Source organism: Roseovarius sp. MMSF_3298, assembly GCF_030733705.1.
Classification (GTDB): Bacteria; Pseudomonadota; Alphaproteobacteria; order Rhodobacterales; family Rhodobacteraceae; genus Roseovarius; species Roseovarius confluentis.
Genome location: NZ_JASHIN010000002.1, coordinates 54,363 through 109,502 on the forward strand (window position 1 = coordinate 54,363; position 55,140 = coordinate 109,502).

Genomic DNA, 55,140 nt, shown 5'->3' on the forward strand with positions numbered 1-55,140 from the left:
GCTTGAACATCCGCGCCCGAGCCGTGTCGTGGTGGTCAAAGCTCTCGGTCACCAGTTCCACCGGCTCCGACGCCTCGACCAGCCCCGCCATGTCCCGCTCGTGTGGTGGATCGAAGGCCTCGTTCCCGGCACAAAAGGCCCGGTAACAGCGGTACGTCTCGACGGCCTGCTTGTCTTGCAGCACCGTCACGAAGGCACCGTCGGGCGGCATGCCCGGCGGGCTCAGGAACACGACCGACAGCAACGTCCGCTTCAGCTGCGCGCCCGGATTGTCGGTGTAATAGGCCTGCCCCTGCGCCGCCTTCAACGCGGCGGCATCCCGCACCACGCGCAGCCCGTCGCCGGTCACCTGATCGTGCAGCAACAGCGCATAGCCCCCTTCGTCCAGCGGCAGCCCCTCCAGAAAGGCATACCGCTCGATCCCGGAGGTGTCATCGGCAGCCGGCGCCGGGGCAGGACCCTCGCGCAACGCCCACAGCCCCGCCACCAGCAGGGCCATCACGCCAAGGGCAAGTCCCGCCTTAGACATTCATCAGCAGATGCTCGCGCTCCCACGGGGAAATCACCTGCAGGAACTCGGCATATTCCGTGCGCTTGACGATGGAATAGACCCGCGCGAACTCGGGGTGCAGGACCTCCTGCAACTCGGTCGCCTCGTCGAACAAATCCAGCGCCGCGCCCAGCCCGTCGGGGAAATCCGGCTCGCCCTCATAGGCGTCGCCGCGGTATTGCGGCTTGGCCCGCAGCTCGTTCTTGATCCCCAAAAGGCCACAGGCCAGGCTGACCGCGATCCCGAGATACGGGTTGCAATCCATCCCCGCGATCCGGTTCTCGACCCGCCGCGCCTCGGGCTTGGACAGCGGCACGCGGATGCCCGTGGTGCGGTTGTCGCGCCCCCATTCAAGGTTGATGGGCGCGGCGTTGTCCTTGACGTAGCGGCGGTATGAATTGACGTAGGGCGCCATCACCCCAATCGCCGCCGGCATGTATTCCTGCAAGCCGCCGATGAAGTGATAGAACATGTCGGTCTCACCGCCCTGCGGCCCGGAAAACGCGTTCTTGCCGGTCTCCATGTCGATGATCGAGTGGTGGATATGCATGGCGCTGCCCGGCTCGGCGGCGATGGGCTTCGCCATGAAGGTGGCAAAGCAATCGTGCCGCAGCGCCGCCTCGCGGATCAGCCGCTTGAAATAGAACACCTCGTCCGCCAGCTTTACCGGGTTGCCATGCCGCAGGTTGATTTCCAGCTGGCCCGCGCCGCCTTCCTGCGTGATCCCGTCGATCTCGAACCCCTGCGCCTCGGCAAAATCGTAGATGTCGTCGATGACGGGGCCGAACTCGTCCACCGCCGTCATGCTATAGGCCTGCCGCGCGGCCGCCGGACGACCCGACCGGCCCACCATCGGCGCGATCTCCTGCCGGGGGTCCAGATTGCGGGCGATCAGGAAGAACTCCATCTCCGGCGCGACCACGGGCTTCAGCCCCAGCTTCTCGTATTGCTGCACCACCCGCTTCAGCACGTTACGCGGGGCAAAGGGGATGGGTTTGCGGTCGCGGTCATAGGCGTCGTGGATCACCTGCAACGTCCAGTCCCCGGTCCACGGCGCGGCGGTGGCCGTGCTCATGTCCGGCGTCAGGATCATGTCGCGCTCGATGAACCCTTCGGCCCCTGCCGCCTCGCCCCAGTCGCCGGTGATCGTCTGGTAGAAGATCGAGTCGGGCAGGTGGAAATAATCCTGCCGCGCGAACTTGGTCGCCGGCACCGCCTTGCCCCGCGCGATGCCGGGCAGGTCGGCGACGATGCACTCCACCTCGTCCAGCCGCCGGTTCTCCAGGTAGGCCTGCGCCGCCTCGGGCAGGCCGGTTGTCCAATCCTCGGCCATGTCAGGCCCCTTTCCTGAAATGCGCCGCCATGCGCTCGGCAAAGGCGGCGGCGTCCGTGGGCGTCTCGGCACTGGCGGTCGCTTGGGCCAGCTGGCCGTCGGGCACCACGCCCGCGCCGCGCTGGTCGATGATGGTCTGCAACACATGCGCGGTGAATTCCGGGTGGGGCTGGATCGTCAGGATCCTGTCGCCGATCATCAGCGCCGCGTTCTCGCAAAAATCCGAATGCCCGATCACCTCGGCGCCCTCGGGCACCTCGATCACCTGGTCCTGGTGCCAGGCATGCATCGCCACCGGCTTGCCCTCGATCTGGTACTCGGTGCGCCCCACCGACCAGCCGCCGGGAAATTTCACCACCTTGCCGCCCAGAGCCTGCGCGATGATCTGGTGGCCAAAGCACACCCCGATCAGCGGCTTGCCCGCGTCGCGGATATCCCGGATGAACGCCTCCAGCGGGGGGATCCACGGATGGTCCTCGTAAGCGCCGTGCTTGGAGCCGGTAATCAGCCAGCCATCGGCGTCATCGGGACTGTCGGGGTAAACCTCGTCCACCACGTCGTAGCGCTCGAAGGTAAAGCCGTCCCGCCCCAGCAGGTCGGCGAACATCGCGTCATAGTCCCCCGTGCTCTCGATCAGGTCGGGCAGGGCGTGGCCGGTCATCAGGATGCCGATTTTCATGTCACACCAGAAATTTGATCAAATTTACGCTAGCCGAGCCAATCGGCCCGTTCAAGGCCGTTCTAGGCCATTTCCGGCGCCCACGCCACGGGGTCTCGGCGTTCGGCGTGTTAACGATTTCGGTTTTGGAAAAATACCGCCGCGATACCACCCGGATACCGACGCGATACCGACGTGGGTTTGCGGCGTTAACCTTTGAGTCGCTCAGACCGTCTCAAGGTAGACTTTCCAGTGCTCCGCCGGGTCCATCTCGGCGAAAAGCGCCAGTTCCTGCCGCTTGGTCATCACCAGGTTCTGGATCAGCATCGGGTCGAACACCCGTGCCAGAATGGGCGCGGTCTCAAACAGGTCAATCGCGCTCTCCCAGTTCTCGCAAAGCTGCAAGAGGTTGAGATCATAGGCATTTCCCGTGATCGGCTCGGGCGGCTCCAGCCCGTCCTCGATGCCCGTCAGCGCGGCCCCCATCACGCCCGCAAAGGTCAGATAAGGGTTGGTATCGCCCCCGGCGACCCGGTGCTCGATCCGCCGCGCCTTGGGGCTGCCCCCCGGCACCCGAATGGCCGCCGTGCGGTTCTCATAGGCCCAGGCCACCCCCGTCGGCGCATGCGCCCCCGGCACCAACCTGTCATAACTGTTGGCATGGGGTGCAAACAGCAATGTGCTCTCCCGCATCGCCGCGATGCACCCCGCAACCGCCTGTTTCAAAAGGGATGTTCCCTCTTCCCCGCCATTGTCGAAGACGTTCTTGCCGTCCTCGTCCCAGACCGAGAAATGCAGGTGCATCCCGTTGCCCGCATCGTCGGCAAAGGGCTTGGCCATGAAGGTCGCGGCGAACCCGTGGTTGCGCGCCAGGTTCCGAATGAGCCGCTTGAACAGCCACGTGTCGTCGGCCGCCCGCATCGCGTCCTGATGGTTCAGCGTGATCTCGAACTGGCCCACACCGCTTTCGCTGGTCATGGTCTGCGCGGGAATTCCCATGGCCGCGCAGGCGTCGTAAAGCTCTGACAGGAAAGGGTCGAACAGGTCCAGCTGCGCCATCGACAGGATCTCTTCCGACCCGATCTCACGGCCCGTTAGGGGGTTCTTAACCGGGCTGAGCGTATCGTCGCTGTCATCGACCAGGGTGAATTCCAGCTCGGTCGCGGCCACCACGCGCCATCCCCGCTCGGCATAGCGCGTCAGTACGGCGTCCAGGGCATGGCGCGGGTCGCCTTCAAAGGGGCGGCCATCCTCGTGATACATGGCCATCGGCACCAGCGGCTGCTCGGTTTCCAGCCAGGGCAGGGGCAAGGCGCCGCGCCCGGTGGGCAGCAGGATGCCATCGGCATCGCCGGTCTCGAAGACCAGCGGGCTGTCCTCGATATCCGCCCCGAAGATGTCGAGGTTGAGCGCCGAGATGGGCATCCTGACCGCGCCCTTGTCCAGCTTGCCGGCATAGTCACCCGGCACGCGCTTGCCACGCATGCGCCCGTTAAGGTCGCACGCCGCCACGCGAAAGGTCTGGTATGTCGAAAGGTCCATGAGGCGCTTCTTTATCCAAGAAGAAAGCCGGGGGCCAGATACATTCGACCGCCCGGCTTTTTCTTGCTAAAAAATACTCGATTACAGTGGGTTACCCCGAAACTGACGCCCGGTGGATGCTGTCGATTGACGTTGCGATCGTGTCGTTGAACGCCTCGTCCGACTGCTGCGCCGACAGCCCCTCGGTCAGCGCGCGCGAGAAACTGGCGATCATGCCGGTGTTCTTCGACAGCCGGTCATTGGCCTCCTCCCGCGAATATCCGCCCGACAGCGCGACGACCCGCAGCACGCGGGGGTGGTCCACCAGCGACTTGTAGTGATTGGCGGTCTCCGGCAGCGTCAGCTTGAGCATCACCTCGCGGCCCTCGGGCAGGGTGTCGAGGTGTTTGGCGATCTCGTCGCGCAGGATCGTCTCGGCCTCGGCCTTGTCACTGATCGAAATCGTGACTTCCGGCTCTATGATCGGCACGAGGCCGTGGTCAAGAATGATGTTACCTATCTCGAACTGCTGGTCGACGACCGCGGCAATCCCCGAGGGCGAGGCCGCGTTGATCACCGACCGCATCTTGGTGCCGAAGATACCTGCATCATTGGCCCGGCCCAGCAAGCTCTCCAGATCAGGGATCGGTTTCATCAGCTGCACGCCGTCAGCTTCGTCCGCCAACCCCTTGTCAACTTTCAGGAAAGGCACAACACCGCGCTCTTGCCATAGGTACTGCGCAGACGGTTTGCCACCCATCTCGCGGTCCATGGTCATCTCGAACAGGATCGCGCCCAGCACCTTGTCGCCGGTAAAGGCGGGGGCCTGTGCGATACGGGTCCGCATGTCGTGGACCAGATCGAACATCTCTTCGTCCGAGCCATAGGCATTTTCCTCGACCCCATAAAGGCGCAGCGCCTTGGGGGTCGATCCTCCCGACTGGTCCAGCGCCGCGATAAACCCTTGCCCTGCGCGCACCTGCTCCGTTTGTTCAGCCTTCGACATGCCATCCCTCTTGCCGGTAAATCAGAATTTCCCGTTTCATACGTGAGCGCCGCGTGCCGCGCAATGCTCGGTGGCGCCTACGCGGCGGGTCTGCGCGCAGGTAGTGCATCGGTCGCCTTGATACGATGCAGCAAGTGCAGACCGCAGGCGCGTCAGTTCAAGCCGTCAGCAGGATAGCGGGACGATGATGAATCAGAACGCGCCGCAAGCTCAGTCCGCTTTGGAATACCGGTCGGCCAGGTCACGCTCGATCCAGTCTGTCAGCGCGCGGGTCTGGATTTCGGACCGCAAGCCCGCCCATGCCGCGCTCACTTCGGCGCCGCGATTCTCGAAGCGGTTCTCGATACCTTCGCGGAGGGGACGGGCGCCGATATCGCCTGCGGCCTCGGCAATCAGAGCGAAGTAATAGGCTTGCCGGTACGAACGCGGCGCACCAAGCCCGGTGAAATAGGCCAGCGCTTGCGCCCGCACCGCGCGGATCTCGTCGCCCGGGGGCAAGTCGGCGGCAGCGCCCTGCACCTGAAGATGCGCGTCCTGCGCCGCGATGACCTGCATCGTGGTCAGCCGCTCTTCCAGCCGGTCCAGCATGGCAATCGCTCCGGGCTGTCGGCCCGCGGATGCGGTGAGCGTATTCCGGTAGGCGGCCGCCGGGTCGGTTCCGGCCTGCGCCTGTGCCGTCAGCAGCGCGGCCTCGGCGGCCTCGGCTCCGCCGCCCTCTACAAGCGGCGACAGGATCTCGGGCACCAGCGCCTCGGCGCGTGGCACACCGCTGCCGGTCAAAAGCGCGCGCGCCACGGTCAGACGCTCGGTCGCACTGACATCGCCGCTATCCAGCCGGGCCAGGATGTCGGCATCCAGCAGTTCGGATTGCGCCAGCGGCGCAGTGCGGGCGTCCGGCGCCAGCGCCTGCAACAGCTCTTCAGGTCTTTCGTAGACACCAGGTTCCAACACGATGCCGCCTTCGGGCAGTTGCGCCTCGCTCGTGATCTCGCCGGGCGCGCGCACGAAGCCGGCCACATGCTCCATCAGGTCGTCGATGAACCGCCGCTCGGTCGCGGTCAGGGCGCGGGTGCCGTTGTTGCTGAGCATGTTGGTCAGTTCCTCGGTACCAAGGCCCTGGATCACTTCGGGCTGGCGCAGGTTCTCGGGGATAAGCGATGACAGCCGCTCCCAGCCGCCTTGATCCTGCAGGCCCACGACAGCGCGGCGCACGCGGATTGCCGGATCGCCCGGAAGACCGAACTGGTCCAGCCGCGGCAGGATCGCGCCGGCCGCCTCCAGGTCGAGGATCGCCAGATCGTTCACCGCCGCCGAGCCGTTGACCCGGATCTCGCCTGTGCTGTGCACGTACTCGGCCTCATAGGTCAGCCGATCCACCTCGATCGCGTTGTACCCGGCCGAACGCAGGCTGAGCCCCACATCACGCGGCACGCAGGCGATCGCGGCATTGGCCCCGACCATCGTGCTTGAAATCGTCGCCACGCCGAACGCCGCCGCGGGCTGACCCAGATCGACGCTGACCCGCTGCACCGTGATCTCGCACTGGCGGGCGCGATCGTGCGGCAGTTGCGGGCGCAGCGTCACCCCGGTCAGGGCCACGGTGCCGCGCAGAATATCGGTCTGCAAATGCTCATACTCGACCTCCATCTGCGTGCGCAGCGCCGATATGGCGATGCTGGCCAGGCTTTCGGCGATACCGTCGACGGTGACAAGGTCAAGCAGGCTGGGCTTCGGGTCGCCTTCGGCACCGCCCGGCGTGGCTAGGCCAAGGCAAAGGACGGCGGCGATGGCAGGTGTGAAACGGCGCATGATGGGCTCCCCCGGTGAAATCGTGCTGGGTCAGGCTAGGCCCGCATCGAACGATACCACAGTCCGGGATTCCATACCTTTGAAAAACGGTCCCCGACCCCGGGGCCGCAGGGACGGTCTCAGCCGCCCAGGGCGGCCACACCCGGCAGCGTTTTACCTTCCATCCACTCCAAAAACGCGCCACCGGCGGTGGAGATATAGGTGAAATCCTCTGCCGCGCCCGCCTGGTTGAGGGCTGCCACGGTGTCACCGCCCCCTGCGACCGAGGTCAGTAGTCCGTCACGGCTGCGCTTGGCGGCATGAGCGGCGGCGGCGTTGGTGGCCGCATCGAATGGCTCGATCTCGAAGGCACCCAGCGGGCCGTTCCAGATGAGAGTCCGCGCGGTGTCGAGCGCGGCGGTGATCCGCGCGACGGCCTGCGGCCCGGCATCCAGGATCATGGCATCGTCGGGGCAGGCATGGGCCGGAACCGTCTGGTGCGCGGCGCCTGCGCGGAATTCCTCGGCCACCACGACATCGGCTGGCAGCAGAATCTCGCAGCCCGCGCCACCGGCCTTGACCATGATCTCACGCGCCGTGTCCGCCATCTCGTGTTCGCACAGAGATTTGCCCACGCTCAGGCCCTGCGCGGCCAGGAAAGTGTTGGCCATGCCGCCGCCGATCACCAGCTTGTCCACCTTCTCGACAAGGTTGCCCAGCAGGTCCAGCTTGGTCGAGACCTTGGCCCCGCCCACCACAGCCACAACGGGCCGTTCGGGGTTGCCAAGCGCCGTTTCGAGCGCCGACAGTTCGGCCTGCATCAGCCGACCCGCGCAGGCGGGCAGGTGGCGGGCCAGCGCCTCGGTCGAGGCATGGGCGCGGTGCGCGGCCGAGAAGGCATCATTGCAATAGACATCGCCAAGACCGGCAAGGCGCGCGGCGAAATCGGGGTCGTTGGTCTCTTCGCCGGGATGAAAGCGGATATTCTCCAGCAGCAGCACCTCGGCCGCCTTGGCCTCGGCGGTGGGTTCTTCGGCCCCGTCCAGCGTTTCGATGAACTGCACGGTATGCCCCGTCGCCTGTTGCAGGGCGGGCACCACCTGGCGCAGTGACATCGCGTCGACCACCTTGCCCTTGGGACGCCCGAAATGCGCCAGCAAGAGCGGCTTGCCGCCTGCGGCGAGGATGGTGTCGATGGTGGGCTTGATGCGTTCCAGCCGCGTGGCGTCGGTGACGCGCCCGTTCTCGACTGGCACGTTGATATCCACCCGTGTCAGTACGGTCTTGCCATCGAGGTCCATGTCATCGAGCGTCTTCCAGGCCATCTCGTGATCTCCATTGGGTGGCAGTCGCGCGCCTTTTGGCGCGACCTTGCAGGGGCGTCAAGCTCTGGCTTGGCAATCCCGGGCTGAGCGCCTAGGTATTGCCCAACCCAAGTTAACAAGGAGGCCCGCATGGCCGAGATCAAAGACCCCGAGAACACGATCCTGATGGAGCTGAAGGACGGCACCGTGACGATCGAACTCCTGCCCGACGTGGCCCCGGGCCATTGCGAGCGTATGAAGGAACTGGCGCGCTCGGGCCAGTATGACAACGTGGCCTTTCATCGGGTGATCGACGGCTTCATGGCCCAGACGGGCGATGTGGCCAACGGCAACATGGAAAAGGATTTCAACATCCGCAGCGCCGGCACTGGCGGCAGCGACCTGCCCAACCTCAAGGCAGAATTCTCGGGCGTTCCGCATGACCGCGGCACGCTGGGCGCGGCGCGCAGCCAGAACCCCGACAGCGCCAACAGCCAGTTCTTCATCAACTTCTCGGACAACCATTTCCTCAACCGGCAATACACGGTCTATGGCCGCGTCATCGAGGGTATGGAGCATGTCGACGCCATCACCCGCGGTGAGCCGCCCGCGAACCCCGACCGGATGATCAGCGTGAAGGTGGCCGCCGATGCTTAAGCTTTCTGCACTCTTCACCCTGCTGGCCGCACCCGCCCTGGCGACCGGCCTTGAAATCGAGGTCGCGGGCGAGGCCAACGGCACCATCACGGTTGACCTGCTGGAGGACGTGGCCCCCGGCCATGTCGAACAGATCACCGAACTGGCCCGGGAAGGCGCCTACGACAACGTCGTCTTCCACCGCGTGATCGACGGCTTCATGGCGCAGACCGGTGACGTGGAGTTCGGCAAGATGGGCGGCGACATGTCCATGGCCGGGCGCGGCGGTAGCGACCGCCCCGACCTGGCCGCCGAGTTCTCGGACATCACCTTTGACCGCGGTGTTGTCGGCATGGCTCGCAGCCAAAGCCCTGACAGCGCCAACAGCCAGTTCTTCATCATGTTCGCGCCGGGCCCGTTCCTGGACGGGGAATACACTGTCGTGGGCCGCGTGACCGAAGGGCTTGATGTGCTCGATGGCATCAAGCGTGGCGAAGGCCCAAACGGGGCTGTCATCGGCGAGCCGGACCGCATGGTGTCCGTCACGGTGACGGAGTAAGACGCGTGACGACCACGGGGTACGAGCCACTGAATGTGCTCAAACCCGTGGCCGACCGCATTTGGATCATCGACGGTGCGCCGGTGACGGTGATGGGCTTTCCCTTTCCCACCCGCGCCACGGTGATCCAGCTAGAGAACGGCGACCTCTGGGTGCATTCTCCGACCCCGCTCACGAACGATCTGAAGGATGCCCTGGCGGTGCTGGGACCGGTGCGGCACCTCGTTGCGCCGAACCAGTTCCACTTTCTGCACATTTCCGAATGGGTGCATGCCTATCCCGACGCGGCTTTCTGGATGGCACCGGGTACGAAAGAACGTGCGGCAAAGCTCGGGCTCGACATGCCGGACGGGCAGGAATTGCAGCCCCGGGAGGCCGACGCGCCGTGGGCGGGCCAGATCGCCCAGCTTCTGGTGCGCGGCAGCCGGACGCACAAGGAACTCGCGTTCTTTCACAAGGCGTCAACCACGACCATCCTGACCGACCTGATCGAGGCGTTCGAGACCGACAAGCTGCCGGCGCGATGCCGGCCTTTCGTGTGGCTGAACGGGATCGGCGATCACGACGGCAAAACGCCGCCCCTGATCCGCTGGACCTTCCGCGACAAACAGGACTTTGCCGAAGATATCGAGACCATCGTCGGCTGGGGTGCGCGGCGCGTGATCATCGCCCACGGGCGCTGGTACGACCGCGACGGCACAGCAGAGTTGGAGCGGGCCTTTCGCAAGTTGCTGGCGCCGCGACAATGGGACCGCGCGATGCGGGACATGAAAGCCCGCGAAAGGGATGACGATCCGGCCTAGGCTAGGGCGGGCGCTGCGGCTTGGCGCATTCCTGCAAAGCTGGATCAGTCTCAGCGAATGATGTTCGGGCGAAAACGAATGCGGGCGCGGCGTTCCCGGGGCAGGTGACGGTTCAGCCGCCGGTTCGCCAGTCCGAAGATCGAGATCACCACCAGCGTCAACAGGATGAAGTAGCCCGCCAAAATCGGGTAGGGCACGAACGGGTTGAACGTCTTGTCGGCAAAGTAATTCGCGTAATAAAGCGCGTCGCCCCGTTGCTGCCACGCCGGGAAGGCCGAGAAGAAGACCAGAGTGGTCGCGTGGAAAAGAAAGATCGCTTCGTTGGTGTAGGCGGGCCAAGCCAGACGCAGCATGGTGGGCCAGATGATCCGCCGGAACCGGGTGAACCCCGAGAACCCATAGGCATCCGCCGCCTCGACCTCGCCCTTGGGGATCGAGCGCAAGGCGCCGTAGAAGATCTCGCCCGAATAGGCGGCCGTGTTGAGGAAAAGCACGATCAACGCGCCCAGCCAAGCAGCGGTGAACGCATCGAAGACCGGGTAAACAGACTTGAGGTTCAGAAAGGCCGCGTAGGCGAAGAAGAACTGGATGAAGAGCGGCGAACCCCGGAAGATGTAGATGAACCAGGCCGACGGCTTTTGCAGCAAGCGGTTGGGCGAGGCCTTGCCCACGGCCACCACCGTGGCGAGGCCAAAGCCGAGGATGATCGCCAGCACGCCGAAATAGATATTCCAGATCATGCCGGAACCGATCAGCGTGACCTGCTGGCAAAGCGTAAAATCCTCACGCGGCAACAGGCGCTCACCCAGACCGATGGAGCGCAGCGCGTAATCCTGGATGGTCTGCCAGCAACTCATCACGCCGCCGCCTTTCGCAGCGCTTCGCCGCCCGTGGTGGCCTGGCCGTGCGACAGCTTGATCATCAGCCGGTCGAGCACGATCTCGGACACCCGCGTCAGGCCCAGGTAGAAGACCAGCAGTGCCAGGAAATACCACATGCGCCAGTCGCCATGCGGGTAATCGGTGAATTTCGGCAGGGCCGTACCCGCCAGCTCCCGCGCCCAGTAGACGATATCCTCAACGCCCAGCAGGAACAGAAGCGGGGTTGCCTTGGTCAGCACCATCCAGACATTGCTGAGACCGGGCAGGGCATAGACCCACATTTGCGGCACGAGGATCCGCCAGAAACTTTGTCGCGGGGTCATGCCATAGGCTTCGGCGGTTTCGATCTGGCCGCGGGGCACGGTGCGCATCGCGCCGTAAATCACGTTGCCCGCGAATGCACCGAACACCAGCGCAAAGGTCAGCACCGCAAGGAAGAAACCGTAGATCTCGTGCACCCACTGGTCCGCCTCGCCCAAGGGCATCTTGGCGGCCTGGCAGACGATGAAGTCGTTGCCCTGGCGGATGGGTTCGCTCCAGTCCGGGCATTTGACCTTGTGCCGGACCCATTCGACGCCCTGGTCGAGCGCGATGATGAAAAAGAGGAAAAATGCCGTGTCGGGCACGCCGCGCACGAGGTTGATGTACCCATGCGCCAGCCAGGCCAGTGGCGGAAATTTCGAGCGTGCCGCGGTTGCGGCGCCAAAGCCGAAGGCCAGTGCAGTCGGCGCAGTGATCGCCAGCAGGACCAGCACAAGGCCGACGGCGAAATAGAGATTGGCGTGTTTGGCGGTGGTGAGATAGCAGGCAAGCCACTGCACATCGCCAAGGGCCGAGGGGTCGGCGCAGAACTCAAACATCACGATCTCTCGCGGCCCGGCCCAAGGGCAAAGGCCCGAGCGTGACGCCGGGCACGAAGATAAGGGTGGTATCGGCCATAAGTCCCCGTCCGGCCTGAAGCGCGGGCCCCGGAATGCCCGGGGCGCGGCTGTTTCAGCTTATTCGAAAGTCGATGCGACTTCCCATTTCTTGATCAGCTCGTTCAGGCTGCCATCGTCCTTCATCGACTGGATGGCGGCATCGAACGTCTCTTTCAGCTCGGTGTCGGATTCGCGGACACCCATGCCGACGCCTCCGCCGAGCGCAACATCGTCGCCGACGAACATCATGTCGCTGTCCTCGGCCACGACCGGGGCAAGGAAGGACTTGTCGGCCAGAACCGCGTCGGCCTCGCCGTTGCGGACGGCGGCGATGGTTTCCTCGGGCGTGGCGAATTCCACCAGTGTCGCACCGGATTCGGCGACATAACCTGCCTGGATCGTGCCGGTCTGGGCCGCGATCACGCCGCCTTCGACATCGACGCCTTCCGACATGCCGGCATAGGCCGAGGGATCGGGCGGCGTGTAGTTCTGGGTAAAGTCGATGACTTCGTCACGCTCGTCGGTGATCGACATGCCCGCGATGATGACATCATAGTTGCCGCCTACCAGGTTGGGGATGATCGAATCCCAGTCGTTCTTGACCCATTCGCAGGTTAGCTCGGCCCGCGCGCACAGCTCGTCGCCCAGTTCGCGCTCGAAGCCATCGATCTCGCCCGCGTCGTTGACGAAGTTCCACGGCGCATAAGCGCCTTCGGTGCCCAGGCGGATCGTCTTGTCCTGGGCCATCGCCATGCCGCCGGCAACTGCCAGGGCAAGTGTGGAAAGAACTAGCTTTTTCATAAGTGTCTCCCTTGCTTGGTTCTTTTGGTTCAGGCGGCCATCGTCGAGCTGAGAAACTGACGCAGCCGCTCGGATTTCGGGGACCCGAAGAGCGTCTCCGGATCACCTTCTTCTTCGATCAGGCCCTGATGCAGGAATATGACGTGGTCAGACACGTCATGGGCCATTTTCATGTCGTGGGTCACGATCATCATGGTCCGCCCTTCGGCGGCCAGGTCCTTGATCACGCGCACGACTTCCTGTTCCAGTTCGGGGTCGAGCGCCGAGGTGGGTTCGTCGAACAAGAGCGCCTCGGGCTCCATGCAAAGTGCCCGCGCGATGGCGGCGCGCTGCTGTTGCCCGCCCGACAGTTGCGCCGGGTAGACATCGCACTTGTCGCCGATTCCGACCTTTTCCAGGTACCCGCGTGCAGCCTGCTCGACCTCTGCCTTGGGGCGACCCAGCACGGTGACCGGGGCCTCCATCACGTTTTGCAGGATGGTCAGGTGCGCCCACAGATTGAACTGCTGGAACACCATCGACAGGTTCGTGCGAATCCGCAGCACCTGCTTGGAGTCTGCCGGGTGCCGGTTCAGGCCAGAGCCTTTCCAGGTCACCGGCTCGCCCTTGAACAGGATATCTCCCTGCTGGCTGTCTTCCAGCAGGTTGGCACAGCGCAGAATAGTGGATTTGCCTGACCCCGAGGAGCCGATGAGCGACACCACGCTGCCCTTGGGTGCCGTGATGTCGACGCCCTTGATGACCTCAAGGTTGCCATAGGCCTTGTGCAGATTGCGGATCTCGATGACGGGTTTTTCGTCAGGCAAAGGCAGCTTCCGGTTTGCAGGTCAGGCAGTCACACCGGACAATAGGGCAGCAATTTTGGGCCAATGCAACTTGCAAAACGAGGTTTTTTCGTCCGTTTCGTGCGGATTGCCCGGGTTTTGGGCGAATGCGGCGGGGTGCCGTAGCGTCAAGCGGGCGGCGGGGCCGGTGTCTGAACCGCCAGGTAGGCCTCGGGCGGAATTCGCACGATTCCGCGCAGGTCGAGGACGTCGCGGGTCTCACTTGGCAAGTCCTCGACCGCGGTCTGAAGGGCGGAGAAAATCGCGTCGGCATCCTGTCCGTTCGCCGTGATGAAGGGCAGGGCGGGTGTGGGCGATGTCGCGGCAATGACCTGCAGCTTGTCTGCGAAACTGTCGTAGCGCTGCATCAGCTGCCAGCTTTGCGCGTCGAGCGCGGCCAGATCGACCTGACCTTCCGCCACGGCGCGGGCCGAGGCCTGATGGCTGCCGGTGCGTCGCGTGTCGGTGAAGGCAAAGCCGCGCGCTTCGGCATAGGCGCCGGGCGCGGCCCAGCCGCTTTGCGACATCGGTTCGTTATAGCCAAAGGGCGCGGCAGAAAATTCAGCCGGATCGCTACGGGGATCTTGCTTGCGCGCCACGAAGACCGAGCGGTATTCGCCCGCCCCGCACCCGTCCAATCCATAATGCGGCGTGCCGACGATTTGGACTTTGCCATGCAGGCGGGCGCGGTAGGGGTATCCGCAGGTCTGAGACAGCAAAAGATCCGGGGATTGCCATTGGTCCCACGGGTCGCCCTCGCGCGTAAGTGTGTCGGGGCCGCGTCCAAGCGCCTTGCGTATGGCCTGCCAGAAACTGTCCGTCGCGGCCCGAATCTCGGGCCGGTCGTACATCGGCAGGCTGGCAATCATTCCTTTTCCTGGCGTTGGCGGGCAAGGGCGCTGTCCATGTCGGTCACGCCGAGGAAGTTCGATGCCATCCGGATGATTGCGTCCTCGCTTGCATCGCGCTCGCCATCGGCCAGCGCCACCTGCCACAACGCCTCGACCACGCGAAGCCGGTCGTCATAGGCCACGGCGTCCTTGATGGCGCGGGTAAAGCGCACGGTGTCCGGCGCTTCGCCTTCCAACTGCTCCGCCTGCTCCAGCAACGCACCAGCATCCGCTTCGGACAACTGGTAGCGTGTTTGCGCGATGGCCAGGATGCGCTGCCGCTCCTCGGCATCGAAATGCCCGTCCGACCGAGCGATGCGCACCAGCAGAGCCGTCAGCGCCAGCCGTGCATCTTCTTGGGGCAGGGTTTCAGGGGTCGACTCGGTGAGTTTTTTCAGAAAATCAGCAAACATGAAGGGGATATAGGCAACCAGCTGGCTGCCGCCAACGAGAATCTGCGCGTCGGGACGCTATTGGCTGCCACCGAGTTCGGTTTCGGCCCGGGCGCGTGCGGCGTCGCTGTCGTCTGGTGACAGGCCCAGCGTTTGGCGCACATCTTCCAGCACTTCCAGTTCTTCCTCGTGCCGGACGCCATCGGCCAGCGTCACTTCCCACAGCGCTTCGAGAGCGTCGACACGCGCTGCAAAGCTGACGGTCTTGCGAAGGATGTCGCCGAATTCCTCGGTGTCGGGTGCGTCGCGCTCCAGCCGCTCGGAGGTCGCACGCATCTTGGCCGCCTCGATCGGCCCAAGCCCGAAAAGTCGGCCCAGCAGCAGGTCGATCCGATGCACCTCTGCAAACTTGTAGCTGTGATCCGACATCGCCACACGCACCATCAGCGCTCCAAGCGCCAGCTTTTCGTCGGGCGCGGGCAGGGGCGGGGGTTCGGGCGCGTCGAACGCATGCAGCAAACGATGAAGCAGCGAGGTTTTTTCCATGGGGCGGCTCCGTGTATCTAGGATCGTTTGGTCACGTTTACAGCGTCAGCTGTGAGCAGGAAAACAAAATCGCAGGCGCACATCCGCGCATTGGTGGCGGAGGCCGGAAACGTGACACATTTGCTCCCAACAAACGGCATTTTTGCGCGTCACGGTGCTCTCAACCACATGATATCCTCGAGTGTGAAGCCTGCCATGTCGCGCAACGTTGCAAAGCCTGTCGTCAACATTTCGACCGCCGCGCCGGAGGACCAGCTGGCCTATCTGCGCGGCTGCACGCATGACGAGGTGCGCAGCTTTCTCAGGGCCTACGACTGGTCGGGCGACCCGAGGCGCGTTCTTGGCTGGGTCATGGCGCAGAAGTTCATGGATCTGGGGACGGCACTGACCGTGTTCCTCAACGGCCAGCCTCATCGCTTCAACTACCTGACAAAGCGCGACATTCCCGAGGAACTGGCAGGCGCGGCGCTAATGCTGGACTCGATTTGTCTTCGGCTCAATTCCGGGTTCTACCTCGTATGGCCGGATCAGGATGTCGAGGATCGTTCGCGAATCCAGAGTTGGCTTGAGGCCCAGGCCGAGGATCGGCAGACAGGCAGGCAGGGCCGGTATATCTTGGACGAGCGGATCATCGCGACGCTTTTGGAGAACAAGTTGCGCCTCGACCGCGAGGCCGAGACGGCTGTCTACCACGAACGCCGTTCGCTTCTGAGAGATCTGTTCAGCCCGGTGCTCGAACTTGGCGTCTCGCGCCGGATGCTGCGGTTTCATCCCCCGCAGGAAGACCCGGCCGACGACCTGACGAATCTGCGGTACTGACGCAGACGGCAACCACATCAGGGCGCCCTGTGAAAGGCGCCCTGACAGAGTTGGTCCGCAAGGATCAGAACTTGTAGGCAACACCGACCGAGAAGGCGTCGACTTCGCCATTGCGTCCCCCGAGGCCGGGACCCGAGAAGTCGTAATTGGTGCGGGTATACTCGAACCGGGTGGTGATATTCTCGCTCAGCATCGTCTCAAGACCGATGCCGTAGGAGATGCCCTGACCCGATCCCGAGACGCCGGCTGCGGCCACGTCCCAGTCCGTCCAGCCATAGCCCAGGGAGCCGTAGAGCATCGAGTTGCCGAAGGCATAGCCACCGCGGCCACGCAGGTTGATGTTGTTTTCCAGGTCCAGCCCGGTGCCCATCACCGTATAGTCCAGCTTGCTGTCATAACCCAGTTCGGCGCCCAACACGAAGTTGGGGGCAACAGCGTAATTGTAGCCGCCGAACACACCGGCGTTGATTTCGGGGTCGATCCCGACAGGAACGCCCGAGATACCGAGATTCTGCATATTGACCCGGCCGCCGGCGTAGAAGCCTTCCCATTTCTCGGCGTCCTGGGCGATAGCGGTGGTAGTGATGGCCGCGGACAGGGTTGCGGCGGCGGTCAGGGATTTAAAGATCGTTTTCATTTTATACCTCATGTCTAAGCGCGACCCAGGACAATCCCGGGGCTCGGACATAGGTCGCGGCGACAGGAGGAACGGTTCAAAGCGGTCGTCAAAAAAATTTACGACCTGACTTTGTTCCTGATTTTTAAGGGCTTAAACGAGGCGCGAGGTTTCCACGGCCGCCCGCACGAAATCCGCGAACAGCGGGTGCGGCTTGAACGGTTTCGATTTCAGCTCGGGGTGAAACTGCACACCTATGAACCACGGATGATCGTTCCACTCGACGATTTCCGGCAAACGGCCGTCGGGCGACATTCCGGAAAAGACAAGCCCGCATTCCTCGAGCTGTTTGCGGTACTCGATGTCCACTTCATAGCGGTGGCGGTGACGCTCGTCGATGGCGGTGCCGCCATAGACCTCGGCCACTTTGGACCCTTCCTTGAGTACAGCGTCATAGGCGCCAAGACGCATCGTGCCGCCCTTGTCGTCGGTGACCTTGCGCTTGACCTTCTCGTTGCCCTGCACCCATTCCTTGAGGTGATAGACAACCGGGGTGAAGCGTTTTTTGCCGGCCTCATGGTCGAACTCTTCAGAGCCTGCGTCTTTCAAACCCGCCTTGTTGCGCGCGGCCTCGATCACCGCCATTTGCATGCCAAGGCAGATGCCCAGATACGGAATCTTGCGTTCGCGGGCGAATTGCGCGGCCTTGATCTTGCCCTCGGTGCCGCGCTCGCCAAAGCCGCCGGGCACGAGGATCGCGTGGTAGCCCTCGAGGTGCGGCGCGGCGTCTTCGCGGTCGAACACCTCGGCATCGACCCATTCGACGTTGACCTTGACCCGGTTCGCCATGCCGCCATGGGTCAGCGCCTCCTTGATGGACTTGTAGGCGTCTTCCAGCTGCGTGTACTTGCCGACGATGGCGATGTTGACCGCCCCGTCGGTGTTGTGGATGCGGTCGCCCACGTCCTGCCAGGTCGTCAGGTCCGGGCGCGGCGCGGGAGAGATGTTGAACGCATCCAGAACGGCCTGATCCAGCCCCTCGTGATGATAGGCGAGCGGGGCCTCGTAGATCGAATTGAGGTCATAAGCCGCGACCACGGCCTCCTTGCGGACGTTGCAGAAAAGCGCGATCTTCTCGCGCTCTTTTTCCGGGATCGGCTGTTCCGAGCGGCAGACGAGGATATCGGGCGCGATCCCGATGGATTGAAGTTCCTTCACGCTATGCTGCGTCGGCTTCGTCTTCAATTCGCCGCTGGCGGCGAGGTACGGCAGAAGCGTCAGATGCATGAAGATGCATTGCCCACGCGGGCGATCATGGCTGAACTGGCGGATCGCCTCGAAGAAGGGCAGGCCTTCGATGTCGCCCACGGTGCCGCCGATCTCGCACAGCATGAAATCCACCTCGTCATCGCCGATGCCGATGAAGTCCTTGATCTCGTTGGTGACGTGAGGGACGACCTGAATGGTCTTGCCGAGGTAGTCGCCGCGGCGCTCGCGTTCCAGTACGTTGGAATAGATGCGGCCCGAGCTGACCGAATCAGTCATGCGGGCGGGGACGCCGGTGAAGCGTTCGTAGTGACCAAGGTCGAGGTCGGTTTCGGCACCGTCATCGGTGACGAAGACCTCGCCATGTTCGAACGGCGACATCGTACCGGGATCGACGTTCAGGTACGGGTCCAGCTTGCGCAGACGGACCGAAAAGCCGCGCGCCTGCAAAAGTGCGCCGAGTGCCGCAGAGGCAAGACCCTTGCCGAGAGAGGAAACAACGCCGCCGGTAATGAAAATATAACGTGCCATGCGCTGGCAATCCCCCGTGATTGCGGCGTTTTACGCCTATTAGATGCGGTCGAATCGACGCCTCGCGCACCGCATTACCACGGGACTCGAGCCTTAAAGGATTCGGATGAAAGGCGCAATATGCTGTGACACGCGTATGCGCGTCCGCAAGCCTTAGTGGTGTTTCTGGATCAGTCCGCGGTAGGTGTCAAAGGAGCGTCATCGCCCGCCGACGGCGGCAGAAGTCCATCACCGCTGTCGTCCAGCGCAGGATCGCTTTCCTCGGCCGCGGGCCTGTCGTCGGTGATCCGGTCCAGAACCGAGGATCCGCCAGCGTTCTGTGCCGCGATGACCGTCAGGGTCAGCGTGGTGGCGAAGATCGACAGGCCGAGCACCCATGTCAGCTTGCCGAGCGCCGTGGTGCCGGACCGACCTGTGGACACGTTGCCGCCCCCGCCGCCCATGCCAAGGCCGCCGCCTTCGGAGCGCTGCAACAGCACGACACCGATCAGCGCGAGCGCCAGCAGCAGGTGAACAAGCAGGATGACATTTTCCATAAGACGTGGTCCCTCGGGTTCGGATGGGCGGTATCTAAGCAATTCGGGCGTCCCCCGCAACCCGCCGTTTTCAACCCTGATTGCATGGCCGAAGGTTCGGTTGGAAAGGCCGCGTCGGCAAGGGCCTACTCGTCCACGTCATCCATGTCGGATTGTCCCGACAGGCGGCGGCGCACGTGGCTCCAGCTGAGGCCGATGCCCAGGACCAGCGAAAGCGCCACAAGTCCCAGCCAGAGGTTCCGCGTCGGATCGTCGAGGTCGAGGAAGCCATAGTCTGCGAGCACCCACGCCAAGGCTGCTGCGATGGCGAGGATCAAGCCCATGCCGAACGCCCCGATTGAGCGCAGCGTGGCGCGCAGGTAAATGATGTAGCCCACCAGAAGCAGCAGCGCGAAGAGTACGGTCAGCGGCATTTGCGCGTCCCAGTTTTCCTTCGCCCAAGCGATGAAATTGTACGGTGTCGGGTTGTACGTCGCAGCCAGCAGGATGAAGGCCAATGCCCACCTCAGGATAAATCCGGTCATCTGTGCTCTCTTGGCTTGTGTCGCACAAGATGTGCCCGGCGCAGACGACAGTGTCCAGCCCGCGCGCGAAATTCCGGTTTCGCACGGCTGGCGGTGTGGGTATACGGGCGCGGGGTTCAACCACCGCCTGAGAGGTTTTCATGGCAAATGTCGTCGTTGTAGGCGCCCAGTGGGGTGACGAGGGTAAAGGCAAAATCGTTGATTGGCTCAGCGAGCGCGCGGACGTGATCGCGCGGTTCCAGGGCGGGCACAACGCGGGCCATACGCTGGTGATAGACGGCAAGGTCTACAAGCTGAACGCATTGCCGTCCGGCGTGGTGCGTGGTGGCAAGCTGAGCGTGATTGGCAATGGCGTGGTGCTGGATCCGTGGCATCTGGTCAACGAAATCGCCTCGATCCGCGAGCAGGGGGTCGAGATCAGCCCCGAAACACTGATGATCGCCGAGAACACGCCACTGATCCTGCCGATTCACGGCGAGCTTGACCGTGCCCGCGAAGAAGCGGCGAGCAAGGGCACCAAGATCGGCACCACCGGACGCGGAATCGGCCCGGCCTACGAAGACAAGGTCGGCCGCCGTTCGGTCCGCGTGGCGGACCTGGCCGACGACGCCACGCTGGAGGCGCGTGTGGACCGCGCTTTGCAGCACCACGATCCTTTGCGCAAAGGGTTGGGCATTGAGCCGGTGGATCGCGACAAGCTGGTGGCGCAGCTGAAATCCATCGCGCAGGAGCTTCTGCCCTATGCCGCGCCGGTCTGGAAAGTGCTGAACGATCAGCGCAAGGCGGGCAAGCGCATCTTGTTCGAGGGCGCGCAAGGGGCGCTGCTGGATATCGATTTCGGCACCTATCCGTTCGTGACGTCCTCGAATGTCATCGCCGGGCAGGCCGCTACGGGCGTCGGCATGGGGCCGGGCGCGATCGATTACGTGTTGGGGATCGTCAAGGCCTACACGACCCGCGTGGGCGAAGGTCCGTTTCCGAGCGAGTTGCAGGATGACGATGGTCAGCGATTGGGGGAACGGGGTCGCGAGTTCGGCACCGTGACGGGTCGCCAGCGGCGCTGCGGCTGGTTCGATGCGGCGCTGGTGCGCCAGACCTGTGCAACCTCTGGCGTGACCGGGATTTCGCTGACCAAGCTGGATGTGCTTGACGGGTTCGACACGCTGAAGATCTGCGTGGGGTACGAACTGGACGGAAAGCAGCTGGATTATCTGCCCACGGCGACTGATCAGCAATGGCGCTGCAAGCCCATCTACGAGGAAATGCAGGGCTGGTCGGAGACCACGGAAGGCGCGCGCAGCTGGGCCGATCTGCCCGCCAATGCCATCAAGTACGTGCGCCGGGTCGAGGAGTTGATCCAGTGTCCCGTCGCTCTACTGTCAACATCGCCGGAGCGGGAAGACACGATCCTCGTGACCGACCCCTTCGCCGACTGAGACCTACAGACCGTTAGAGAACCGCATGGCCCTGAGTTACAAAGCCCGCCGCCGCTGGTCGCTGGTGATCCTGCTGATCGCCCTGCCGCTTTACATCGTGGTGGCGGTCAACCTGACGGATTGGCTGCGGGTCCGGTATGATGTGGGCTTCCTGACCGAGCTGGTCGTGTTCATCGTGCTGGGTGTCGCCTGGATCCTGCCGCTGAAGCCCGTGTTTCGCGGGGTTGGGCAGCCGGACCCGGACGCACGGGACTAGGCTAAAGCAGGTGCCCTGACTTCGCGGCCTTGGTGGCAAGATAGGCGCTGTTGTGCGCCCCTTCGCCGACCTTGAGCGGCACGCGTTCCACCACGTCGATGCCGCAGCTTTTCATCATGTCGATCTTGGCGGGGTTGTTGGTCAGCAGACGCACCGCGCCGAAGCCCATGTTGCGCAGGATGTCGGCGCCGATGCGGAAATCACGCTCGTCATCCTCGAAGCCGAGCCGGTGATTGGCCTCGACCGTATCAAAGCCCTGATCCTGCAAGGCGTAGGCGCGCATCTTGTTGGCAAGGCCGATGCCGCGCCCTTCTTGGTTAAGATAGAGCAGCACGCCCGCGCCCTCGGTCCCCATTTGCGCCAGAGCCGCCCGAAGCTGGGGACCGCAATCGCATTTCAGGCTGCCCAGAAGGTCACCGGTGAAACAGGCGGAATGCAGACGCGACAAGACCGGTTCGTGCCGTGCGGGGCTGCCGATTTCTATGGCGTAATGTTCTTCGCCGCCGTCCTCTGGTCGCCAGATGTGCAGGCGTCCGGCCTCGGACACTTCGAGGGGCAGTCGGGCGCTGACCACCTTGTGCATGGGGCTGGCTTCTTTCAGATGCGCGGTGATGTCGGCCACGTTGAGCAATGTCAATGCAGTGTCCAGCGTATCGGGCGGGATCGCCATGACAATCGCGGCAGGCAAAAGGCGCGCGGACTTGACCAGCAACAGAGCCGCGCGATGGGTGTCGGCCTTGCCCTCGCGCGCCGAGGTGAGCGGGCCCTTCATCGGGCTCCGAAGGTCGTCTGCGGGGTCTGCCACGGCCTGCACCCATGACAGGGGGGCCTCTTTTGGAACGACGACACGCGCGAGATCGCCGTCATAAGCGCGGGCCTTCAGCGTTGCGGCGCGGCGCGCCGAGATGGTGAGATGCAGTTCCAGACCTGCCGACTGCAACGCGTCGAGACGGGCCGGATCGCAGGTTTCCGCCGCCGCGACAATGGCAAGCGCGTTGCCATCGCGCAAGACCACCGGCACACCCATGCGAAGATCTGCGCGAGCCCGCGCGAGGAGTTCCGTCTTGTCGGGGCCAAGCTGCATCACGCGCCCTTCCTGTTCAGTGAAGTTACTTCGAGCGACTCGATTACAGGCTTTTGTAACCGAATGAAACATTTCACGCTCTGCCATAACTAGCCCGTGATTGACCTGTCACAGATCTTGTCCGGCGCGGCGTGGTGGCACAAGTAGTCTGCAAGCAACGAGGAACAACACGATGGCTCAGCTGAAGAAAATTCTGCTTGTGGACGATGACGAGGACCTGCGCGAGGCCTTGAGTGAGCAACTGGTGATGACCGAGGATTTTGACGTCCTCGAGGCCGGAAACGGGTCGGAGGCCATGGCGCATGCAAAGGACGGGATCTATGACATGGTGATCCTTGACGTGGGCCTGCCCGATACGGACGGGCGTGAGCTTTGCCGGTTGATGCGCAAGCAGGGCGTGAAAGCGCCGATCGTGATGCTGACGGGCCATGACGGGGATGCCGACACGATCCTGGGGCTTGATGCCGGGGCGAACGACTATATCACCAAGCCGTTCAAGTTTCCCGTTCTGTTGGCGCGTATCCGCGCCCAGCTTCGCCAGCACGAACAGTCCGAAGACGCGATTTTCCAGCTTGGACCCTACACGTTCAAGCCAGCCATGAAGATGCTGATCACCGATGAGGACCGGAAGATCCGTCTGACGGAAAAGGAGACCAATATCCTGAAATTCCTGTATCGTTCGCCCGAGGGCGTGGTCGCTCGCGACGTGCTTCTGCACGAGGTTTGGGGCTACAACGCCGGGGTAACGACGCATACTTTGGAAACCCATATCTACCGCCTGCGTCAAAAAATTGAACCAGATCCTGCCAACGCGCGTTTGCTGGTGACAGAGTCGGGAGGCTATCGCCTCCTCGCCTGATCCGGGGCAAGGCGTGCGTCCCGCGCCGCCCGGTATTATGACGACCAACCCGCCGCATACGGGCCTAAATCTATGCACCTCCCTGTTGGACTGACCCCGGCTTGGCCGGGGTCTTTTTTTGTCTGCGTCCATGAGGGTCAGGTTTTGCTGACCTTGTGAACCGGCCGCGACTGCATAGCCTTGGAAGCGGGAGGACCAGGGATGCGGTTCATAATCAAGACCCTCGTGAGCCTATTGGTTCTGGTTTCCGCCGTGCTGATCGCGGCGCGGCTGGCGGCGCATATGCGCGAGACCGAACCGCTGGAGGCCGTGGTTCCACAAGAGGGGCGGCTGATCGAAACAGCGTTGGGTGGCGTCTTCGTGCTTGAAGAGGGGGACGGGGATGCGCCTGTTGTGCTTTTCGCCCATGGCACGGCGGCCTGGTCTGGCCTGTGGCAGCCGGTGCTGAAAGAGATCGGTGCGGATGGGTGGCGAGCGGTGGCGTTCGACATGCCGCCTTTCGGCTTTTCCGAGCGGGCCAGGGATGGCGACTACAGCCGGACGCGGCAGGCGGAGCGGATCCTGGCGCTGGTCGAGGCGCTGGGAACCCGGCCGATACTGGTGGCGCATTCCATCGGTGCGGGGCCGGGAGTGGAGGCTGTCATGCAACGGCCCGATGCCTTTGCCGGGCTTGTTGTGGTGGATGGGGCGCTTGGCCTGAACAGCCATGAGAGCAGGAAGGACCTGCCGTTTCCACTGCGGTTCGGGCCGCTGCGCGAGGCGGTGACGGCGCTGACCATGAACAATCCGTTGTTGACGGGCACTTTCCTGCGCCAGTTGATACACGTGGATGAGGCGGCGACGGACGAGGTTCTGACCGTTCTGAAAGCGCCATTCGTCCGGCAGGGCACAACGGCAAGCTATGCCGACTGGGTGCCCAGCCTGCTAGTTTCGCCGCAGGATGCGCTGAGCACGCGTCCCGCGAACTACGCCGCGTTGTCCCTGCCCTTGGTCTATATATGGGGCGAAGAGGACACCGTGACGCCGCTGGCTCAGGGCGAGGCGTTGGCCCGGTCGACGCCCGGCGCACGTCTGCTGATGATCCCGGACAGCGGTCATATCCCACAGATCGAGACGCCCGACACCTTCCTGCTTGTGCTACGCGATGCGCTGGGTTTTATATCCCCGGGACCCGATACGCCGAACTGACAGGAGCCTCATGTCCTTCACGCTTGCCACCTGGAACATCAACTCGGTCCGCCTGCGCGAGCCGATCGTGCTGAAGCTTTTGCAGGAGGAGGCTCCGGATATCCTGTGCCTGCAGGAGTGCAAGTCGCCGGTCGAGAAGATCCCGTTGGAGGGGTTCGCGGCGCTGGGCTACACCCACGTGATCGCGCGGGGGCAGAAGGGATATAACGGCGTGGCGATCCTGTCGAAGCTGCCGATCAGGGACGTGGGCGACATGGATTTCGCGGCGCTTGGTCATGCGCGGCACGTGGCGGGCGAGCTGGAGAACGGTGCGGTGATCCATAACTTCTATGTTCCCGCGGGCGGTGATGTGCCGGACCGCGAGGTGAACGTGAAATTCGGGCAGAAGCTGGATTACCTGGCAGAGATGCGCGATTGGTTCCGCGAGGACAAGCCCGGGAAATCCATTCTTGTCGGTGACCTGAACATTGCCCCGCGCGAGGACGACGTCTGGAGCCACAAGCAGCTTCTGAAAGTGGTCAGCCACACGCCTGTCGAAGTGGAACATCTGGGCGATGCACAGGAGGCCGGAAACTGGACCGATGTCACCCGTGCCGACATTCCGGAGGGGCAGCTTTACAGTTGGTGGTCCTACCGGGCCAAGGACTGGGATGCGGCGGACAAGGGGCGGCGGCTGGATCACATCTGGGCCAGTGACGACATCAAGTCGGCGGCGCATTCCAGCCGGATCCTGAGGGCTGCGAGAGGCTGGGAGAAGCCGTCGGACCATGCGCCGGTCTTCGCGACCTTCGACCTTTAGTCAGGCAAGAAATCGCGGATTCTTTGGGCCAGAATTCCTCGAAAGCCCTGGTGCCTGCGTGATGGTAAGAGATGCGATCCTGCCGGAAGCTTGTGCGTTTCCAAGGCGTTGCATGTCCGGGTATGGAAAACCGGACCTATGATTTCCCCTCGTTCCACCAAACATGAGATATTGGGGGAGCGGATAAGGAAATCTCATGCGCAAATTGTCCAGACGCGCGGTGTTGTTCGGGGGCGGGGCCCTTGTGGGCGGCGTCCTGACGTCCCGCCTGAGCGCGGACCTGCCGGGCTATGAAGGTGTGTCGTGGACGAGGCCCGAAGGTGCGGCGGGCACGCTGAACGACGCGAGCGGGCTGAGCGAGACGCCAGTGCACAAGCACCTCGTGATCGAGAAGGGGCGGGGCGATGCACTGGTCAGGGCGATCCGCGCCGAGATCAAGGAGGCGCGAGCCGCGGGCCGACCGGTCAACGTGGGGGCTGCGCGGCATTCCATGGGCGGGCAGTCCATACCGCGCGACGGGCATGCGGTGACCTATCAAGGCGGCTTTGTGGAGCCTGACACCGAGGCTGGCACCTACCGTGTGCAGGCCGGCACACGCTGGTCGGAGGTGATCGCGGCGCTGGACCCGATCGGGTATGGTCCCAAGGTGATGCAATCGAACAATGATTTCGGCGTCGCCGCCACCTTCTGCGTCAACGCGCATGGCTGGCCGGTCAAGCTGGGGCCGATGGGGGCCACTGTGCGCAGCTTTGACATGGTGCTGTCCGATGGGGAGTTGCTGACCTGTTCGCGGGAGAAGAACGTCGACCTTTTCGGGCAGACGATGGGCGGCTATGGCCTGACCGGGGCGATCACCGAGATGGTGGTGGAGATGGCGCCGAACCGGCGGCTGGTGCCGCAGTTCGAGGAGATGCGGGCCGAGGAGTTCGGGACGCGGTTCACCGAGGCGTTGACCGATCAGACCGTCAACATGGCCTATGGACGGCTGAACGTGGAGCGGGCGTCGTTCTTCGGCAAGGCGCTGATGATCACCTATCGGCCCGCCGAAGATCAGGAGGGACTGGAGCCTGCGGGTGGGTCGAACATGGCGGCGCATGTCGCGGCGCGGGTCTATCGCTGGCAGTTGGGGAACGAGCCGTTCAAGTCGCTGCGTTGGTGGTTCGAAACCGAACTGGGCCCGGCGCTGGGCGGCGGGGCGGTGACGCGCAATGCGTTGATGAACGAGCCGGTGATCACGCTGGATGACCGCGACCCGAACCGGACGGATATCCTGCATGAGTACTTCGTGGCGCCCGAGCGGTTTGCCGAGTTCGTGGCGCTCTGCCGCGAGGTGATCCCGGCGTCCTACCAGGAGTTTCTGAACGTTACGCTGCGCTTTGTCGACCGGGACCCGGTGAGCGTGCTGGCCTATGCGAGCGTGCCGCGGATCGCCGCCGTCATGTCCTTCAGCCAAGAGATGACGGAGCGGGCCGAGGCGGACATGGCGCGGATGACCCGTGCTCTGATCGACGGGGTGACGGGGATCGGCGGGAGTTATTACCTGCCGTATCGGCCCCATGCCACGCCCGCGCAGATGGTGCGGGCCTATCCGCGGGCGGCGGCGTTCGCGGCCGCGAAGCGTGCGCTGGACCCGGACCTGACATTCCGCAACAACCTTTGGGACACGTATCTGGATAAGCTATGACATTGCTTCGTAAAATCTGTTTCTTCTACACGGCGGCGCTGCTGGCAGCGGCCTCGATCAATTACATTCCCGGGCTGACCGATGAGAACGGGTTGGCCTTCGGTATCTTCGCGCTCGATCCGTTCGACGATGCGCTGCATTTGGTTTCGGCGCTCTGGGCGCTGGCGGCGGGGATGATCAGCCACCGGTCGGCGAAAATTTTCCTGATTATTTTCGGCGCGCTGTACCTGGCCGACGGGATCTTCGGGATTTTCACAGCCTATGGCTTCCTCGATTTCGGAATCCTTACCAACCCGTCCGAGGGCGTTTCACTGTCCGTGCCGCGCATCCTTGCGAACCTGCCGCATATCGGGCTGGGGGGCTTTGCGCTATTTGCCGGAACTGTTCTGGACCGAGGGGACCGCGCCTGATGCGGCGCTTTTTGAAATGGCTGCTGCGGCTGGGGCTGGTCGCGGTCGTGCTGACCGCGGGGCTGCTGTCGCCTGTGGCCTACAACGAACTGGTCTGTATCCCGCAGGCCAAGCCCGAAACCTATGAGCCGATCCTGCCGCCCGAGCATCGGCGCGACGAGTCGCGGACGCTGATGACCTATCCGGAATGGCATATCGTGCATGCCTACGACGATTATGCGCAGGTGATCAGCGCGGGTGATCCGCATGAATTCGGGTACATGCAAGCGATCGGTGGCTTCTGGTCGAGCCTGTGTGCGCTAAGCCATGAGAGTGCGGAGCACGGCGGGTTCACCAGTGAGAGCAAGCAGACGATCTATGTGATCGGGGTAAGTTTCACCGCCGAGCTGCTGGCCAAGGCGTCGTATGAGGAAACATTGGGGCGGCTGGCCGCGTGGTGGCGTGGGCCGGAACGCGCGCCGCTGGATGATCTGTCAGGGGATCAAGCGCGGGCCTATGCACAGTTCCTGCAACAGGTGCCGTGGTACAAATGGGATTTCGACGGCGACCGAGAGGACCTTGCTACCAACGCCACCGACAGCCTGCGCGACCGCGAGCGGCGGTTTGCGCTTGGGGTCGAGTACGGCGCGAAGGCGGCGTATGCGCGGGTGATCGAGGATGCGGTGGCGCAGGTGGGGGCGGACGAATTGACCCTGCGGATGATCGTGGCCGGTATATCCGAGGACGCGTTGCGGACCATGGGCACGGTCGAGGTGATCGGGCCGGTGAAAGGCGGGCTCGAGATCGAGACGCCGCGCTATCGCGAACTGACGCATATCCTGCAGCAGATGGCCGAAGCCGGCGCGGAATTCGTGGAGATCGCGGGCAACGACGAGATCATGTTCACCGCGCTGTCGCAGGCCGAGGAGGTGGGCGGGGCGATCCATTCCTTTGCGCGGCAGGGCTATGGGGATTCGCGCCACCTGATAATGGTTAACGTGACCGACCTGGCCGAAAAGTTGCGGCAGATGCAGGCCGCGACGGGCGTGGATCGTTTGCGGCTGGAACATATCCATGACTATTAAGCGCTGGGCGTTGGCGTTGGTCTGCGTGGTGGCGGGTTGGGTCGGGACGTTGATGCTGGTGATGGTGGCGACGGATGCGGCGCCGGGCGCTATCGTGCTGTTTCCAAATGATGATTTCGTAGCCAGCCTGCCCGATGGCGCGGCGGTGGTCGGCGGCGGCGGGGCCTGGGTGGCGGTGCGGGGCGACATGCCGGGGCTTGGATTGGCGCTTTACCGGGCCGGGGGGCGAGTGGTTTTGCCCGCCGGATTGCCGGGGTGTCTGCCGCTGCCCGAGGGGCCGCGTTAACCGATTCGACGGCCTGGAATGCGACGTCGGTATTGCGTCGGTATTTGGGTGGTATTGCATCGGTGGCATTTCTCGTCCCGGACCAAGCCCCGGTTCATGAACCCGTCGCGCGCACAGGTAACGTCGGCAACGGTGCCGCCCCTTGCAACATGGGACCGCGTGCGCCATTTAGACGGCAACTTACATGCCCACGCGATGCGGAGGAACCGATGCTTGAACTTGGCGGCCAGACCCAACCCCAAACCGACCTGATCAAGGACGTCACCGAGGCGGACTTCATGACCGAGGTCGTCGAGGCCTCGCAGAGTGTGCCGGTGATCGTCGATTTCTGGGCGCCGTGGTGTGGGCCGTGCAAGACGCTTGGCCCGCAACTGGAGGCGGCCGTCACCAAGGCGAACGGTGCCGTGAAAATGGCCAAGGTCAACGTGGACGAGAACCAGATGATCGCGCAGCAGTTGCGGGTGCAGTCGATCCCGATGGTCTATGCCTTCTGGCAGGGCCAGCCGATCGACGGATTCCAGGGCGCGGTGCCAGGATCGGAGATCGACGCCTTCGTGAGCCGCGTGGTGCAGGCCGCCGGTGGCGAGGCGGGCGACTCGGGCCTGGAAGAGGCGATTGCGGCGGCGCAGGAGATGCTGGAGCAGGGCGCGGCGACGGATGCGGCGCAGACCTTTGCCGCGATCCTGCAGGAGGACGACAAGAACGCCACCGCCTATGCCGGGCTGGTGTCGAGCCATATCGCGATGGATGATCTGGACCAGGCCGAGGCGATCCTGAACGGCGCGCCGGCGGAGATTTCCAAGGCGCCGGAACTGGAAGCGGCGGCGGCGCAGCTGGCGCTGGCGCGGCAGGCCGCCGATGCGGGGCCGGTGAGCGAATTGCGCGCAAAGGTCGAGGCCGACCCGGACGACCACCAGGCGCGGTTCGACCTAGCGCAGGCGCTGCACGCGTCGGGCCAGACGCAGGAGGCGGTGGACGAGTTGCTGGAGCTTTTCCGGCGCGACCGGGAGTGGAATGACGCGGCCGCGAAGACGCAGCTGTTCACCATCTTCGACGCGCTGAAACCGGGCGATCCGGTGGCCCAGGCGGGGCGGCGCAAATTGAGCTCGATGATATTTGCCTGACGCGTCGCGCGGGCTACGTCCCTGAACATGATATTACAGGGTGATCTGCCGGAGGTAATCCCGGTCTTTCCGTTGCCGGGTGCGCTGCTTTTGCCGCGCTCGCGACTGCCGTTGCACCTCTTCGAGCCGCGCTATCTTGCGATGCTCGACGATGCGCTGAAAGCGCCGCATCGCCTGATCGGTATGGTGCAGCCGGACCCCGGCGCGCTTGCGGGCGAGCACGGGCTGCACCGGATCGGCTGTGCGGGCAAGGTGACGCAATTCTCGGAAACCGAGGACGGGCGCTACATGATCACGCTGTCGGGTGTTTCGCGCTTTCGCGTGTCGTCGGAGGTGGAGGGGTTCACCCCTTATCGCCGGGCGCAGGTCACTTGGGACGGGTTCGAGCAGGACCTGGAGCCCGGCGACAGCGACCCAGGCTTCAACCGGGAGTCCTTCATGGACCTTCTGTCGCGCTATTTCGATGCGCGGGAGCTGTCGACCGACTGGGAGTCGCTGAAGGAAGCCGAGGATGAGTTGCTGATCAACTCGCTGTCGATGCTGTTGGGGTTCGAGCCCGAGGACAAGCAGGCGCTACTGGAGGCGCCGAGCCTGTCGACGCGGCGCGAGACCTTGGTGACGCTGATCGAATACGATCTGCGCGGCGGCGACGAAAAGGAGATGATGCAATGAGTGACGCGGACATCACGGCACCTGAGTTCGACCGGCACATGCTGGAGGCGCTGATCTGCCCGCAGACGCATTCGGTGCTGGAATACGATGCAGAGGCGCATGAACTGGTCAGCCGCAACGCGGGGCTGGCCTTTCCGATCCGGTCGGGCATTCCGATCCTGTTGATCGACGAGGCGCGCAGGTTGGACTAAGGCGCTTCGCCTTTAACCTGAGGTATCAGATGAAGGCGAAACGCGCGCAACGATCGAGTGTCGCGCGGCGTGTCACGGGTAATCTGCACATCAAGGTTGTCGCGAAACGCTTTGGCGGAGTGCGCGCGAGGCGCGCACGCTTGATGTCTCGGCGTCGGCCGGGGGCCGCCGCCTCGGGGCGAGCGACGACGTGACGCTTTGCCCATGTCGCTGCGTGGGTGGCGCCGTCGGAGCCTCCGGCGGGGATGTTTTGGGCCAGGGGAAGACGGGGTTGGCGCGGTTCGGCGTCACTTTCTCTTGTGCGCGCGGGTGGCCATCACGTCGCGGCCAAGGGTTAGGGTGTAGGCCTCGAGCCGGTGCAGGGCGGTGTCGGCGGCGGTGGCATCCTCGCGCTCGAGCGCGTCTGCGAGTGCGGTGTGCAGGCTGACGATTTCCTCGCGCGAGCGGGCGGTGAAGGTGATCATGTTCATCAGGGGCTGCATCGCCTCGACCGCGCCGGCCAATTGGTAGCTGAGCACGGGATTTCCCGCCGCGTCGACGAGGGCGCGGTGCAGGGCCACGTCGGAGGCGCAGAAGGCTTCATCCGAGAGGTCGGGTTGCGACTGGCGCGCGATCTCGGCGCGCATTGTGGCAAGGCTGTCGTCGGTGCGGCGCCGGGCGGCGAGGGGGGCGCAGGCGCGTTCGAGGGTGTAGCGCGCCTCGCAGGCGGTCTCGAAACTGACGGCGTTCATCGACAAGAGCAGCGTGGAGGTCGTGATCTGCTGGCTGTAGGCGTCGGTGTAGCTGAGCCGGTTGACGAAGGCGCCGCCGAAGGCCCCGCGCTGGGTGCGGATGAGGGATTGGGCGGCCAGCCGTTTGAGCGCCTCGCGCACGGTGGAGCGGGAGACGCCGAATTGCTCGGACAGCTCGGCCTCGGAGGGCAGGCGTTCATCGACGATCATCCGGCCCTCGACGATGGCAGTGCGGACCGCCTCTGCGATCTGGGCAGAGAGGTCCTGGCGGGGTTCGGCAGAGCTGGCGGTTTTCATTTGTCAGACCTTTAATTGTCTGACATTCATAAGGGCAATCGTGACTCGAACCAAGGGTGTTCTTCGGCATGTCGGCTCTTTCCTTGCGATCCTTTGCCTGGCTGGCGTTTTTCGCGGCGATCCTGGCGGCGTGGGTGGTGATGTACCTGATGGCGACGGGGATGGACCTGGACCTCATCGGCCGGCCCGGGCCGATGGGGGAGAAGATGCGGGCCATGCAACCCGGCATGGAGATGGGCATGGGCGGCGGTATGGCGATGGACCGGTTCGGGCCGCTGTTCGCCATGTGGGCGATCATGATGGCGGCGATGATGCTGCCGACCATGGTGCCGACGTTGCGCTGTTACGATGACCTCATTCGCAGCGCCGATGGCACGACCGCCGGGTGGCTGGGCGTGCTGGCGGGGTATTCCATCGCCTGGCTCGGGTTCGCGGCGGTGATCGCGGGGGTGCAGGTGGCGCTGCTTTATGGCGGTGTGATCGATATGCTGGGGATCGCGAAGTCATCCGTGATTGCCGGGGGGCTGTTGATCGTCGTGGGGGCGTTCCAGTTCACCCGCGCCAAGGAAGTCTGTCACGGGGTGTGCCACAGTCCGATGACCTATTTCCTGGGGCATTGGCGCACCGGCTTTGGCGGCGGCGTGCGCATGGGGCTTGGGTTGGGCGCGTTCTGCGTGGGCTGTTGCTGGGGCTTCATGACGCTGGGCTTCGTGGGCGGCGTGATGAGCCTGCTTTGGATGGGCCTTGCCACGCTATTCATGGTATTGGAGAAACTGCCGCAGGTCGGGCACCGGGTGATCCGGCCGATGGGTGTGGCGCTGATCGCGGGCGGGGTGGCGGTTCTGGCCGCGCCGCTGGTAACAGGAGGATAGAGCATGGCTTTGACACGCCGGAAAGACGCCGACAAGCTGCCGGTGTCGCAGCGCATCGACAACCGGATGGCCAACCCCAAGCGGCGCAAGATGACGCCGACCGACTGGGCCATCAAGGGCGAGCTGTTCCTGAACTGCTCTTGCACCGTGTTCTGTCCCTGCGTCGTGAGCCTTGGGGCGCACCCGCCCACCGAAGGGCATTGTCATGCATGGATGGCGATTGCGATCGACGAGGGCCATTATGAGGGCGAGGACCTGTCGGGTCTGAATGTCGGCCTTCTGGTGGATATCCCCGGGCGCATGGGCGAGGGCAACTGGAAGGTGGCGGCCTATGTGGACGAGCGCGCCAGCGGCAAGGCCTATAACGGGATCCTGCAGATTTTCAGTGGCGCGGCGGGGGGCACGACGGGCCTCTTCACAATGCTGGTGAGCGAGATCATCGGGGCGGAGCGCGAGAAGGTCGAGATCGTGCGCGACGGCAAGAAGCGCGGGCTTTACATCGGGCGCAAGATCCAGGGCGAGATCGAGATGATCGACGGGGCGAGCCCGGATCATCCTGTGATGGTGACGAACTCGAAATACTGGATGGGGCCGGACATCATCGCCGCGAAGGGCACGAAAAGCCGGGTGCGGGATTATGGCCGGGTCTGGGATTTCGGCGGCATGTCGGCGGAGGTGTGTCCGATCGACTGGAAAGGTCCGAAGTAGGGGCGCCTGCGATGATCACACCCGAATATTGCCGCATGATGGCGCGGTACAACGCATGGCAGAACCGGCAACTGACCGAGTCGCTGGACGCACAGCCGCTGGAGGTGCTGACCGAGGATCGCGGGGCGTTTTTTGGCTCGATCCTGGGCACGCTGAACCATTTGCTGTGGGGTGACCGAATGTGGATGGCGCGGTTCGATCCCTCGGTGGAGGCGCCGAAGGTCGGCGTGAAGAGGAGCGTGGAGATGCATCCGACGCTGGGGGCGTGGAGTGCGGAGCGGTATCAGGTGGACGGCAAGATCGGGCATTGGGCCAATGCGTTGCGGGCGATGGACCTGACCGGCGACCTGCGGTGGTATTCCGGCACGCTGGGGCGGGACATGGTGACGCCGCGCGCCTTGTGCGTCACGCACATGTTCAACCACCAGACCCATCACCGGGGGCAGGTGCATGCGATGATGACCGCCGCCGGGCTGGAGGCGCCGGTGAGCGACCTGTTCCTGATGCCCGGGGAGGGCTGAGCCGATGCTGGCCTTTGTCCTGGCGCTGGTGGTTATCGTGGCCGTCGCCTTTAGCCTGGGGCGGGGGCGCATGGGTGGACGCCTCGGCGGACCCGGGAATAAGCCCGCCAAACGCGCGTGCAAGTGGAGCGAGACCGGCAACAGCAATGGCCGGTTCGTCGAGTATCGCTGTGCGGCCTGCGGGGTCGCGGCCTATTCCGCCACCGGCGAAGCGCCGGTGATCTGCAAAAGCAACCTGAAGGGATCTGTCTGATGCCGATGATTTCCCTGTCGCGCCGGTTGCGGCGCACGCCTTTTTCCGAGGGGGTCGAGGCCGCCGGGGTGAAAGGTTACACGGTTTACAACCACATGCTGTTGCCGACGGTCTTTCGGTCGGTCGAGGAGGATTACCGTCACCTGAAGGACGCGGTGCAGGTCTGGGACGTGGCCTGCGAGCGGCAGGTGGAGTTGCGCGGCCCGGATGCGGGGCGACTGATGCAGATGCTGACGCCGCGCGACCTGCGGGGGATGACGGCGGGGCAGTGTTATTACGTCCCCATCGTGGACGAGACGGGGGGGATGCTGAATGACCCGGTGTCGGTGAAGTTGGCCGAGGATCGCTGGTGGATCTCGATTGCCGACAGTGACCTGCTTTACTGGGTGAAGGCCACGGCACATGGCTGGCGGCTGGACGTGCTGGTGGACGAGCCGGACGTGTCGCCCTTGGCCGTGCAGGGGCCGAAGGCGGAGGAACTGATGGCGCGGGTCTTTGGCGAGGGCATTCGCGACGTTCGGTTCTTCCGCTTTGGCGTGTTCGACTTCCAGGGACGGGACATGGTGATCGCGCGGTCGGGCTATTCCAAGCAGGGCGGCTTCGAGATCTATGTCGAGGGCGAAGATATCGGCATGCCGCTTTGGAATGCGCTGATGGAGGCGGGTCGCGATCTGGATGTGCATGCGGGCTGTCCCAATCTGATCGAGCGGGTCGAAAGCGGGCTGCTGAGCTATGGCAACGACATGACCGACGACAACACGCCGCATGAATGCGGGCTGGGGCGGTTCTGTAACACGCAGAGCGCCATTGGGTGTATCGGGCGTGACGCGCTGCTCAGGGTGTCGAAGGAAGGGCCGGTGCAGCAGATCTGTGCGATTGCCATCGACGGCCCGAAGGTGCCGCCCTGTGACAGGTGGTGGCCGGTCACGGCGAATGGCAAGCGGGTGGGGCGGGTGAGTTCCGCCGCGTGGAGCCCGGATTTCAACACCAACGTGGCCATCGGCATGGTGCGGATGACCCATTGGGATGCAGGCACCGAGGTGCAGGTGGAGGCGCCGGATCAGGTCCGGCGCGGGGTGGTGCAGGAAGGTTTCTGGAACTGAGCGAGATCTGACGGCGGAGCGAGGGGCCAGCCCCTCGCGCTCCCCGGAGTATTTCGCGAACAGTGAAAGCGGCGCGCGCCGGCCGGACCCAACATGCCTTGCGGGCGTTTTGCCTATGAGGCGGGAGATGTGCTCAAGCCCTGGGAGGCTTGGGTGTTTTTGGAACGATGAAAGCGGGGGAGCCTCGCTAAGCAAGACAGGAGATTGGACATGTTCAACGCATTGGTTGTCGAGAAGGACGAAGAGAGCGGCAAGACCTCGGCGGAGGTCAAGCAGATCGGGATCGACGACCTGCCAGAGGGCGAGGTGACGGTCGCGGTCGAGTATTCGACGGTGAATTACAAGGACGGGCTGTGTATCGGGCCGGGCGGCGGGCTGGTGCGCAAGTATCCGCACGTGCCGGGGATCGATTTTGCCGGGACGGTCGAGGAGAGCTCTGACGGCCGGTACAGCCCCGGTGACAAGGTGGTGCTGACCGGATGGCGCGTGGGCGAGGCGCATTGGGGCGGTTATGCCCAGAAGGCGCGGGTCAAGGCCGACTGGCTGGTGCCGCTGCCCGACGGCCTCGATACGCGGCAGGCGATGGCCGTGGGCACCGCCGGGTTCACCGCGATGCTGGCCGTCATGGCGCTGGAGGACCAGGGGCTGAAGAAAGGCCCCGTGTTGGTGACCGGGGCCGCCGGCGGCGTGGGCAGCGTTGCCACGGCGATCCTGGCTAAGCTGGGGCACGAGGTGGCGGCTGTCACCGGGCGACCGGAGCAGGAGGAGTACCTCAAGAGCCTTGGGGCCAGCCAGATCGTGCCGCGCGAGGAACTGACCGAGGTCACCAAGAAGCCGCTGGAGGCGGAAGCCTGGGGCGGTTGCGTCGACGCGGTGGCGGGTGCCATGCTGGGCCGGGTGCTGAAGCAGATGGAATACGGCAGCTCGGTCGCGGCCATCGGCCTTGCCGGGGGCGCGGCCATCGAAGGCGCGCTGATCACGCCGTTCATCCTGCGCGGTGTTAACCTCTTGGGGATCGACTCGGTCATGCAGCCTTATGACAACCGCCTGCGGGCTTGGGAGCGGATCGCCAGGGACCTGCCGATGGACAAGCTGGACGAGATGGTGCAGCCCGCGACCCTGTCGGACCTGCCGGGGCTGGGCCGCGACATCCTGAAAGGCCAGGTGAAGGGCCGCGTCGTCGTCGATGTCAACGCGTGACGACCTGACCATCCGGCTGGTGCGCGACGGCGATGCCGACGCGCTCTGGCCGATCCTGCGCGAGGTCGTGCGCGCGGGCGACACCTATGCCATCGAGCCGGACCTGTCGCAGGGCCGGCTGATGGATTACTGGTGCGAGGCCCCGCGCGCGACCTACGTGGCGGAGGCCGGGGGGCGGATCCTGGGCACGTACTACATCAAGACCAACCAGCCCGGCGGCGGCAGCCACGTGTGCAACTGCGGCTACATCACGGCCCCGGCGGCGCGGGGGCGGGGCGTGGCGCGGGCGATGTGCGAGCATTCGCAGGGTGTGGCGCGGGAGCTGGGTTACGAGGCGATGCAGTTCAATTTCGTCGTGACCAGCAACGAGGGCGCCATCGCGCTGTGGACGAAGCTGGGCTTCGAGACGGTGGGGCGGTTGCCGAAGGCGTTCCGGCATCCCAAGCAGGGGCTGGTGGATGCGCTGGTGATGTTCAAGTGGCTGGGGAGCTGAGGTGGCTTGCTCTCCGCGCGATCGGTGGAGAGGCGGCGGTTGACGATGAAGTGCTACTTGATTGAAGCAAATTACGGCACGCCGGATTTCCTGGACTACGTGTTCGCGCGTGCACCGGACTATGGTGAGCGGATCCACTATGACGATTATGAAGACGAGTGGGTCCCTGGCCGCGATATGAAGTACGAGCACGGCGGGCCATTGTCGTATGGGGCCACGGTCAAGGGTGGTAGGTTTACCGACAAGACCCGTGCCGAGTTCCAGAAGATCTGGTGCGTGAGCAGGCCCAAGGCAGAGCGAAGGTTTGACGTTATAAAGCCATTCGATGCAATCCTCGATTCCATCCCCTTGTTTTCAGAGCGTCTCAAGGACGCGATCGAGGCGGTCGATCCTGCTTTGTTCGAATTCGTGCGCATGGAGCGCACTTGGGATGATGTCCACAAGACGCCGATCGCGGGCGGACCGTTTTATCTGGCCAATCTTCTGGCCCGCCGGGACTGCTGGGATCAGGACCGCACGCGGATCGTGCCTCAGAAGCGTGGCGACGGCAGCTATTTCAATACGATTTCGGGGTCCGGGCGCGCTGTGCTGCGGTCTCGTGTGAAAGATGCGCTGATCTGGCGTGATACCCTGACCAAAACCGTCGTCTGCACCGATGCGTTCAAGGGGATGGTTGAAGCCGTTGGCTGCAAGGGCTGGTGGTTTCGGGAAATCGCCGTGACGGACGACAGGTAGGGCTGTTCCAAGGAGTCCAAGCCCGGTAGTTGGTGCGCGACGGGGGGGACGCAGGCGGGTTGCACCTGGAAGCGCGTGGGTTTTCACCCACCCTACGGCACGGATGGCGTTTCATTTCGGGAAATCATGGGACCGCCGGACCGGGATCCGGGAAATCATGGACCTATAGGCGGATTCGTGCGAATCGCGCCATGGAACCGCGCCGGATTCGGAGGTGGATTCGGTGAATCCGTACCCTGTGCTTCCGTATTTGGATCGCATTGGAAGAAAATTTTGGGAAAACGTGGGAAAAATGCGCTCGGGTAAGTTCATACCATATATTGTGTTGAGTTTTGTCAGTTCCGCTAGGTTGTGCGTCAAAATGGCTTTTATCGGCACATGATGTTGTTTGAGCGGGGGTTCAAAATCAATATCCTGTAGCTAAACGCGTCACTTTTTCATTGAGTTCCATAAAGTACCATGTCATACCTTTAACCACGATGAGGACGGACACAGGGGCACACAACGACCCCGAATAAAACAAAGACCAGAGCAGGTTTCATACAGGCACCCGCTTCATCAGAACGAAGAGATCCGGCGCGCGGGCGAGCAGACATCCCCCCAGGTGGCGCGCGCAGCTGGACACCCCGCGAGAGTGGGACGAGGGCGGCGGATTGGGCAGTGGCAGCAGCTCAATCCGCCGTTTCGTGTTTCGGACGGTACTTTTTTGAAACGCGGGGGGACGAGGGACGGGCCGGACAGTGGTTCTGAGCTTCAGAGGCGAGTTCAACCAGAAGGTTGACGGCAAGGGTCGGATGTCGATCCCTGCCGATTTTCGCGCTGTGCTGGCCGATGGCGATCCGCGCTGCCCCGAAGCCCCGTTGCCGCGTGTCGTCGTGCTGCACGGGCCGCATCTGAAAAATTGTCTTCACGCCTACACGATCGATGCCATGGCCGAGATCGAGGAAGGCATCCGCAAGCTGCCGCGCGGGTCGGATGCGCGCAAGCGCGCCAGCCGCATGATCCTTGGGAAATCCTGGGACACGGAAGTGGACAAGGATGGGCGTATCGTGCTGCCCCAGCGCCTGCGCCAGCAGATCGGGCTGGAAGGCGAGGCGGTGATGGTCGCGATGGGCGACTATTTCGAGATCTGGAACGCGGCCACCTATGACGAGGTCGAGGCGGCGGAAACCGCGGCCTTCCTGGAAGAGCAGGACGGCGATTTCGATCCGCTGACCCTGATCGATCCGCCCGGGGAGGACTGAACGATGGGGAGTGCTGCCGCAAACAATCCCCATGTTCCCGTTCTGATAGAGCCGATCCTGCGCGCCGTGGCGCCCGTGGCCGGCACGTGGCTGGATGGAACGCTGGGCGCGGGTGGCTATACCCGCCGCTTGCTGGAAGCCGGGGCCGACAGGGTGATCGGCGTGGACCGCGACCCGCTGGCGATTCAAATGGCGGCGGACTGGGCGGACGACCGGGTGGAACTGGTGCAGGGGACGTTCTCGAAGCTGGATGAGTATGGGCAGGACCTGGATGGCGTGGTGCTGGACCTTGGCGTGTCGTCGATGCAGCTGGACCGGGCCGAGCGGGGGTTTTCCTTCATGAAGGACGGGCCGCTGGACATGCGGATGAGCCAGGACGGGCCGAGTGCCGCGGATATGGTCAATTCCATGGAAGAGGCGGAGCTGGCGGACATCCTGTTTCTTTACGGCGAGGAGCGGGCCAGCCGGCGGATAGCAAAGGCCATCGTGAAGAAGCGCGAGGACGTGCCGATTGTCACGACGCTGCAACTGGCGGAAATCATCGAGGGATGCCTGCCGCGGCCCAAGCCGGGGCAGGTGCATCCGGCGACGCGCAGCTTCCAGGCGATCCGCATCGCGGTGAACGACGAGTATGGCGAGCTGGTCGAGGGGCTGGAGGCCGCCGAGCGCGCGCTGAAGCCGGGCGGGCATCTGGCCGTGGTGACGTTTCATTCCATCGAGGACCGTATGGTCAAACGCTTTTTGGCCGAGAAGACCGGGAACACCGGCGGCGGCAGCCGGCACGCGCCGGTGGTGGAGCGCGACCCGCCGACATTTCGGCAGGACACGCGCAAGGCCATCGGGCCGGATGACGCGGAGCTGGCCGAAAATCCGCGGGCGCGCAGTGCCAAGCTGCGCGTGGCGCAGCGCACGGAGGCCGCGGCGCGGCCGGTGGACAGGGGCAGCATCGGGATGCCGATGCTGAAGACGCATAATCGACGAGGGGACAGGTAATGCGCAGTTTCTTCTACGTTTTGACCGCCGTTATGGTCATCGGTCTGGCCTTCTGGGCCTACCGCGAGAACTATGAAACGCAGGCCGCGCAGTCGCGGTCGGAAGCCGTGCAGCAGAAGATTGCCGACCAGCGGCAACGCTTGCGGGTGCTGAACGCGGAATGGGCCTACCTGAACCGGCCGGACCGCCTGCGCGACCTGGTGGAGATCAATTTCGACCAGCTGGGGCTTTTGCCGTTCCAGCCCTACCAGTTCGGCAAGATCGACCAGGTGTCTTATCCGACCGAGGGCGAATTGCCGATTTCCAATGTCATCGACGTGATGGAACGGGAGCAGCAGCCATGATCCGCACCCCCCTGCGCCCGCTGGCGCGTATCCTCAAGGCCCGGGAAGCGGGCGAGAACCCCGATGCCATCGAGCGCGAGAACATCCGGCTGCGCCATGAAGAGATGCGTGACCGGGCCCGGATGCGGGCCGAAGGGCGGCTGTTGGTCATGGGGGCGTTCTTTGTCTGCGCCTTTGCCGTGATCGGCGGGCGGATGGGCGTGCTGGCCAATTCCGAGCCGGCCGAGCCGCGCACCGGGATCGCCGGTGCCGATATCCTGGCGCAGCGGGCCGATATCGTGGACCGCGAGGGGCGTATCCTGGCGACGAATTTCGAGACCTACAGTCTGTATGCGCAACCCCAGCAGATGGTCGAGCCCGAGCGCGCCGCCGAGGAACTGGCCGCGATTTTCCCCGACCTGAAAATCGAGCGCCTGAAGAAGGATTTCACCGGCAAGCGCAAGTTCCTTTGGGTGAAGAAGAAACTGAGCCCCGAGCAGCGCCAGGCGGTGCATGACATCGGCGAGCCGGGGCTGCTGTTCGGCCCGCGCGAGATGCGGCTTTATCCCAATGGCAAACTGGCGGCACATCTGCTGGGCGGCGCGAGCTTCGGGCGTGAAGGCGTGCACGCCGCCGAGGTGATCGGCGTTGCGGGTGTCGAGAAATATTATGACAAGCGACTGCGCGACCCGAGTATGGGCCACAAGCCGTTGCAACTGTCTATCGACCTGTCGGTGCAGTCCGCGGTCGAGCGGGTATTGCAGGGCGGCATGATGCTGATGAATGCCAAGGGCGCGGCGGCTGTGCTGATGGAAGTGCAGACCGGCGAGGTCGTGGCGCTGGCCAGCTTGCCGGACTTCGACCCCAATGACCGTCCGCGCCCGCCGATCAAGGGCGAAAAGCCGGGCGACAGCCCGCTGTTCAATCGGGCGGTGCAGGGGGTGTACGAGCTGGGCTCGGTCTTCAAGGCGTTCACTATCGCGCAGGCGTTGGACCTTGGGCTGGTGAACCCCGCGACGATGATCGACACCAAGGGGCCGCTGCGGTTCGGCAAGTACCGGATCCGGGATTTCCGCAATTACGGCAGCGAGTTGGACGTGAAGACGGTATTGGTCAAGTCGTCGAACATCGGCACCGCGCGGATCGCGCAGATGATCGGGATCGACCGGCAGCAGGATTTCCTCAAGTCGCTTGGCTTTTTCGAGCCGACGCCGTTCGAGATCGTCGAGGCAGAGAGCGGCAAACCGCTGTTGCCCAGCAAATGGACGGACCTGTCGCTGATGACGATTTCCTACGGGCACGGGCTGTCGTCGAGCCCGCTGCACCTGGCGGCGGGTTATGCCACGATTGCCAATGGCGGCCGGCTGGTGAAGCCGACACTGATCAAGCAGCCCAAGGGCCAGATGGCGCCGCGGGTGATGTCGGAACGGGCCGCGGGACAGACGATGCAGATGCTGCGCAGCGTGGTGACCGAGGGCACGGCGTCTTTCGCCGAGGTCGATGGCTACGCGGTGGGCGGCAAGACCGGCACGGCTGACAAGCCCAAGCCCAGCGGCGGGTATTACGAGGACAAGGTGATCGCCACCTTTGCCAGCGTGTTTCCCGCGCACGATCCGCGCTACGTGCTGGTCGTGACGCTGGACGAGCCGGTGGAGACGACGGGGTCCGAGCCGCGCCGCACGGCGGGCTGGACCGCGGTGCCGGTGGCGGCAGAAATCACACGTCGCGTTGCACCGCTTCTGGGGCTGCGACCCGAGATTGAACCCGCGCCATTAACAGGTATAACGCTGACATCGAATTGACGGGTTGAGACAAAGGCCGACGGCGTGGGGCAGAGCAAATCCTTGGCAGAGCTGGGCTTGACCGCCCAGGGGGGCCGGCGGGCCGAGATCAGCGGGCTGGCGGCGGACAGTCGCGAGGTAAGGGACGGGTTCCTGTTCGCCGCGCTGCCCGGCAGCCGCGTGCATGGCGGCGAGTTCATTTCCTACGCGCTGCGGATGGGGGCGGGGGCGATCCTGACCGATCCGGAGGGCGTTGCGCTGGCGGCCGAGGAGCTGGCGGCAAGCGAGGCGGCGCTTGTGGTGGCCGAGGACCCGCGCCAGACGCTGTCTTTCGCGGCGGCCCTGTGGTTCGGCGCGCAGCCCGAGACGATGGTGGCTGTCACGGGGACCAACGGCAAGACATCGGTGGCGAGTTTCACGCGGCAGATCTGGATGGCGCTGGGGCTGGAGGCAGTCAACCTTGGCACCACGGGGGTCGAAGGCGCGTGGGAGGCCCCGTTGGCGCATACCACGCCCGAGCCGATCACGCTGCACCGAGTGTTGGCCGAGGCCGAGGCGCAGGGCATCACCCATGCCGCTATGGAAGCGTCGAGCCACGGGCTGGCGCAGCGGCGGCTGGACGGCGTGCGGCTGGTGGCGGCGGGGTTCACGAACCTCAGCCAGGATCACCTAGATTACCACGCCGACTTTGACGACTACTTCAACGCCAAGGCCGGGCTGTTCGAGCGGGTGCTGCCCGAGGACGGCGTGGCCGTAATCAATGTGGATGATCCGCGCGGGCCGGGCATGGCTGACGTGGCTTACGGCCGGGGGCAGGATGTGCTGGCCGTGGGCCGGGCCGAAGGGGCGGACCTGCGGATCCTGAACCGGGTGTTTTCGCCCACGGGGCAGACCTTGCGGTTTTCGTGGCGGGGGCAGGTGCACCAGGTGGAATTGAACCTGATCGGCGGCTTTCAGACCGACAACGTGATGCTGGCCGCGGGGCTGGCCATCGGCGCAGGGGCGGACCCGGACCGGGTGTTCGCGACGCTGCCGGTGATGCGCACGGTGCGGGGCCGGATGCAGCTGGCGGCGACGCGCTCCAGCGGGGCGGCGGTGTTCGTGGATTACGCGCATACGCCCGAGGCGGTGTCGACCGCGCTTTACGCGCTGCGCCCGCATGTGCTGGGCCGGATGGTGGCTATCGTGGGCGCGGGCGGCGACCGGGACCGGGGCAAGCGCCCCCTGATGGGCCGGGCGGCGGCGGAAAATGCCGACGCGGTGATCGTGACCGACGACAACCCGCGCAGCGAGGCGCCGGGCGACATTCGCGCCGCCGTGATGGAAGGCGTACGCCAGGCGGGGGGCGAGGACCGGGCCATAGAAGTGGGCGACCGGGCCGAGGCGATTCTGCGCGGCGTCGACATGCTGGGGCCGGGCGATGCGCTGCTCATTTGCGGCAAGGGGCACGAGACCGGGCAGGTCGTGGGCGACGATATCTTTCCCTTCGACGATTGCGAACAGGCCAGCGTGGCGGTCTCGGCCCTGGACGGGGGCGTGGCGTGAGCGACTTGTGGACAGCGCAGGAGGCCGCGGCGGCCACGGGCGGGCGCAGCACCTGCGACTGGACCGCGACGGGCGTGTCGATCGACACCCGGACACTGGCGCCGGGCGATCTGTTCGTGGCGCTTAAGGATGTGCGCGACGGGCATGACTTCGTGGCGCAGGCGCTGGAAAAGGGCGCGGCGGCGGCGCTGGTCGACCGTGTGCCTGAGGGCGTGGCCTTAAACGCGCCGCTCTTGATCGTGGACGAGGTTTTGCCGGCGTTGGAGGATCTGGGCCGAGCGGGTCGGGCGCGCACCGACGCGAAGGTCGTGGCGATCACCGGGTCCGTGGGCAAGACCTCGACCAAGGAGATGATGCGCGCGGCCCTCAAGGGGCAGGGGCGGACCCATGCCGCGGAGGCCAGTTACAATAATCACTGGGGCGTGCCGCTGACGCTGGCGCGGATGCCGCGCGACACCGAGTTCGCGGTGATCGAGATCGGGATGAACCACCCAGGCGAAATCTCTCCGCTGGCCGTGATGGCGCGCCCGCATGTTGCGCTGATCACCACCATTGCGGCGGCGCATCTGGAGGCGTTCGAGAATATCGAGGGGATCGCCAGGGAAAAAGCCGCGATCTTCGACGGGTTGGAGCCGGGCGGTACAGCGGTGATCAATGCCGATGTGGGCACGGCGGATATCCTGTTTCAGGCCGCGAAGGCCAAGGCGGGCACGATCGTGCGGTTCGGCACCGCGGAGGCGGCCGAGTTGCGGCTGACTGACGTGACAGTTCATGACGCCGCCACGGTGGGCAAGGCAGAGGCCGTGGGCGAAGACATCCTGTTCAAGGTCGGCACGCCGGGACGGCATTTCGCGCTGAACGCGCTGGCGGTGATCGCGGCGGCCGAGGCGATGGGGGCGGACCGCGACGTGGCGGTCTGCGACCTTGGGCTGTGGCGACCCTTCGAGGGGCGCGGCACGCGCGAGACGCTGGTTCTGGACGCGGTCGAGGAGGCGATGTCGATCGAGCTGATCGACGACGCGTTCAACGCAAACCCCACCTCGATGGCCGCGGCGCTGGAAGTTTTGGCGGCTGCCCGTGTGAAAGATGACATCGGCCGGGTGGCTGCGGGGCGCAGGATCGCCATTCTGGGCGACATGCTGGAACTGGGCCCGGACGAGGCGCGGATGCACCGCGAGATTGCCGACCTGCCGTTCGTCAGGGATGTGCAGGTCATCCATTGTGTCGGCCCGCGCATGAAAACGCTTTACGAGGCGTTGCCGGAGGCGCAAAGGGGCCGCTGGACGGAAACCGCCGCGGAGCTTGCGGCAGAGGTGCACCGGCTGGTGGATGCGGGCGACGTGATCCTGGTGAAAGGCTCGAAGGGCAGCCGCGTCAGCGAAGTTGTCACCGCGCTGCGCCGTCTGGCGCAGGCCGTCGCGGAAAAAGAGGACGTTTGAATGCTCTACTGGTTAACCGAATTGTCGGATGGCGGCGATGTCTTCAACCTCTTTCGCTACATCACTTTCCGGTCGGGCGGGGCGTTCCTGACGGCGCTGGTATTCGGTTTCATCTTCGGGCGACCGCTGATCAACGTGCTGCGCAAGACCCAGGGCAAGGGCCAGCCCATTCGCAATGACGGGCCAGAGGGGCACCTGGCGAAGTCGGGCACGCCCACCATGGGGGGCTTGCTGATCGTGGGGGCGCTGCTGACCTCGACCCTGTTCTGGGCACGGTTGGACAACCCGTTCGTGTGGCTGGTGCTGTTCGTGACCATGTCCTTCGGCCTGATCGGGTTCTGGGACGATTACGCCAAGGTCAGCAAGCAGAACCACAAGGGCGTGCCGGGCAAGGTGCGGCTGGGGCTGGGTTTTCTGATCGCAGGCATCGCAGCCTATTGGGCCAGCATGTATCACCCAAGCGAGTTGCAGTATCAACTGGCACTGCCGGTGTTCAAGGACACGCTGATCAACATGGGGCTGTTCTTCATCCCCTTCGCGATGTTCGTGATCGTCGGCGCGGCCAACGCGGTGAACCTGACCGATGGCCTCGATGGGCTGGCGATCATGCCGGTGATGATCGCGGCCGTGACGCTGGGGATCATCGCCTATGCGGTGGGGCGCGTGGACTTCACCGAGTACCTGGACGTGCATTACGTGCCGGGAACGGGCGAGATCCTGGTTTTCGTGGCGGGGCTGGCCGGGGGGGGGCTCGGGTTCCTGTGGTATAATGCGCCACCGGCCGCCGTCTTCATGGGCGACACCGGGTCGCTGGCCCTGGGCGGGGCGCTGGGGGCCATCGCGGTGGCGGCCAAGCACGAGATCGTGCTGGGCATCGTCGGCGGCATCTTCGTGGTCGAGGCGCTGTCGGTCATCATCCAGGTGTTGTATTTCAAGCGGACGGGCAAGCGGGTGTTCCTGATGGCGCCGATCCACCATCACTACGAGAAGAAGGGCTGGGCCGAGCCGCAGATCGTGATCCGGTTCTGGATCATCGCGATCATCCTCGCGATGATCGGTCTGGCGACGCTGAAGGTGCGGTGATGGCGAAGGTCCGTGGCACTACTGCGATGATCGCCGGGATGGCGCCGGTGTGCGACCCCGAGACATGGCATTTCTGCACGACGGACGACCGGGAGTTGGCGGCACGGGCGCGGCCCCATGCGCTGGCGGTGTTTGGCGAGGAGGAGGGCACCTCGCTGATCCTGCCGGACGAGGCGGCGCGGGACCTGGGCTTTGCGGTGGAAATGCCGATGAGCCGGATAACGCTGTCGGTGCATTCGGCATTGGATGGCGTTGGGCTGACGGCGGCTGTGGCGACTGCGCTGGCCGCGGCGCATATCCCCTGCAACGTGGTGGCGGCCTATCACCACGATCATGTCTTTGTGCCCGAGGAATTGGCCGAGGACGCGGTGGCGATCCTGCGGGATGTGGCGCGGGGCGCCGAGTGATCGCGGAATTCTGGCCAAGGGGCGCGGGATCGGGTAGCGAAAGGCAGACACCAATCAGGAGGCGTGCGGCGTGATTCCGGTTCGGGGAGTGGAAGGGCAATGCGTGGCGGTGCTGGGCCTCGGGCGGTCGGGCCTGTCGGCGGCACGGGCGCTGAAGGCGGGCGGCGCGGGCGTGTTGTGCTGGGACGACAATCCGGCGGCGCGGGAAGGCGCCGCCGAGGAAGGGTTCGACATCCGGCAGTTCCGGTCGGCCGCGGATTTTGCCGATGTGGGCAGCCTGATTGTCAGCCCGGGCATTCCGCATCTCTACCCTGAGCCGAACAAGGTGGTGGCCGCAGCCCAGGAGGCGGGCGTGCCGGTGGACAACGATATCGGCCTGTTCTTCCAGTCGCTCGCGACCAAGGAGTGGGACAGCTTCGACACGCCGCCGCGGGTGATCGCGGTGACCGGGTCGAACGGGAAATCGACGACCTCGGCCTTGATCCACCACATTTTGCAGGAGGCGGGGCGCGAGGTGCAGCTGGCCGGGAATATCGGGCGCGGCGTGCTGGATATCGACCCGCCGGGGGATGGTGGCGTGGTGGTGCTGGAACTGTCGAGCTACCAGACCGAGCTTGCCCGGGCGCTGACGCCGGACGTGGCGGTGTTTACCAACCTCAGCCCCGATCACCTGGACCGGCATGGCGGGCTGGGCGGCTATTTCGCGGCCAAGCGGCGGCTGTTTGCCGAAGGCGGGCCGGATCGCGCCGTGATTGGCGTGGACGAACCGGAGGGGCTGTTCCTGGCCGGGCAACTGGCGGAAGGGCCGGGCGATGACCGGGTGATCCGGGTTTCGGTGGACCGCAAACTGACCGGGCCGGGATGGCAGGTCTTTGCCCGCAAGGGGTTTCTGTCGGAATACCGCAAGGCGCGGCAGGTGGCGTCGATCGACCTGCGCCGGATCAAGGGCCTGCCGGGGGCGCATAACCACCAGAATGCCTGTTGCGCCTTTGCCGCGTGCCGGACGCTGGGGCTGAGCCCCAAGGTGATCGAGGCCGCGATGCAGAGCTTTGCGGGCCTGCCGCATCGCAGCCAGCTGGTGGCCGAGAAGAACGGTGTGAGTTTCGTCAACGACAGCAAGGCGACCAACGTGGATGCGGCGCTGATGGCGCTTTTGGCGTTTGACCGGATCCGCTGGATCTGCGGCGGGCTGGAGAAAGAGGGCGGGTTGGCCGGATTGAAGGACGGTCTGCCCAATGTCGCGAAGGCTTATGTCATCGGGCGCGAGGCGGCGGGGTTCGCGCTGCAACTCGGTGATGTCGAGGCGGAGGTCTGCACGACGATGAGCCATGCGGTGATGCGGGCGATGGAGGATGCGCAGCCCGGTGAGATCGTGTTGCTGGCCCCGGCGGCGGCGAGTTTCGATCAATATGACAGCTTTGAGCGGCGGGGCGAGGATTTCATCGCCGAGGTCAAGGCGCGGCTTTGACAGGACGCCCCGAGAGGGAGGTCCCCCGGGTCAAGCCCGGGGCAGGCAGGGCCGCCCGGGACGGGGTGGTTCTGGTGTGAGCGTCGCGCCGGCGAGGGGCCAGCCCCTCGCGCTCCCCGGGATATTTTTGGCCAGAAGAAGAGCGCGTCAGGTGGCGGCGGCGATGGCGGTGCCGGCGGCCCAGCCCGAGGACCAGGCCCATTGAAAGTTGTAGCCGCCGAGCCAGCCGGTGACGTCGACGGCCTCGCCGATCATGTAGAGGCCCGGAACGTCGCGGCTTTGCATGGTTTTCGATGAAATGCGGTCGGTGGCGACGCCGCCAAGGGTGACTTCGGCGGTGCGATAGCCTTCGGAGCCGGTGGGCTTGAGCTGCCATTGGCGCAGGGCGTCGGTGATTTCAGTAAGACGCGCGTCGGACTGGTCCGCGAGATTGCCGTTGAGGGCGAGCGCGGGGGCGAGGTGGTCGATCAGGCGGGTGGGCAGGTGACGGGCAAGCTCGGTGGTGAGAGCGCGGCGGCCCTCGGTCTTGCGCTGGGTGCGCAGGGTGTCATAGAGCGTCGCGTCGGGGTCGAGGTCGACGATGATGGCATCGCCTTCGTGCCAGTAGGAGGAGGCTTGCAGGACCGCGGGCCCTGAGAGGCCGCGATGGGTGAAGAGGACGGCCTCGGTGAAGGCGGTGTCGCCTGCTGTGACGCGGGCAGGCGCCGCGACGCCGGAGATGGGGGCGAAGCGCTGGTCGGATAAGGTGAGCGGGACGAGGGCGGGGCGCGTGTCGGTCACGGCGTGGCCGAATTGGCGTGCGATATCGTAGGCGAGGCCGGTGGCGCCCATGGCGGGGATCGACTTGCCGCCCGTGGCCAGCACGAGGTTGCGCGCGGTGACGCTGTGGCGCGTGCCCTCGCGGTCGAGGGTGACGGTGAAGCGGGCGCCGTCATGGGAGATTTCGCCCACGGCGGTTTGCAGCCAGAGATCGGCGCCCGCCGCGGTCATCTCGTCCCGCAGCATCTGGATGATCTGGGGGGATTTGCCGTCGCAGAAAAGCTGGCCCAGCGTCTTTTCGTGCCAGGTGATGCCGTGGCGGGCGACGAGGTCGATGAAATCCCACTGGGTGTAGCGGCTGAGTGCGGATTTGTGGAAATGCGGGTTTGCCCCGAGGAAATTGCCTGGCGCGGTGTGCAGGTTGGTGAAATTGCAGCGCCCGCCGCCGGAGATGCGGATCTTTTCGCCCGGCGCCTTGGCGTGGTCGACGACCAGCGTGTCGGGGCCGGCATGGGCCGCGCACATCATGCCGGCGGCGCCGGCGCCGAGGATGAGGGTTTTGACGTTCATTTTGTTCCCGTGCCCCAGCGGGGGGCGGGCGTCAAGGTGGCGGTGCTGGGTACGGTTCCTGTCATTGGAACGCCGCGCGCTCGGGGGGTGTTGACGTCTCGCAACCCAAGACAAACGGAGGAGTCACATGAACATCCAGACACGACACGATATGCTGACTGCTCAGGACGAGTATCCGACCCGTGTGCCGGGCGAGGAACGACTGAGCCAGCGCAAGGACCCTGTCCTGTGGTCGGACTGGTCCGAAGACGCGCCGATCGGCAAGGACGAGGCGGAGCATTATGCCGGGAACGGTTACCTGGTGCGCCGCGACATGTTCGACGCGGATGAGCTGAAGGTGCTGACCGAGACCGCGGACATGCTGCGCGAGGGCGGCGGGGACATTCCCGACGACGACCTGATCCGCGAACCCGACAGCGAAGCGGTGCGCACCGTCTTTCGTCTCGACGAGCATTCCAAGGCATTCCGCCGTCTGGCCTGCGATCGCCGCCTGGCTGGCGTGGCCGAGTTCCTTCTGGGCGACGCGGTGTACTTGCACCAGTCGCGGCTGAACTACAAACCGGGGTTCGCCGGGAAGGAGTTCTACTGGCATTCGGATTTCGAGACCTGGCACGCGGAGGACGGGATGCCGCGGATGCGCGCGGTGTCGGCCTCGGTTTTGCTGACGCCGAACGGGCCGCATAATGGCCCGCTGCTGCTGGTGCCGGGCTCGCAGGACGTGTTCATCAGCTGCGTGGGCGAGACGCCCGAGGATAATCATGCCACCTCGCTGAAGGAGCAGAAGGTGGGCGTGCCGCAGCCCGGCACGATCGACCGGATGGCGCAGGAGGCGGGCGGCATTGCCTCGGCGCAGGGGGACACCGGCACGGTGATCTTCTTTGACTGCAACACGCTGCACGGCTCGAACGGGAACATCACGCCCGATCCGCGGGCCAACGCGTTCTTCGTCTATAACGCGATGTCGAACGCGCTGACCCGGCCCTATGCGGCCCGCGGTCCCCGGCCCGATTTCCTGGCCAACCGCGAGACGCCCGAAGCGATCCGCACGGTTTCGGGCAAACTGACCGGCTAAAGACGGCCCGGTGGGGTGCAGAACGCTTCCCACCGGGCAAAACTGCTGCTATACTGGACAGAACGCCCCCGGTCTAAAGAGGGGCAAGAGGCAGTGTTCGGCGGATTCAAATGACAGAAATGGTGTATGGTGCGGCCCCCGTGCAGGGTGGCGAACCGATCCTCCCCAAATGGTGGCGGACCCTCGACAAGTGGTCGATCTCCTGCGTGCTGATCCTGTTCGGGATCGGGCTTTTGCTGGCGCTGGCGGCGTCGGTGCCGCTGGCCGAGAAAAACGGGTTCGAGCAGTTTCATTACGTCAAGCGGCAGGCGGCGTTCGGCTTCATGGCGCTGGCGGTGATGCTGCTGACGTCGATGATGAGCCCGCTTCTGGTGCGGCGCCTGGCGGTGCTGGGCTTTGTCTTGGCGTTCGCGGCGATGGCGATGCTGCCGTTTTTCGGCACGGATTTCGGCAAGGGCGCGGTGCGTTGGTACAGCCTTGGGTTCGCCAGCCTGCAGCCATCGGAATTTCTGAAGCCCGGTTTCGTGGTGGTGGCCGCGTGGATGATGGCGGCCAGCAAGGAGATCAACGGCCCGCCGGGGATACGGCTGAGCTTTGTGCTGGCGGTGCTTATCGTGCTGATGCTGGCGATGCAGCCGGATTTCGGGCAGGCCTGCCTGGTGCTGTTCGGCTGGGGCGTGATGTATTTCGTGGCCGGGGCGCCGATCCTGTTGCTGGTGCTGATCGCGGGCGTCGTGGTGTGCGCGGGCTCGCTGGCCTATTCCAACTCGGAACACTTCGCGCGGCGGATCGACGGGTTCCTGAGCCCGGACGTGGACCCCAACACGCAGCTTGGCTTTGCCACCAACGCGATCCGCGAGGGCGGGTTCTTTGGCGTGGGCGTGGGCGAGGGGTCAGTCAAGTGGTCGCTGCCCGACGCGCATACGGATTTCATCATTGCCGTGGCGGCCGAGGAGTATGGCCTGATCCTGGTGCTGGCGATCATCGCGCTTTACGGCAGCATCGTCGTGCGGTCGTTGAGCCGCCTGATGCGGGAGCGTGATCCGTTCATCCGGCTGGCCGGGGCGGGCCTTGTGGCGATGTTCGGCGTGCAGGCGATGATCAACATGGGCGTGGCGGTGCGGCTGTTGCCGGCAAAAGGCATGACGCTGCCCTTTGTCAGCTACGGCGGGTCGTCGCTGATCGCCACCGGCATCGCGGTGGGGATGCTGTTCGCCTTTACCCGCAGCCGGCCGCAGGGCGAGATCAACGACATCCTGAGAGGCCGTCCGAGATGAGCGAACGGCAACCCCTTCTGGTCATTGCCGCGGGCGGCACGGGCGGGCACATGTTTCCCGCGCAAAGCCTGGCCGAGGCGATGCTGCGGCGGGGGTGGCGTGTGAAGCTGTCGACCGATCCGCGTGGCGCGCGCTATACCGGCGGGTTCCCGCATTCGGTTCAGATCGAGCAGGTGGCGAGTGCGACCTTTGCCCGGGGCGGCATATTCAACAAGCTGGTGGCGCCGTTTCACATTCTTGGCGGGGTGCTGGGCGCGACGCTGCGCATGATGCGCGACACGCCGGACGTGGTGGTGGGATTCGGCGGGTATCCGACGATCCCGGCGCTGAGTGCGGCGATCCTTCTGCGGCGGCCGCGGATGATCCATGAACAGAACGGCGTTCTGGGGCGGGTGAACAAGCTGTTGGCCAAGCGCGTCGACAAGGTGCTGTGCGGCACGTGGCCGACGGCCTTGCCCGAGGGCGTGGAGGGCACCCATGTAGGCAACCCGGTGCGGCTGGCCGTGCATGAACGCGCGGGCGCGGGATACATTCCGCCGGGGGATTACCCGATGTCGATCCTGGTGATCGGCGGCAGCCAGGGCGCGCGCATCCTGAGCGACGTGGTGCCGCCCGCGATAGCGAACCTGCCGATGGAGGTGCTGCGCAACATCCGCGTCAGCCACCAGGCGCGCGACGAGGATGGCGAGCGGGTGGCGAAGCTTTATGCCGAGAACGGGATCGACGCCGATGTGCAGCCATTTTTCCGCGACGTGCCCGCGCGGATGTCCGAGGCGCAACTGGTGATAAGCCGGGCGGGGGCGAGCAGCGTGGCCGATATCTCGGTCATCGGGCGGCCCGCGATCCTGATCCCCTTTGCCGCCGCCACGGAAGACCACCAGACAGCGAACGCCAAAGGCCTGTCCAAGGCCGGCGGCGCGATCGTGATCCCGGAATCTCGGCTTGAGGTCGACGCGCTTTCGGAGCAGATAGCCTCGGTGCTGACGAATCCCCAAGGGGCGAGCCAGATGGCACAGGCGGCGTTGAGCGTTGGCATGCCCGACGCGGCGCAGGCGCTGGCGGATATAACAGAAGAACTGGCACGGAGCAGACAGTCATGAGGGACCTTTCATTCGAAGGAGCCAAACCGATGAACGCGGCATTGAAACTTCCCGGCGACGTGGGGCCCATTCATTTCGTGGGTATCGGGGGTATCGGCATGTCGGGCATCGCCGAGGTGCTCTTGAACCATGGCTATACCGTGCAAGGCTCGGACCTGAAGACATCCAAGATCACCGACCGGCTGGAGAAGGCCGGCGCGACAATCTTCGAAGGGCAGGAGGCGGCGAACCTCGACGCGGCGCAGGTCGTGGTGATCTCGTCCGCGATCAAGCCGGGCAATGCCGAGCTGGACGAGGCGCGGCGGCGCGGGTTGCCGGTGGTGCGCCGGGCCGAGATGCTGGCCGAGTTGATGCGGCTGAAATCGAACGTCGCGGTGGCCGGGACGCATGGCAAGACGACCACGACGACGATGGTCGCGGCGCTGCTGGATCATGGGAAATACGACCCCACGGTGATCAATGGCGGGATCATCCACGCTTACGGCAGCAATGCGCGCGTGGGGCAAGGCGAATGGATGGTCGTGGAGGCCGACGAGAGCGACGGCACCTTCAACCGGCTGCCGGCCACGATTGCCATCGTGACCAATATCGACCCCGAGCACATGGAGCATTGGGGCACCGAAGAGGCGCTGCACCAGGGGTTCCTGGATTTCGTCTCGAACATTCCGTTTTATGGCCTGGCGATCTGTTGCACCGATGACCCGGATGTACAAACGCTGGTGGGCAAGATCAGCGACCGGCGTGTGATCACCTTCGGGTTCAACGCGCAGGCCGACGTGCGGGCGATGAACCTGACCTACGAGGCCGGCGTGGCGCATTTCGACATCGCGTTGCAGGCCGAGGGCACGGTGATCGAAGGCTGCAGCCTGCCGATGCCGGGGGACCATAACGTGTCGAACGCTTTGAGTGCCGTGGCGGTGGCGCGCAGCCTGGGGATGAAAACCGACGAGATCCGCGAGGCGCTGGCGTCCTTCGGCGGCGTGAATCGCCGCTTTACCCGCGTGGGCGAGGTGGACGGCGTGACCATCATCGACGATTACGGACATCACCCGGTAGAGATTGCCGCGGTGCTGAAAGCCGCGCGGCAGGCCACCAAGGGCCGGATCATCGCGGTGCATCAGCCGCACCGGTATAGCCGCTTGCATTCGCTGTTCGACGATTTCTGCGCGTGCTTCAACGATGCGGACGTGGTGGCCATTGCCGAGGTATACGGCGCCGGCGAAGACCCGATCGAGGGCGCCAGCCGCGACGATCTCGTGGCGGGGCTGATTGCCCATGGCCATCGACACGCGCGGGCAATCCTGGGCGAGGATGACCTGGTGCGGTTGGTGCGCGAGCAGGCGAAACCGGGCGACATGGTGGTCTGTCTTGGCGCCGGTACGATCAGCACCTGGGCGAACGGGTTGCCGGAGAAGCTGAAAGGGTAGCGGGCTGGTGACCGGAATTTTTCGAAAATTCCGGAATAGAAAATATGCATTTTCTATTCCGTTTTCTGCGCAGAAAACGGTCGTGACTCCAGGCGGGAGGCATTGAGATGGCAGAGGCCCTGAAACGCCGGATCGGGTTGGGTCTGCTGACCGCCTATGGCGTGGGCGTCATGGTGGGGGCGGGCATCTACGTGCTTGTCGGCGCCGTCGCCGCCGATGCTGGGGTTTGGGCGCCGCTGGCGTTTCTGGTCGCCGGGATCGTGGCCGCGCCGACCGCTTTGTCCTATGCAGAGTTCTCGACCCGCCTGCCGGAAGCGGCGGGGGAGGCGGTTTTCGTCGAAAAGGGGCTGGGCGTGGGCGCGCTCGGAATCGTGGTCGGGCTGGCAATCGTGGCCGCCGGGATCGTTTCCGCCGGGGCGGTGTTGCGCGGTGGCACAGGTTACCTCACGTCGATCACCGGATTGCCGTTCGGGGCGACGGTGGCGGTGATGGGTCTGACGCTGGTCGCGGTGGCGGTCATCGGCGTTCTGGAAAGCCTCGCGCTGGCGGCGGTGTTCACGGCGGTCGAGCTTTTCGGGTTGGGGCTGGTGATCTTCGCGGGCGCCACGGCAGAGCCCGTCGTGAGCTTTTCCGCCGCGCCGCCGGTCGTCTGGTCGGGCGTGGCGGCGGGGGCTGTGCTGGCCTTTTTCGCCTTTATCGGGTTCGAGGACATCGTGAACATGGCCGAGGAAGTGCGCGATCCGCACCGGACCCTGCCGCGGGCGATCCTGTTGTCGCTGCTGATCACCAGCCTGCTTTACGCGCTGGTATCCTTTGCCGCCGTGCGGGCCGTGCCGCTGGAACGGTTGGCTGTGTCGGAGCAACCGCTGGCGCTGGTCTGGCAGGAGGCACGGGGCGGAAGTGCCGCGTTCCTGTCGGTGATCGCGGTGGCGGCGGCCCTCAACGGTGTGCTGGCGCAGATCGTGATGGCGGCTCGGGTCCT

The 55,140-nt window shown here is 64.7% G+C and carries 59 protein-coding genes (2 of these 59 running past the window's edge); 38 read left to right on the forward strand and 21 right to left on the reverse strand.

The genetic code is table 11. The features are described 5' to 3' along the window. From RBB18_RS02270 to pgk, 7 genes are all read right to left on the reverse strand, one after another. Positions 1-529, reverse strand: partial view of a hypothetical protein gene (locus tag RBB18_RS02270; protein ID WP_306112301.1) — the 5' portion only. Its footprint begins 614 nt before the window's first position; 529 of the gene's 1,143 nt are visible here — the first part of the coding sequence; its start codon is at positions 527-529; the stop codon falls past the left edge of the window. Next, entirely contained in the window at positions 522-1,883 is a 1,362-nt protein-coding gene (locus RBB18_RS02275; protein ID WP_103761620.1) for a glutamine synthetase family protein, read from the reverse strand. Before RBB18_RS02275 ends, RBB18_RS02270 begins: the two co-directional genes overlap by 8 nt. Before the next feature lies 1 nt (position 1,884). Continuing rightward, positions 1,885-2,562 carry a type 1 glutamine amidotransferase gene (locus tag RBB18_RS02280; protein ID WP_306112302.1) on the reverse strand — a complete coding sequence of 226 codons (678 nt, stop codon included), beginning with the start codon at positions 2,560-2,562 and terminating at the stop codon, positions 1,885-1,887. A gap of 204 nt (positions 2,563-2,766) precedes the next feature. Next, positions 2,767-4,083, reverse strand: a complete 1,317-nt coding sequence (locus tag RBB18_RS02285; RefSeq protein WP_306112303.1) for a glutamine synthetase family protein — start codon at positions 4,081-4,083, stop codon at positions 2,767-2,769. A gap of 91 nt (positions 4,084-4,174) precedes the next feature. Next, positions 4,175-5,068: a fructose bisphosphate aldolase gene (locus tag RBB18_RS02290; RefSeq protein WP_103761617.1), complete on the reverse strand. Its 894-nt coding sequence runs from the start codon at positions 5,066-5,068 to the stop codon at positions 4,175-4,177. A gap of 210 nt (positions 5,069-5,278) precedes the next feature. Then, a complete protein-coding gene (locus RBB18_RS02295; RefSeq protein ID WP_306112304.1) occupies positions 5,279-6,877 on the reverse strand; it encodes a hypothetical protein in 1,599 nt (532 codons plus the stop codon). 119 nt (positions 6,878-6,996) lie between these two features. Next, positions 6,997-8,181 (reverse strand): phosphoglycerate kinase, encoded by a 1,185-nt coding sequence (gene pgk / locus RBB18_RS02300; RefSeq protein ID WP_306112305.1) that lies wholly within the window; start codon positions 8,179-8,181, stop codon positions 6,997-6,999. A gap of 129 nt (positions 8,182-8,310) precedes the next feature. Between pgk and RBB18_RS02305 the strand changes: the two genes are divergently transcribed. Genes RBB18_RS02305 through RBB18_RS02315 form a run of 3 tightly spaced genes read left to right on the forward strand, consistent with a single transcriptional unit; the run spans position 8,311 to position 10,158 of the window. Continuing rightward, positions 8,311-8,817 (forward strand): peptidylprolyl isomerase, encoded by a 507-nt coding sequence (locus RBB18_RS02305; RefSeq protein ID WP_306112306.1) that lies wholly within the window; start codon positions 8,311-8,313, stop codon positions 8,815-8,817. Continuing rightward, positions 8,810-9,355 carry a peptidylprolyl isomerase gene (locus RBB18_RS02310; protein ID WP_306112307.1) on the forward strand — a complete coding sequence of 182 codons (546 nt, stop codon included), beginning with the start codon at positions 8,810-8,812 and terminating at the stop codon, positions 9,353-9,355. The genes RBB18_RS02305 and RBB18_RS02310 overlap by 8 nt, the downstream gene beginning before the upstream one ends. 5 nt (positions 9,356-9,360) lie before the next feature. Continuing rightward, positions 9,361-10,158, forward strand: a complete 798-nt coding sequence (locus RBB18_RS02315) for a DUF4336 domain-containing protein (protein ID WP_103761612.1) — start codon at positions 9,361-9,363, stop codon at positions 10,156-10,158. 50 nt (positions 10,159-10,208) lie between these two features. Here RBB18_RS02315 and RBB18_RS02320 read toward each other — a convergent pair whose 3' ends face one another. The 7 genes from RBB18_RS02320 to RBB18_RS02350 all read right to left on the reverse strand — a co-directional run bounded on the left by RBB18_RS02320 (position 10,209) and on the right by RBB18_RS02350 (position 15,412). Then, on the reverse strand, positions 10,209-11,015 hold the full coding sequence (locus tag RBB18_RS02320) for an ABC transporter permease (RefSeq protein WP_103761611.1): 807 nt from the start codon (positions 11,013-11,015) through the stop codon (positions 10,209-10,211). Beyond that, a complete protein-coding gene (locus RBB18_RS02325; protein WP_103761610.1) occupies positions 11,015-11,899 on the reverse strand; it encodes an ABC transporter permease in 885 nt (294 codons plus the stop codon). Before RBB18_RS02325 ends, RBB18_RS02320 begins: the two co-directional genes overlap by 1 nt. A 138-nt stretch (positions 11,900-12,037) precedes the next feature. Next, entirely contained in the window at positions 12,038-12,760 is a 723-nt protein-coding gene (locus RBB18_RS02330; protein ID WP_103761609.1) for a transporter substrate-binding domain-containing protein, read from the reverse strand. Positions 12,761-12,789: 29 nt separating this feature from the next. Beyond that, positions 12,790-13,566 carry an ABC transporter ATP-binding protein gene (locus tag RBB18_RS02335; protein WP_103761608.1) on the reverse strand — a complete coding sequence of 259 codons (777 nt, stop codon included), beginning with the start codon at positions 13,564-13,566 and terminating at the stop codon, positions 12,790-12,792. A 146-nt stretch (positions 13,567-13,712) separates the two neighbouring features. Further along, the gene (locus RBB18_RS02340) at positions 13,713-14,453 is read right to left on the reverse strand and encodes a phosphate/phosphite/phosphonate ABC transporter substrate-binding protein (protein WP_306112308.1); all 741 of its coding nucleotides are present in this window, start codon (positions 14,451-14,453) and stop codon (positions 13,713-13,715) included. Next, positions 14,450-14,887 (reverse strand): TerB family tellurite resistance protein, encoded by a 438-nt coding sequence (locus tag RBB18_RS02345; protein WP_274592111.1) that lies wholly within the window; start codon positions 14,885-14,887, stop codon positions 14,450-14,452. The genes RBB18_RS02340 and RBB18_RS02345 overlap by 4 nt, the downstream gene beginning before the upstream one ends. Before the next feature lie 57 nt (positions 14,888-14,944). After that, positions 14,945-15,412, reverse strand: coding sequence for a TerB family tellurite resistance protein (locus RBB18_RS02350; protein ID WP_245890377.1), 468 nt, complete (start codon positions 15,410-15,412; stop codon positions 14,945-14,947). A 195-nt stretch (positions 15,413-15,607) separates the two neighbouring features. On the opposite strand from RBB18_RS02350, the gene RBB18_RS02355 reads away from it, so the two are divergent. Then, positions 15,608-16,231 (forward strand): hypothetical protein, encoded by a 624-nt coding sequence (locus RBB18_RS02355; RefSeq protein ID WP_306112309.1) that lies wholly within the window; start codon positions 15,608-15,610, stop codon positions 16,229-16,231. A 64-nt stretch (positions 16,232-16,295) separates the two neighbouring features. On the opposite strand, the gene RBB18_RS02360 is transcribed toward RBB18_RS02355, so the two are convergent. The 4 genes from RBB18_RS02360 to RBB18_RS02375 form a co-directional block, all read right to left on the reverse strand. Beyond that, on the reverse strand, positions 16,296-16,868 hold the full coding sequence (locus RBB18_RS02360) for an outer membrane protein (RefSeq protein WP_170067105.1): 573 nt from the start codon (positions 16,866-16,868) through the stop codon (positions 16,296-16,298). Positions 16,869-17,000: 132 nt separating this feature from the next. Continuing rightward, positions 17,001-18,644: a CTP synthase gene (locus tag RBB18_RS02365; protein ID WP_103761603.1), complete on the reverse strand. Its 1,644-nt coding sequence runs from the start codon at positions 18,642-18,644 to the stop codon at positions 17,001-17,003. Positions 18,645-18,814: 170 nt separating this feature from the next. After that, positions 18,815-19,180, reverse strand: coding sequence for a preprotein translocase subunit SecG (gene secG, locus RBB18_RS02370; RefSeq protein ID WP_103761602.1), 366 nt, complete (start codon positions 19,178-19,180; stop codon positions 18,815-18,817). A 125-nt stretch (positions 19,181-19,305) separates the two neighbouring features. Next, entirely contained in the window at positions 19,306-19,704 is a 399-nt protein-coding gene (locus RBB18_RS02375; RefSeq protein ID WP_306112310.1) for a DUF6524 family protein, read from the reverse strand. A 140-nt stretch (positions 19,705-19,844) separates the two neighbouring features. Between RBB18_RS02375 and RBB18_RS02380 the strand changes: the two genes are divergently transcribed. Continuing rightward, positions 19,845-21,140, forward strand: a complete 1,296-nt coding sequence (locus tag RBB18_RS02380) for an adenylosuccinate synthase (RefSeq protein WP_103761600.1) — start codon at positions 19,845-19,847, stop codon at positions 21,138-21,140. Positions 21,141-21,165: 25 nt separating this feature from the next. Further along, the gene (locus RBB18_RS02385; RefSeq protein ID WP_103761599.1) at positions 21,166-21,396 is read left to right on the forward strand and encodes a DUF2842 domain-containing protein; all 231 of its coding nucleotides are present in this window, start codon (positions 21,166-21,168) and stop codon (positions 21,394-21,396) included. Between the two features lies 1 nt (position 21,397). On the opposite strand, the gene ribA is transcribed toward RBB18_RS02385, so the two are convergent. Continuing rightward, positions 21,398-22,480 carry a GTP cyclohydrolase II gene (gene ribA / locus RBB18_RS02390; RefSeq protein WP_306112316.1) on the reverse strand — a complete coding sequence of 361 codons (1,083 nt, stop codon included), beginning with the start codon at positions 22,478-22,480 and terminating at the stop codon, positions 21,398-21,400. A 172-nt stretch (positions 22,481-22,652) separates the two neighbouring features. On the opposite strand from ribA, the gene RBB18_RS02395 reads away from it, so the two are divergent. The 10 genes from RBB18_RS02395 (at position 22,653) to RBB18_RS02440 (ending at position 30,757) form a co-directional block, all read left to right on the forward strand. Next, positions 22,653-23,339, forward strand: a complete 687-nt coding sequence (locus RBB18_RS02395; RefSeq protein ID WP_103761597.1) for a response regulator transcription factor — start codon at positions 22,653-22,655, stop codon at positions 23,337-23,339. Between the two features lie 201 nt (positions 23,340-23,540). Then, positions 23,541-24,527, forward strand: coding sequence for an alpha/beta fold hydrolase (locus RBB18_RS02400; RefSeq protein WP_306112311.1), 987 nt, complete (start codon positions 23,541-23,543; stop codon positions 24,525-24,527). 10 nt (positions 24,528-24,537) lie between these two features. Then, positions 24,538-25,326 (forward strand): exodeoxyribonuclease III, encoded by a 789-nt coding sequence (locus RBB18_RS02405; RefSeq protein ID WP_306112312.1) that lies wholly within the window; start codon positions 24,538-24,540, stop codon positions 25,324-25,326. 196 nt (positions 25,327-25,522) lie between these two features. Further along, positions 25,523-27,010, forward strand: a complete 1,488-nt coding sequence (locus RBB18_RS02410) for an FAD-binding oxidoreductase (protein ID WP_306112313.1) — start codon at positions 25,523-25,525, stop codon at positions 27,008-27,010. Next, the gene (locus RBB18_RS02415) at positions 27,007-27,420 is read left to right on the forward strand and encodes a DUF4383 domain-containing protein (RefSeq protein WP_306112314.1); all 414 of its coding nucleotides are present in this window, start codon (positions 27,007-27,009) and stop codon (positions 27,418-27,420) included. Before RBB18_RS02410 ends, RBB18_RS02415 begins: the two co-directional genes overlap by 4 nt. Next, positions 27,420-28,484 carry a hypothetical protein gene (locus RBB18_RS02420; RefSeq protein ID WP_306112315.1) on the forward strand — a complete coding sequence of 355 codons (1,065 nt, stop codon included), beginning with the start codon at positions 27,420-27,422 and terminating at the stop codon, positions 28,482-28,484. Before RBB18_RS02415 ends, RBB18_RS02420 begins: the two co-directional genes overlap by 1 nt. Next, on the forward strand, positions 28,474-28,770 hold the full coding sequence (locus RBB18_RS02425) for a hypothetical protein (RefSeq protein WP_146049953.1): 297 nt from the start codon (positions 28,474-28,476) through the stop codon (positions 28,768-28,770). The genes RBB18_RS02420 and RBB18_RS02425 overlap by 11 nt, the downstream gene beginning before the upstream one ends. 209 nt (positions 28,771-28,979) lie before the next feature. Continuing rightward, complete coding sequence (locus tag RBB18_RS02430; protein WP_274592104.1) at positions 28,980-29,894, forward strand: co-chaperone YbbN; 915 nt, start codon at positions 28,980-28,982, stop codon at positions 29,892-29,894. 27 nt (positions 29,895-29,921) lie between these two features. After that, a complete protein-coding gene (locus RBB18_RS02435; RefSeq protein ID WP_306111697.1) occupies positions 29,922-30,566 on the forward strand; it encodes an LON peptidase substrate-binding domain-containing protein in 645 nt (214 codons plus the stop codon). After that, positions 30,563-30,757 carry a Trm112 family protein gene (locus tag RBB18_RS02440; RefSeq protein WP_274592103.1) on the forward strand — a complete coding sequence of 65 codons (195 nt, stop codon included), beginning with the start codon at positions 30,563-30,565 and terminating at the stop codon, positions 30,755-30,757. The genes RBB18_RS02435 and RBB18_RS02440 overlap by 4 nt, the downstream gene beginning before the upstream one ends. A gap of 287 nt (positions 30,758-31,044) precedes the next feature. On the opposite strand, the gene RBB18_RS02445 is transcribed toward RBB18_RS02440, so the two are convergent. Further along, on the reverse strand, positions 31,045-31,785 hold the full coding sequence (locus tag RBB18_RS02445; protein WP_306111698.1) for a FadR/GntR family transcriptional regulator: 741 nt from the start codon (positions 31,783-31,785) through the stop codon (positions 31,045-31,047). A 68-nt stretch (positions 31,786-31,853) separates the two neighbouring features. Here RBB18_RS02445 and RBB18_RS02450 point away from each other — a divergent pair, with 68 nt between their 5' ends. The 17 genes from RBB18_RS02450 to murD all read left to right on the forward strand — a co-directional run bounded on the left by RBB18_RS02450 (position 31,854) and on the right by murD (position 47,953). Further along, entirely contained in the window at positions 31,854-32,657 is an 804-nt protein-coding gene (locus RBB18_RS02450) for a DUF2182 domain-containing protein (RefSeq protein WP_306111699.1), read from the forward strand. Between the two features lie 3 nt (positions 32,658-32,660). Further along, on the forward strand, positions 32,661-33,365 hold the full coding sequence (locus RBB18_RS02455; protein ID WP_103761586.1) for a DUF1326 domain-containing protein: 705 nt from the start codon (positions 32,661-32,663) through the stop codon (positions 33,363-33,365). Positions 33,366-33,376: 11 nt separating this feature from the next. Then, positions 33,377-33,886: a DinB family protein gene (locus tag RBB18_RS02460; protein ID WP_306111700.1), complete on the forward strand. Its 510-nt coding sequence runs from the start codon at positions 33,377-33,379 to the stop codon at positions 33,884-33,886. A gap of 4 nt (positions 33,887-33,890) precedes the next feature. Further along, entirely contained in the window at positions 33,891-34,139 is a 249-nt protein-coding gene (locus RBB18_RS02465; RefSeq protein WP_103761584.1) for a hypothetical protein, read from the forward strand. Further along, a complete protein-coding gene (locus RBB18_RS02470; RefSeq protein ID WP_103761583.1) occupies positions 34,139-35,242 on the forward strand; it encodes a dimethylsulfoniopropionate demethylase in 1,104 nt (367 codons plus the stop codon). The genes RBB18_RS02465 and RBB18_RS02470 overlap by 1 nt, the downstream gene beginning before the upstream one ends. Before the next feature lie 210 nt (positions 35,243-35,452). Further along, positions 35,453-36,442, forward strand: coding sequence for an acryloyl-CoA reductase (gene acuI, locus RBB18_RS02475; protein WP_306111701.1), 990 nt, complete (start codon positions 35,453-35,455; stop codon positions 36,440-36,442). Beyond that, positions 36,429-36,935, forward strand: coding sequence for a GNAT family N-acetyltransferase (locus tag RBB18_RS02480; protein ID WP_306111702.1), 507 nt, complete (start codon positions 36,429-36,431; stop codon positions 36,933-36,935). The genes acuI and RBB18_RS02480 overlap by 14 nt, the downstream gene beginning before the upstream one ends. 45 nt (positions 36,936-36,980) lie before the next feature. Then, positions 36,981-37,670, forward strand: coding sequence for an imm11 family protein (locus tag RBB18_RS02485; protein WP_306111703.1), 690 nt, complete (start codon positions 36,981-36,983; stop codon positions 37,668-37,670). Positions 37,671-38,410: 740 nt separating this feature from the next. Next, positions 38,411-38,914 (forward strand): division/cell wall cluster transcriptional repressor MraZ, encoded by a 504-nt coding sequence (locus RBB18_RS02490; RefSeq protein ID WP_103761579.1) that lies wholly within the window; start codon positions 38,411-38,413, stop codon positions 38,912-38,914. 3 nt (positions 38,915-38,917) lie between these two features. Then, positions 38,918-39,907, forward strand: coding sequence for a 16S rRNA (cytosine(1402)-N(4))-methyltransferase RsmH (gene rsmH / locus RBB18_RS02495; protein ID WP_306111704.1), 990 nt, complete (start codon positions 38,918-38,920; stop codon positions 39,905-39,907). Next, on the forward strand, positions 39,907-40,251 hold the full coding sequence (locus tag RBB18_RS02500) for a cell division protein FtsL (protein ID WP_103761577.1): 345 nt from the start codon (positions 39,907-39,909) through the stop codon (positions 40,249-40,251). The genes rsmH and RBB18_RS02500 overlap by 1 nt, the downstream gene beginning before the upstream one ends. Further along, positions 40,248-42,032, forward strand: a complete 1,785-nt coding sequence (locus RBB18_RS02505) for a penicillin-binding protein 2 (RefSeq protein ID WP_306111705.1) — start codon at positions 40,248-40,250, stop codon at positions 42,030-42,032. The genes RBB18_RS02500 and RBB18_RS02505 overlap by 4 nt, the downstream gene beginning before the upstream one ends. A gap of 24 nt (positions 42,033-42,056) precedes the next feature. After that, positions 42,057-43,556 carry a UDP-N-acetylmuramoyl-L-alanyl-D-glutamate--2,6-diaminopimelate ligase gene (locus RBB18_RS02510; RefSeq protein WP_306111706.1) on the forward strand — a complete coding sequence of 500 codons (1,500 nt, stop codon included), beginning with the start codon at positions 42,057-42,059 and terminating at the stop codon, positions 43,554-43,556. After that, on the forward strand, positions 43,553-44,995 hold the full coding sequence (gene murF / locus RBB18_RS02515; RefSeq protein WP_306111707.1) for a UDP-N-acetylmuramoyl-tripeptide--D-alanyl-D-alanine ligase: 1,443 nt from the start codon (positions 43,553-43,555) through the stop codon (positions 44,993-44,995). The genes RBB18_RS02510 and murF overlap by 4 nt, the downstream gene beginning before the upstream one ends. Continuing rightward, positions 44,996-46,078: a phospho-N-acetylmuramoyl-pentapeptide-transferase gene (gene mraY, locus RBB18_RS02520; protein WP_306111708.1), complete on the forward strand. Its 1,083-nt coding sequence runs from the start codon at positions 44,996-44,998 to the stop codon at positions 46,076-46,078. Beyond that, positions 46,078-46,485, forward strand: a complete 408-nt coding sequence (locus RBB18_RS02525) for an ACT domain-containing protein (RefSeq protein WP_306111709.1) — start codon at positions 46,078-46,080, stop codon at positions 46,483-46,485. The genes mraY and RBB18_RS02525 overlap by 1 nt, the downstream gene beginning before the upstream one ends. Positions 46,486-46,555: 70 nt before the next feature. After that, positions 46,556-47,953, forward strand: coding sequence for a UDP-N-acetylmuramoyl-L-alanine--D-glutamate ligase (murD, locus tag RBB18_RS02530; RefSeq protein ID WP_306111710.1), 1,398 nt, complete (start codon positions 46,556-46,558; stop codon positions 47,951-47,953). A gap of 147 nt (positions 47,954-48,100) precedes the next feature. Here the strand turns inward: murD and RBB18_RS02535 are convergent, their stop codons facing one another. After that, on the reverse strand, positions 48,101-49,282 hold the full coding sequence (locus RBB18_RS02535; RefSeq protein WP_306111711.1) for an NAD(P)/FAD-dependent oxidoreductase: 1,182 nt from the start codon (positions 49,280-49,282) through the stop codon (positions 48,101-48,103). A 127-nt stretch (positions 49,283-49,409) separates the two neighbouring features. Here RBB18_RS02535 and RBB18_RS02540 point away from each other — a divergent pair, with 127 nt between their 5' ends. From RBB18_RS02540 to RBB18_RS02560, 5 genes are all read left to right on the forward strand, one after another. After that, complete coding sequence (locus RBB18_RS02540; RefSeq protein WP_306111712.1) at positions 49,410-50,354, forward strand: phytanoyl-CoA dioxygenase family protein; 945 nt, start codon at positions 49,410-49,412, stop codon at positions 50,352-50,354. Positions 50,355-50,464: 110 nt separating this feature from the next. Then, positions 50,465-51,631: a putative lipid II flippase FtsW gene (ftsW, locus tag RBB18_RS02545; RefSeq protein ID WP_103761568.1), complete on the forward strand. Its 1,167-nt coding sequence runs from the start codon at positions 50,465-50,467 to the stop codon at positions 51,629-51,631. Beyond that, complete coding sequence (locus tag RBB18_RS02550; RefSeq protein WP_103761567.1) at positions 51,628-52,731, forward strand: UDP-N-acetylglucosamine--N-acetylmuramyl-(pentapeptide) pyrophosphoryl-undecaprenol N-acetylglucosamine transferase; 1,104 nt, start codon at positions 51,628-51,630, stop codon at positions 52,729-52,731. The genes ftsW and RBB18_RS02550 overlap by 4 nt, the downstream gene beginning before the upstream one ends. A gap of 29 nt (positions 52,732-52,760) precedes the next feature. Next, positions 52,761-54,158, forward strand: coding sequence for a UDP-N-acetylmuramate--L-alanine ligase (gene murC, locus RBB18_RS02555; RefSeq protein WP_306111737.1), 1,398 nt, complete (start codon positions 52,761-52,763; stop codon positions 54,156-54,158). A gap of 107 nt (positions 54,159-54,265) precedes the next feature. Further along, positions 54,266-55,140, forward strand: the 5' portion of a protein-coding gene (locus RBB18_RS02560) for an APC family permease (protein ID WP_306111713.1). The gene runs 313 nt beyond the window's last position; the window shows 875 of its 1,188 coding nt (coding positions 1-875); its start codon is at positions 54,266-54,268; its stop codon lies beyond the right edge, outside the window.

Bases quoted from the DNA above. Each gene is read 5' to 3' on its own strand.
- RBB18_RS02345 (WP_274592111.1), bottom strand. From the start codon at position 14,887: ATGTTTGCTGATTTTCTGAAAAAACTCACCGAGTCGACCCCTGAAACC.
- RBB18_RS02505 (WP_306111705.1), top strand. From the start codon at position 40,248: ATGATCCGCACCCCCCTGCGCCCGCTGGCGCGTATCCTCAAGGCCCGG.
- RBB18_RS02445 (WP_306111698.1), bottom strand. From the start codon at position 31,785: ATGAAAACCGCCAGCTCTGCCGAACCCCGCCAGGACCTCTCTGCCCAG.
- RBB18_RS02460 (WP_306111700.1), top strand. From the start codon at position 33,377: ATGATCACACCCGAATATTGCCGCATGATGGCGCGGTACAACGCATGG.
- murC (WP_306111737.1), top strand. From the start codon at position 52,761: ATGAACGCGGCATTGAAACTTCCCGGCGACGTGGGGCCCATTCATTTC.
- RBB18_RS02410 (WP_306112313.1), top strand. From the start codon at position 25,523: ATGCGCAAATTGTCCAGACGCGCGGTGTTGTTCGGGGGCGGGGCCCTT.
- RBB18_RS02550 (WP_103761567.1), top strand. From the start codon at position 51,628: ATGAGCGAACGGCAACCCCTTCTGGTCATTGCCGCGGGCGGCACGGGC.
- RBB18_RS02450 (WP_306111699.1), top strand. From the start codon at position 31,854: ATGTCGGCTCTTTCCTTGCGATCCTTTGCCTGGCTGGCGTTTTTCGCG.
- RBB18_RS02465 (WP_103761584.1), top strand. From the start codon at position 33,891: ATGCTGGCCTTTGTCCTGGCGCTGGTGGTTATCGTGGCCGTCGCCTTT.
- RBB18_RS02400 (WP_306112311.1), top strand. From the start codon at position 23,541: ATGCGGTTCATAATCAAGACCCTCGTGAGCCTATTGGTTCTGGTTTCC.
- RBB18_RS02285 (WP_306112303.1), bottom strand. From the start codon at position 4,083: ATGGACCTTTCGACATACCAGACCTTTCGCGTGGCGGCGTGCGACCTT.
- RBB18_RS02275 (WP_103761620.1), bottom strand. From the start codon at position 1,883: ATGGCCGAGGATTGGACAACCGGCCTGCCCGAGGCGGCGCAGGCCTAC.
- ribA (WP_306112316.1), bottom strand. From the start codon at position 22,480: ATGCAGCTTGGCCCCGACAAGACGGAACTCCTCGCGCGGGCTCGCGCA.
- RBB18_RS02310 (WP_306112307.1), top strand. From the start codon at position 8,810: ATGCTTAAGCTTTCTGCACTCTTCACCCTGCTGGCCGCACCCGCCCTG.
- RBB18_RS02535 (WP_306111711.1), bottom strand. From the start codon at position 49,282: ATGAACGTCAAAACCCTCATCCTCGGCGCCGGCGCCGCCGGCATGATG.
- RBB18_RS02415 (WP_306112314.1), top strand. From the start codon at position 27,007: ATGACATTGCTTCGTAAAATCTGTTTCTTCTACACGGCGGCGCTGCTG.
- RBB18_RS02485 (WP_306111703.1), top strand. From the start codon at position 36,981: ATGAAGTGCTACTTGATTGAAGCAAATTACGGCACGCCGGATTTCCTG.
- RBB18_RS02365 (WP_103761603.1), bottom strand. From the start codon at position 18,644: ATGGCACGTTATATTTTCATTACCGGCGGCGTTGTTTCCTCTCTCGGC.
- RBB18_RS02355 (WP_306112309.1), top strand. From the start codon at position 15,608: ATGTCGCGCAACGTTGCAAAGCCTGTCGTCAACATTTCGACCGCCGCG.
- acuI (WP_306111701.1), top strand. From the start codon at position 35,453: ATGTTCAACGCATTGGTTGTCGAGAAGGACGAAGAGAGCGGCAAGACC.
- RBB18_RS02305 (WP_306112306.1), top strand. From the start codon at position 8,311: ATGGCCGAGATCAAAGACCCCGAGAACACGATCCTGATGGAGCTGAAG.
- RBB18_RS02500 (WP_103761577.1), top strand. From the start codon at position 39,907: ATGCGCAGTTTCTTCTACGTTTTGACCGCCGTTATGGTCATCGGTCTG.
- RBB18_RS02470 (WP_103761583.1), top strand. From the start codon at position 34,139: ATGCCGATGATTTCCCTGTCGCGCCGGTTGCGGCGCACGCCTTTTTCC.
- RBB18_RS02425 (WP_146049953.1), top strand. From the start codon at position 28,474: ATGACTATTAAGCGCTGGGCGTTGGCGTTGGTCTGCGTGGTGGCGGGT.
- RBB18_RS02320 (WP_103761611.1), bottom strand. From the start codon at position 11,015: ATGAGTTGCTGGCAGACCATCCAGGATTACGCGCTGCGCTCCATCGGT.
- RBB18_RS02420 (WP_306112315.1), top strand. From the start codon at position 27,420: ATGCGGCGCTTTTTGAAATGGCTGCTGCGGCTGGGGCTGGTCGCGGTC.
- RBB18_RS02290 (WP_103761617.1), bottom strand. From the start codon at position 5,068: ATGTCGAAGGCTGAACAAACGGAGCAGGTGCGCGCAGGGCAAGGGTTT.
- RBB18_RS02455 (WP_103761586.1), top strand. From the start codon at position 32,661: ATGGCTTTGACACGCCGGAAAGACGCCGACAAGCTGCCGGTGTCGCAG.
- RBB18_RS02395 (WP_103761597.1), top strand. From the start codon at position 22,653: ATGGCTCAGCTGAAGAAAATTCTGCTTGTGGACGATGACGAGGACCTG.
- pgk (WP_306112305.1), bottom strand. From the start codon at position 8,181: ATGGCCTGGAAGACGCTCGATGACATGGACCTCGATGGCAAGACCGTA.
- RBB18_RS02540 (WP_306111712.1), top strand. From the start codon at position 49,410: ATGAACATCCAGACACGACACGATATGCTGACTGCTCAGGACGAGTAT.
- RBB18_RS02375 (WP_306112310.1), bottom strand. From the start codon at position 19,704: ATGACCGGATTTATCCTGAGGTGGGCATTGGCCTTCATCCTGCTGGCT.
- RBB18_RS02325 (WP_103761610.1), bottom strand. From the start codon at position 11,899: ATGTTTGAGTTCTGCGCCGACCCCTCGGCCCTTGGCGATGTGCAGTGG.
- RBB18_RS02430 (WP_274592104.1), top strand. From the start codon at position 28,980: ATGCTTGAACTTGGCGGCCAGACCCAACCCCAAACCGACCTGATCAAG.
- ftsW (WP_103761568.1), top strand. From the start codon at position 50,465: ATGACAGAAATGGTGTATGGTGCGGCCCCCGTGCAGGGTGGCGAACCG.
- RBB18_RS02330 (WP_103761609.1), bottom strand. From the start codon at position 12,760: ATGAAAAAGCTAGTTCTTTCCACACTTGCCCTGGCAGTTGCCGGCGGC.
- RBB18_RS02480 (WP_306111702.1), top strand. From the start codon at position 36,429: ATGTCAACGCGTGACGACCTGACCATCCGGCTGGTGCGCGACGGCGAT.
- RBB18_RS02405 (WP_306112312.1), top strand. From the start codon at position 24,538: ATGTCCTTCACGCTTGCCACCTGGAACATCAACTCGGTCCGCCTGCGC.
- secG (WP_103761602.1), bottom strand. From the start codon at position 19,180: ATGGAAAATGTCATCCTGCTTGTTCACCTGCTGCTGGCGCTCGCGCTG.
- RBB18_RS02435 (WP_306111697.1), top strand. From the start codon at position 29,922: ATGATATTACAGGGTGATCTGCCGGAGGTAATCCCGGTCTTTCCGTTG.
- RBB18_RS02385 (WP_103761599.1), top strand. From the start codon at position 21,166: ATGGCCCTGAGTTACAAAGCCCGCCGCCGCTGGTCGCTGGTGATCCTG.
- RBB18_RS02440 (WP_274592103.1), top strand. From the start codon at position 30,563: ATGAGTGACGCGGACATCACGGCACCTGAGTTCGACCGGCACATGCTG.
- RBB18_RS02380 (WP_103761600.1), top strand. From the start codon at position 19,845: ATGGCAAATGTCGTCGTTGTAGGCGCCCAGTGGGGTGACGAGGGTAAA.
- RBB18_RS02340 (WP_306112308.1), bottom strand. From the start codon at position 14,453: ATGATTGCCAGCCTGCCGATGTACGACCGGCCCGAGATTCGGGCCGCG.
- RBB18_RS02280 (WP_306112302.1), bottom strand. From the start codon at position 2,562: ATGAAAATCGGCATCCTGATGACCGGCCACGCCCTGCCCGACCTGATC.
- RBB18_RS02360 (WP_170067105.1), bottom strand. From the start codon at position 16,868: ATGAAAACGATCTTTAAATCCCTGACCGCCGCCGCAACCCTGTCCGCG.
- RBB18_RS02295 (WP_306112304.1), bottom strand. From the start codon at position 6,877: ATGCGCCGTTTCACACCTGCCATCGCCGCCGTCCTTTGCCTTGGCCTA.
- rsmH (WP_306111704.1), top strand. From the start codon at position 38,918: ATGGGGAGTGCTGCCGCAAACAATCCCCATGTTCCCGTTCTGATAGAG.
- RBB18_RS02525 (WP_306111709.1), top strand. From the start codon at position 46,078: ATGGCGAAGGTCCGTGGCACTACTGCGATGATCGCCGGGATGGCGCCG.
- mraY (WP_306111708.1), top strand. From the start codon at position 44,996: ATGCTCTACTGGTTAACCGAATTGTCGGATGGCGGCGATGTCTTCAAC.
- RBB18_RS02350 (WP_245890377.1), bottom strand. From the start codon at position 15,412: ATGGAAAAAACCTCGCTGCTTCATCGTTTGCTGCATGCGTTCGACGCG.